Here is a 54538-nt window from a genome sequence, read left to right on the forward strand (position 1 = left end):
TCTTGAAAATGACGAAGCTTGCGCTTCAATCAAAACTTGTAAAACTTTTTTTGCCTCATCGTTCAGTTTTCAAAGACCAATTCGTTGTCGTGTTAGCGACTTTTTAATAATAGCGATTTGACCATTTAAAGTCAACCACTTTTTATTATTTATTTCGCTCGCTTTCTGTTGTTCAAACTTGAACAGCAGCGACGTTTATTAATATATCAGCGTCCCCCATTTTCGTCAACTGTTTTTCTAAAAAAACTTTATTGTTTTTCAAATTCGCTTCAATCCGCTTTGTCTAACTTGAAAAAAAGAAGGGAAAGCATCCAATCGGACGCTTCCCCTTCTCCACTTTTTACTCAAGACGACTTCGACGCTACACGCTTTTTCGTTTTGTTCGCACCTTTTTGCTGACGTTCTTCTACCTGTGCTTCCACAGGCGCTTGGAACCGATGAAGCATCAACACTTGATAAGCGTTCGCGAACACGAGTGTCGCTAGTGCGGGCCATAACAGCGCCACTTCATCTGTCGTTTGAAGCGCAGGGATCCATTCAATCAACGTGATGACAACCATCAGGAAGAGTGTCGGGATAAACGCGCTCGCATTCGTTTGTTTCGCTTTGCTCGTCGCGACGATCCACGAGACGATGACTAGCACGATCATCTCGCCGATATAACGCCACATATGGTCGTTGCCAAACGCAAGGACGCGGAAGTAGACCGCATCAAACAACGCGAAGGCGATCAAAAGGACTTGGACACGATTCCAAAGCCTCGGTCCTCGAAACAAATCCAATCCGACACGATGGACAATCAAATAAGCGAAGAAACCCATCATGCTGATTCCGGTCCACGTACTTGAATAACTGAGCGCCGTAATGATGGCGGCCCATGACTGACTCACTAAATAGCCCGGGTTCGCCAACAAGTTCATCACGAACCCGAATAACGTTCCGAAGACGAGTGTCGTCCAAAACAATCGTAAAAAACCTTGTACTTTCATCTGTTAACCATTCACCCTTCTATTTGTTGAATCACCGCTTGCGCCAAATCGTCGTACGTCGTTTCAAACGGATGACCGTCCCGGTAAACCGAAGGCGCGAAATCTTCATCGTTCTCATAAGGCTGACCAAGCGGGATTTGGGCGAGCAGCTTGCTCTTCAGCGCCTCTGATAATTTTTCTCCGCCGCCGTGGCCAAAGACATATTCTTTTTCGCCTGTCACTTTACTTTCGAAATATGCCATGTTCTCAATGATTCCGAGAACTTTATGGTTCGTCTTGATCGCCATTGCACCGGCACGTGCGGCGACAAAGGCCGCTGTCGCGTGTGGTGTCGTAACGATCAACTCTTGGCAAGATGGGAGCATCGAATGGATGTCGAGCGCGACGTCCCCTGTACCTGGTGGTAAGTCGAGCAACAAGTAGTCAAGATCGCCCCACTCTACGTCATTAAAGAAGTTGTTGAGCATTTTCCCGAGCATCGGTCCCCGCCAAATGACCGGAGCGTTATCTTCGACAAAGAAGCCCATTGAAATGACTTTGACACCGAACCGTTCGACCGGGATGATTTTCTCACCGCGAACGACAGGACGTTCTTCAATCCCGAGCATATCCGGGACACTGAATCCATAAATGTCCGCATCGATCAATCCGACCTTCTTCCCTGCTCGCGCCAAGGCGACAGCCAAGTTGACGGAGACGGTCGATTTACCGACGCCGCCTTTACCTGAAGCGATGGCAATAAACGTCGTTCCGGAATTCTCACGCAAAATGGCAGGTTTCGTCGCCTCTTTTAGACTCTCATCATTGAGCGCCTCAAACCGAAGCCCGACCGTCTTGAATCCTTTGCCCTTGAGAAGCGTCACGATCTCTTGTTGTAACTGGAGTTGCTCGCCGCTCCCCGTCTGGCCGAGCGCGACTTTCACACTGACGTAATCTTCTTTGATGCGGACGTCCTTCACACCAGCTGTATCTCCAAGCGTACGGTTGATCGTCGGATCGATCAATCCTGCTAATTCTTCGCGAACTTGTTCTACTGTAAGCATGTCATTTCCCCCTAATTTCTGTCTCGCTAACAGTATATCAAAAAAAGCGTTTTCTTGAGGGAATGGAAATCAACAATTTCACGCGCAACAAAAAAACTCTCTACCCCGATGGGCAGAGAGTTTGAACCAAATTGTTCGAAGATTAACGCTTCGAGAATTGTAAGAATATCTTTAGTATTAGGTAAGTCCACAGCAGTCCCTTTATATCTAATATTTTTATGTCCAATAGTAAATACAAAGGTATAAGAATGGATAGATTCAGATATGAGTTGAACCAACTTGTGCCAAACTTATGATGTTAGTTGAATACACTTTTTGTAATACATTTAAGTTTGAACAATTACACACTAATTTATCGAGTTTTTTTCCAATGATTTCGGAAATGACTCGCTGCACCATTTTCAATAAATAGCTTCTCGAAAATCTCAACCAATTCTTCTTTTTCTTTTCCTAGAGCTTCCATTGAATGATCGTCAATGGAATGAGAATTAACATCAAATAACTTTCTATGCTGTTCGTTGTTTTTATAGAAGGAATCAGGAGATATTTGATTGAATTTAAGATATGTTTCAATGATTCTTCTCATTGAATTTAACATTGAGTTGACCAGATTGGCACTATATAAACTTCCTAATTCAAGCCACAGACACGCATAATGTGTATTGAAGTCTTCTTTTTCAGAATTAATTGGTTTAAAGTTTCTTTGTTCTATTCTATAAAAACCATGCAGTTGGTATTTATCTTTCTCTTCTTTACCGTCTCCATCCTCAGCCCGAACAAGTTTTTTGAAATTCCCATACGGTTGAACATTTAGATAGAAATGAACGTTGTGAGTTAAGCAAATAAAATAATCTTTCCCACTATTAAACTTGTCCTGATAATTATTGCGATACAGTTTTTGTATTTCAGCGATTATTAAATATTGCATGGTGTCATCATTCGAATTCATCGGATCATCGAATATAACGATTTTTGGTTTGTTGGTTTTACGCTCCAAATCACTAAGACTCTCAAGGAAATAGAGGAATGCTATGATGTTTTTCTCGCCAGTTGACAATTTATCTATTGGGCGAGTATCGTCGCCATCTTTAATCTGATAATGTTCAACTTCATGCTCATCTTTTTGTAAAATCAATTCTAATTCATTTTTTCCCGCTCGCTTTAATTTATCATTAATAATATCAACTAGCTGTGACGTGTTTTTAGTTTGTTTTATGATTTCTTTTTTCAAAATCTCTTTAGATGAAATTTGATTCTGTATGTAATTTATAGTTCCAGGTGCCGGATTTATTTTCTCACCTTTTATTTCAACTTTTTTTATTTCAATTTTTTCAGTTATTTCCGCGACTTTTTTTTCTAAATCCGATAATTCATATTTCTCGATCTCATATCCCTTCCAATCTTTTTTGTATTCCGATTTTTCCTTTAACAAAGTCGCTACATGATGTAACCGTAATTTGTTTTTAGCTTCTTCTTGTTCTTCAGTTAAGTTTTCAGTTAAAACATTATTCTTTTCAATCAACACTTTTACTTTTTCGTTAATTTCGATGAAACTAATAGGTTCCGTACTCTCCACCAAACTGACAGGTTCAAAACTACTTCTAGATTTCTCATTAAGCTTATTTTTTAACACTGATAATAAGCTCTCATATCGCTTTTTTGTTATCTCGATTTCATCATTTACTTTACTTATATCTTCATGAAATAAAGTGTAAAATTCATCTTTACGTAATGGTTGAATAGTCCGTAACTCTTCTTCTAGCTTCTCAATGTTTTTATATTGAGTATCTAATTCCATTTCATTACTTTTAATTTTGTCGACTGAAATCAAAGAGCGTAGTTCTTCTAGTCTCTCTTCTTTAATTTCGTTTCCACAAAACGAACAATTCTCACCCACTTCATGAATTTTTAAACCCATTTGTGCAAACTCTTTCTTTTGAGAATCATAATTGATCTCTTTTATAAAATAATCTTTCTCTTCAACTACATACTGTAAGATGTGATTTACTCGATTAATAACAGTATCAATTTCTATGTCATTAATTATGTAGGGTGATAATACGCCTTTGGTTTTTTCAATTAGTATATTCTCGTGTCGCTCTTTTTCGATTTCATCTAATGTATTGCAGATTAATACATCTTTCAGAAAATCATTTTTAAAATATGTCGGTTTTGCAACCCTTGGAGTGTCTAGTTCTTTAATTTGTTTAGCTTTTTTTGTCAAAAACGTATCTACTTCATTTTTTTGTTTTGATAATGAAGAATTTAAAGATTGTTTAGTCTTTAACAATGGATGTCGCTCTAACGGAATATCGCTCATCACTTCTCCAAAAGTCATTTCATCACCTAGAGAGTTTAACTCTCTACTTAGCTTTTGTTCATTTACTGCTAATTCCGACAACTCTAACTCTACCTTTTTCAAATCTTTATTAGCTTTAATATTCTCCTTGCCAAGAACAACAGCATTTAGTCTTTCGTCCTCTAAGATATTATCAAAACCATTAAAAACCCTAACGTCATATTCATGTTCAAATTGTTTAGTTATTATCTCGCATAGAGTAGACTTTCCTTTTCCATTTTTTCCGAAAATAAAATTTTTACTTTTAAACTCAACAAATCTATTGTTGTTTTCAATATCAAATATCGAATACTCTTGATTGGATAAATCAACACGGATAGTCATAACTATTCTAACTCCCTCCTATATTTTTAATTCCCTTTAAATTTTAATGTACAATTTCTTTCGGATGTAATCTATCGCACTTCCTCTTTCAGTTTCATTTGACATGAACGTACTGTCAGCATCTATTAACTTCTTAACCAACTCTTCTTTGTATATTACTGCGTGCGGAAATAATGCATTAAAACATAGCTCTAACATATATTTTTCAATCATTTCTTGCGCTTGAATATTTTTCATCAACATAATATCCTCAGCCATCTGCTCATTTTTAGAAAGATCTCTATATCTTATATTTTCTTCCTCTAATTTAATCTCTTTCTCTCTCTCATCTTTAGCTACCTTTTCCACTTTTTTAGAATTCTGCTCTTCATATTTTTGCCGAAGTATTTGATCGCGTCTTTTCAGAAGCTTATTCAATTTTTCCTTTTCTAATTTTTGAATATCTTCTTTCTTATATCTTCTATCAGCATTTCTAGAAGGTATAGGGTGAATACACTCAATGTTCAATTCTTTTAACCAGTTTCTTATAGTCCTTTGAGTTATTATCTTTTTCACTTTATATTTCCTCTCAAAATACTCAAGTATCTCCATTTGCTTAACAGTTTCATTTAGCTCCACGTTCATCAAATCAACCTCATTTCTCATAATTAATAAACACTATTTTCCTCATAATTTTTCCTCATCATTTTCCTGATGAGATATATCTAAAATGTTATGCTTAAGTCAGAAACAAAGGAAGGAGGAAGCTTCCACGAACCCAAGTTTCTTGAAAATCAAATACTAAAATTCTTCGCTAAAGAAAGGATGATTTTGTTATGGCTAGATTGCCAAATCAATATCTATTCGTAAAATCCATTGTTGATGTAAAGAGATTGTTTGATGAGGCAACAAAAAGCTACGTTGTCGTCGAGAGTCGAGATGCCTTCGAATACGTGGACGGTAAAAAAACAGAAAAAATTGTTGGTAAAAACATTACTCTAATGTGTACAAGAGATGATGAAGACTACGGAACAACTAAGACAGGTAAAAAAATCGCAAACTTAAAATATAAGCAGTTCGACATTAAAATTTCTAACACTAATTTTGATGTTCTATTGGGTACAAAAGTCAAATTGGATCCGAATAAGCTAGAAAAAGCTGTGGCATATAGAAATGATTTTGGAGAACAGGTATCTATCGTGTACAGCGATCTAGACATCGTCAAATAACTTTGAGTCACAACGTCAAGAAATTAAATTGACGTTGTGACTTTTCAAAAAAGGTGTGAGTTAAAATGCGAATCACGCAACGGAAACTTAATGGTATTTATGTTTTTGCCAGTATAGGAGTTTTATCTCTGGTGTGGATCTTACTACTCTCTCACAGTCATACAATTAATCACACAATTGGATCAGCTGGTTTTAGAGTAAGAGTGTCTGAGGATCAACTCAATTATATATTCTCCCTTGTAACTACAAGTATAATTTTCCCAACTTTATTTTTTTGGTCAATCAGAAATAAAATTTGGCAAGGAAGAAGAGCCTTCAAACGCTATTTTTTAATTTTGTCCGTACGGAAAGAAATGCTCGATGCTAACTTTCATGATGAACGATATTTAACAGAGCGCGTAGTTCGTATACCAAAAATTCGAATCGAATTTGATTCTAAAGATGCACACTCTGGCCGTCTAATAATCCGAGATTCAATCGAGTTCCACGAACGCCTTTCGAAAGCAACTTTCACTCCTGCTTTAAAAGGATTTCTAGTAGAAAACGTATATCAATCTCATGACGGTGATTATTGGATCTATGGTTTCATATCGGTCCACCAATTAAAATCCTCTAAGTTTGAATCACTAAACGATTATTTGAATTGGGCTCAAAAAAACACTAATAAATATCAATTAAGAATTGATGATCGTCTTTCTTTTGATTTGAAACACACACTATTAGTTGGCGCTACTCGCTCCGGAAAAACCTACGGACTAATAGGTTTATTACTTCAAATGTTAAACAAATCAGTTGCTTATGAATTATTTTTTGCCGATCCAAAAAATGATCAGTTAAAAAAAATAGGAAAATGGATTAGTCCACAAAACGCGGCTTTCAAAACTAAAGAACTGATCGATTTAATACACAAAGTCTATTTGAGACTCGAAGAAAGAGAACAAGAGATGGCTGAAGCCACATTGAATCGAATGACCGGTGACTACCGTGATGTGAATTTAAATCCCATCCTCCTTATTTTTGATGAATTCAGTTCATTCATAAATGTGCTAGATACAAAAGAAAAGAAAATTGTGTTAGGTGAACTTACAGCAATAGTTCAACGAGGCGCAGGTGCAGGCGTGTTTTTATTTCTTTTAATGCAAAAATCTGATGCCACCACTGTCCCTACGGCAATTCGGTCTAACCTACTATTAAAAATTGTTTTAGGCAACGCTCCAACAACCACATACACTACCACGTTTGAATCCAGTTCAGATATTCCCTTTTTTAAGTTCAGTCAAGGTCAAGGCGTTCTACTCGACGACACAATGTCAGTTCCGAGAGTGGTTAGCTTTCCGTTCTTACGATTTCTTGATGAATATAACAACGGACAAAAAGCACCTGCCTCACTGTGGAAACGTTAGTTACCGCTCTTAGCTCTTATGTTATGTGCTGCTAGCCCTGCAAGCAGGGCTAGCAAGGAGGGCGTCAGCCCGACGAGCTATTTGTTGCAGAACTCCGCTTTCCCTAATAAGCGGAGTTCCAATATAACCGAAAAAGTATGTTCCTATGTTTAAAGACTTGATTTAACAACGTTTTCCGCAAGCTAAACTGCTAAATAACACTTACTAATGGTTATTAGAAAGGATGAAGAAATAATGACAGTAACAGCTGATATTGATCAATTCACTCTGATACTTAAACCGAAGCACCTAGATTTTGATTTTAATGATTGGGGTGGTTGGAAAGCTGACAGTCTGATTGACGATTTCTTAGACAGATCTAGCTTAGAGATATTGTTCGGACAGATTGAAGATGCCGATGGTGGCTTTTTAAAAAACTACACCAAGGGTTATACGTTTAAAAACGCGCCATTTTATTTTCGGATCGCCTATCATCCTCTATATGTAAACATGGGAATTTCAATTTACTTTTCTGCTTATGCATGGAGTGAGTACAGAAAACGATTCGAAATCTATTTTAACAACCTTATTCACTTACACACATTTTTTCAATTAATTGATTCAAAGCAATATTCATTTAGGCTCAGTCGTGTGGATATGGCAGTGGATTTTAAAAACGAAGGTGTAGACATTGCCAAGATCTATCGTTCTCTACAGGCTGGAAGAACCGAGGTGAGATATAACCATGAGTAACAACGAGAAAAAATTCAAAAAAAATCATTCGAAAATTAGTACCGTCAGTAGCAATCACGAGGCACAAACAATTTATATTGGCACACGCGGTGAGAACATTGATTGCTTGCTAAGAATTTATGACAAAAAATCTGAACAGTTAGGTAAAAGCAAGCGATGACACATTTAAGACATGAGGCCGAAAAACTAGATGACTGGGTTCGTTTTGAAGCTGAATTTAAAGGCCGATATGCTCATCAGTTGACCGAGCAAATTCAAATGTGTGAAACCGATGAACAACTGAAAAATATCATTGTCGGTTCCCTAATCAGTAGGTATGGCATTTACTACAAAAAAGAAAGTAAAAAAAATAAGATGAACCGACCGAGTAAAGAAACTCAGAAAATGATAGATCTGATGAGTAATAGTAGTTTCTCGTTTGAATCTTCTACATCTAGAAACAATATGTTAAGCCAAACATTGCATCATCTCCAAAAGAATAGCGGTCTATTTCCGCTTTTTTGGAAAGCGGACGAAATATGGGGCGCTGGTACTTATATCGAGGTACTTAAATGGTTAGGTGATCAATACTATAGTAACTTCGAACCCAATGATGACCACATTCATTGGTTAAAAAAATATGGTTCCCTCTATAGACTAGAAGGCAAACCTTGGGAAGGATAATTTATTATGAATAAACCAAAAGTACGTGACAACCTTGAACACATTTTAAAAATTATCAACTCCATTGAAAATGGTAAAAGTACAATCAATAAACTTAATAATGATTCTGACTACCAGAAACATATTTATACGCCTGAGGTTCTATTAGCACAAATCAAAGATTGTGCAGATAAAGCACTAAAAGGCTTTGAAGAATATGAATGACTGAACTTTGTACCAATAACTTTAATGTTATTAAGATTTAGAAAGGAGAGAAAAAACACAATGAAAACCGAAATAAACCCTCCGTATTTGCTTACAAGAGAGCAAGCAGCAGCCTTCTTAGGAGTCGATCCAAAGTCATTTGATAAATATGTTCGGTCTCAAGATGCCTTAACTCGATTCATGATCGGTCGCCAAGAGCGCTACACAGTCGAAGCATTAACGCGGTTCATTACACAGCATTCTATTTAACATCCATTTGATTGATAATGTACTAGTTTCGGAATACAATTCAGTTGTATTCAACTAGCATCTATCAATCATTTTTTTTGAAAGGAATTGATAGTATGGCTAGTATCGTTAAACGTGGTAAAGCTTATAGAGCCCAAGTGTCGCTCTATAAAAATGGCAAGCATCAAAAACTCTCTAAAACATTTCAAACAAAAAAAGAGGCAGAGCTTTGGAGTTTGGAAATGGAGATAGCAAAAGGAGGTGGCAAAGAGTTAGTTCATCGAATGACTACATTCGCTGATTTTTTTGAAACGTGGATGTATCTAGTGAAAGCAAAGGATGTTAAGGAGACAACGTTCCAAAACTACCTTCAAGCGTCACAAATTATAAAGAAACTATTTAAAGACATTCGGCTAAAAGATTTAAACGATATCGTTGTACAGCAAAAAATTGATGAGTATGCTAAGACTCACTCACGTAAAACAACTCATGGCTTACTTGCAAAGATTAAAACATCTCTACATGATGCATATGCGAGAGGCTATATTGCTAACGATTTCTCTAAGCTGCTTAAAACACGCGGAGAAGTGCTTCCTAAGCGAAACAAAGCCCTGAGTATCACAAACCTTAGAAAGCTTCGTAAACACCTCCTAACGCATCCTCAAGATGAATTTAACTTATTAGTTCTACTAGCATTAGAAACAGGAATGAGACGAGGAGAACTATTAGCATTAAGACCTGACAGCTTATATATGTATGGAATAAAAGTAAGACATTCAATTAGTCCTACTTCCGAGGACACCTCATTAAAAACACTAAGCGCGAAACGTGACGTATCTATCAACAAAGAGGTCTATGAGTTAATTGCTAAAATACCCATCAAGGACACTGGTTATATCTTTAGTTTCGGAGGATTCAAACAATCAGAAAGACTCGCTGATCTATTAGATAGTCTTGAAATCCCGAGAACAACTTTCCATGGTCTAAGAGATACCCATGCATCATTCCTATTCTCACAGGATATAGATATTGCATATGTTTCTCAACGTCTAGGTCATAACAACATTCAGACTACACAGAACTACTATTTAGAATTAATGCCAGAAAAAAAGCACCAGCAAGATGCTGATGCTTTAAACCTCTTAAATTCTCTTTAATCATTAAATCGAATAGTTGCACCAACTTGAACCAAAAATTCTCTGCACACGTTGGTATAGCAACAAGTTGATTAACGCTTCGAGAATTGTGGTGCGCGACGTGCTGCTTTAAGACCGTATTTTTTACGCTCTTTCATACGTGCGTCACGAGTCAAGAAGCCTTTTTCTTTGAGGCTTGGACGGAATTCTGGGTCCGCTTGAAGAAGCGCACGTGATACGCCGTGGCGAATCGCTCCAGCTTGTCCTGTGAATCCACCACCGTTAACGTTAACGATTACATCGTATTTACCTTCTGTTTCAGTCAATACGAGTGGTGATTTAGCCATCATGATCAAAGTCTCATGACCGAAGTATTCTGAAATATCGCGGCCATTTACAACAACTTTACCGTCACCTGCAACGAGGTGAACGCGAGCCACCGAGTGTTTGCGGCGGCCTGTTCCGTAGTAACGTACATCTGCCATCGTTTAGTTCCTCCCTGTGTCCCGATTAACCGCGAAGTTCGTAAACTTCTGGTTTTTGTGCTTCGTGCTTGTGCTCAGCTCCAGCGTAAACGTGGAGTTTGTTGAATGATTGACGACCGAGTGATCCTTTTGGAAGCATCCCTTTGATCGCGAGTTCAAGCATACGCTCTGGACGTTTTGCAAGAAGCTCTTTTGCAGTTTGTGATTTCAAACCGCCTGGATGACCTGAATGACGGTAGTAGATCTTGTCATTCAACTTGTTACCAGTTAAGTGAATTTTCTCAGCGTTGATGATGATGACGTGGTCTCCGCAATCAACGTGTGGTGTGAAAGTCGGCTTGTGCTTACCGCGAAGAAGTGATGCTACTTCACTAGTCAAACGACCAAGTGTTTTGCCTTCTGCGTCGATAAGGAGCCATTTGCGTTCTACTTCAGATGCTTTTGCCATGAATGTCGTGCGCATGTGGAATACCTCCTAAAATGTCTGTTCGCTTAATTTTTTTACTGCTTGGGTGATGCTTTATCATAATCCTAGTTTACGGGGCTAAGATTGTGGTTCATCTCTCAATATGAAAATGAAATGCCAATGAATATAATACGATTTTATAAGGGGAATGTCAATCTACTTTTTCATAATTCACATTCCATAAATAAAGACCGTGCGGCGGTGCCGTAATTCCGGCCGTGCGGCGGTCTTTTTCGCCTAACATTCGGACGATATCGACCGGTTCGTACTTGCCCCTACCGACCTCGAGCAACGTCCCGACCATAATACGGACTTGGTTGTATAAAAAGCCCGATCCGACGAAACGAAAATACATCTCATCGCCCGTCTCCACAAGTTCCGCCTCATAGATTGTCCGCACGCGGTCAATCACTTCCGCTTTCGTCACGGAGAACGACGTGAAGTCGTGCGTACCGACCAAATGGATGAGGGCTTGTCGCATCCGTTCGAGATCGAGGTCATACGTTACCGTCACAGCGTGATGACGTCGAAACGGGTCGGCTTCTGCCCGCACGAAATAACGATACTCTTTCCGCTTTGCTCCGTAGCGGGCGTGGAAGTCTGTCTCGACGTCAACAGCGGTCTTAACGAGGATGTCATCCGGCAACATTGCATTCAACGCCTTGACGAAACGGTCGGCCGGCATTCCTAGGTGGGTATCAAAATGTAGCACTTGCCCCTTCGCATGGACGCGTGCGTCGGTACGACCAGAAGCCACGACTTTGACCGGCCGTCCATGCATCCGGTTCAACACCGCCTCCACTTCTGCTTGAATCGTGTTGCCGTTCGGTTGGACTTGATAGCCGGCATAGTTCGTCCCGTCATAGGCGATCGTTACTTTAATTCGTCTCATCCAATCCCTCGCAATCCTAACAGTATGAGCGTCAACACGACGAATGAGACGAGTAATGCCGTATCACGGCGATGCCACGTCATTTCCCGCCATCTCGTCCGTCCCTCGCCCCCTCGGTACCCACGAGCCTCCATCGCCGTAGCGAGGTCCTCAGCCCGCTTAAACGCCGATACGAATAACGGGATCATAAGGGGGACGACGGCTTTAAGGCGGTCTTTGATCGGACCACTCTTTAAATCGACGCCCCGGGCCTGTTGTGCTTTCATGATCCGGTCTGTCTCGTCAGCGAGCGTCGGCAAGAACCGCAGGGAGATGGACAACATGAGGGCGATCTCGTGCGCCGGTACTTTGAAGCGTTCGAGCGGACGGAGACCAGCCTCAATCGAATCCGTCAATTCCATCGGTGTCGTCGTGAGCGTGACGAGTGTCGTCAACATAACGAGATAGAAGAAACGGAGCGAGACGATCAGCCCCATCCGAATCCCTTCCGAGTAAATCGCGAACGGTCCGAACGAGACGAGCAAGTCCCCGTCCCGATTGAAGAACAGTTGTAAGAGAAGCGTGAAGATGATGAGAAACAAAATCATCCGCAATCCGTTCCATAAGTAACGCCATGACAGTTGCGACAGTTTGACCGCGAATAGCGTGAACGCGAGTAAGAACACGTTCGTCCATAAGTTGTCCGCCAAAAAGACGACAGGGATGAACAAGAGGATGAATAACGTCTTCGCCCGGGCATCGAGCGTATGAAGCCATGAGTGCCCGGGAATGTATTGTCCGATGATCACACGGGTCCCTCCTTTTGCAGCTGAGCGGCGATCCAATCCGCCAACTCGCGCTCTGTCCGTAACGATGGAGCCGGCTCCCCGAATGCGGGCGCGAGTTCGAGTGCGAGTTGCAGGACGTGTGGAACATCGAGTTGCAACGACTGAACGAGCGTTTCGTCACGGAATAAGACGAATGGATCCCCATCGAAGGCGATGGCTCCGCGTTCCATAACGACGACACGTTCAGCGTACGTCAAGACGTCATCCATGTCGTGCGAGACGAGAATGAGCGTCAACTCAAGTTCTTCTTTCAATCGTTTGAACAAACTGAGCATCTCCCGGCGCCCGAGTGGATCGAGCCCGGCTGTCGGTTCGTCGACGACCAATACGTCCGGACGGCTTGCGAGCACGCCTGCGATCGCCACACGACGCATTTGTCCGCCCGACAAGTCGAACGGGGACCGCGTCCATAGCGCCTCGTCTAGACCGACGAGACGGAGAGCGGCATGAGCCCGCTCTTTCGCTTCGGCCTCGGTCGCACCAAAATTACGCGGACCAAACATGACGTCGCGTTCGACCGTCTCTTCGAACAATTGATGTTCGGGATATTGAAAGACGAGCCCAACGCGGCGCCGAAGCGGGAGTAAGCTTTGTTTCTTGTCACGCCGTTTCGTGATCGCTCGGACCTCGATGTCGTCGACGACGACTTTCCCTTTCGATGGTCGCAACAGTCCGTTCAAATGTTGAACGAGCGTCGACTTTCCTGAGCCGGTATGGCCAAGAAACGCAACAAGCGCCCCCGACGGAATGGTAACATTCACATCGCGCAGCGCGGTTCGTTCAAACGGAGTATTCAATTGGTAAAGGTAAGTCACTTCTTCAATGCTAATCGGCATAGATGATTCACCAACTCCGAATGTTGTAGCATCAGACGATCGAGTGGAATGCCTCGTTCCTTCAGTTCGAGTTGCATCCTGACAATGAACGGCACATCGAGTTGGATGGCACGTAACGCGTCCGGATGTTGAAACACGTCTTCAGGTGTCCCCGTCATGGCGATTTCGCCTTTAGACAGAGCAATAATACGATCAGCAAACAATACTTCGTCGAGCTCGTGGGTAATAGCGACAACGGTCATCCCTTCTGAGACGAGCTGTTGCACCGTTTGTAACACCTCTTTGCGCCCGATCGGGTCAAGCATCGAGGTTGCTTCATCGAGCACGAGGACATGCGGGCGCATTGCGAGAGCCGAAGCAATCGCAACACGCTGCTTTTGTCCACCGGATAACTGATGCGGTTCACGGTCCGCTAGTTCCGATAATCCAACGCGCGCTAGACTGTCATCAATTCGACGAACCATTTCTTGACGTGGAAGTCCCATGTTTTCGAGAGAGAATGCCACATCATCGCGCACGGTCGCCCCGACAAACTGGTTGTCGGGATTTTGGAAGACGACACCGACCCGTTTACGAACGTCCCACACGTCTGTGGCGTTCGTCGGATCGAGTGTCTCTACCCGGACTTCTCCTTCTTGAGGAAGCAAAAGCCCGTTCCACAGTTTCGTTAAAGTCGACTTACCAGAACCGTTATGGCCGACGATGGCGAGCCATTCCCCTTTGTATACATCGAGTGACAGCCCATTTAAGGCTGGCTCGGTCTGTCCCGGGTAACGAAACACGATATCGCGTACCATAATCTGCGTTTCCATCTGTCGACTCCTTTCCGATGTGGAAACAGGGCAATACGTCACCGCATGCCCTGTTGACTGCCTAATGAATTAGACGAGTTCGATGATTACAACTTCAGCACCGTCACCGCGGCGTGGGCCGACTTTCATGATGCGTGTGTATCCACCTTGACGTTCAGCGTAGCGTGGTGCCACGTCTTCGAACAATTTTTGGATTGCGTCTTTTTCTCCAGCGTTCTCTTTGCGAACGAATGAAGCTACTTGACGACGGGCATGAAGATCGCCACGTTTCCCAAGAGTGATCAATTTTTCAACGACTGGGCGAAGTTCTTTCGCTTTTTGTTCAGTTGTTTGAATGCGCTCGTTGATAATAAGGTCAGTTGCAAGATCACGCAAAAGTGCCTTACGTTGTGAGCTTGTACGGCCAAGTTTCGAATAAGCCATTACATTTCCCTCCTTCGGTTGAACTTAGTCTTCTTTACGCAAGCCCAAACCGAGCTCGTCCAACTTGAGTTGAACTTCTTCGAGTGATTTACGTCCGAGGTTACGGACTTTCATCATCTCTTCCTCAGATTTGTTTGCGAGTTCTTGAACAGTGTTGATGCCAGCGCGCTTCAAGCAGTTGTACGAACGAACTGAGAGATCGAGTTCTTCAATCGTCATTTCGAGTACTTTTTCTTTTTGGTCTTCTTCTTTCTCGACCATAATTTCTGCATTGAGAGCTTCGTCAGTCAAGCCAACAAAGATGTTCAAGTGTTCTGTCAAAATTTTCGCCCCGAGCGATACCGCTTCTTCCGGACGGATTGAACCATCTGTCCACACGTCTAATAGAAGCTTATCGAAGCTAGCGTCTTGACCGACACGTGTTTTGTCTACTTCGTAGTTCACGCGTTGAATCGGTGTGTAGATCGAATCGATTGGAATGACACCAATCGGCATATCATCACGTTTGTTATCTTCTGCCTGGACGTAACCACGACCACGGCGAGCAGTCAAACGCATGCGAAGCGTCGCGTTGTCAGCGAGAGTCGCGATGTGGAGCTCAGGATTCAAGATTTCAACGTCGCTATCATGGGTAATGTCTGCCGCAGTGACAGCACCGGCACTTGAAACATTAATCTCAAGCGTCTTCTCTTCGTCCGAGTACACTTTGAGCGCTAACTTCTTCAGGTTTAATACGATTTGTGTGACGTCTTCGACGACACCGTCAATCGTAGAGAACTCGTGAAGCACGCCATCGATTTGTACTGCCGTTACCGCTGCACCAGGGAGCGATGACAATAAAATTCGACGCAGTGAGTTACCGAGAGTCGTGCCATATCCACGTTCAAGCGGTTCGACTACGAATTTACCAAACGTAGCATCCTCGCTGATTTCGACCGTTTCGATCTTTGGTTTTTCAATCTCGATCATCTGAACCCCTCCTTGAGTGTATCCTGCCATGCAGCTTGCACTGCATTGTATATGCTGTCCGTGCTAGGTAAGCCCATCACACGCTCAAGCGATTATACGCGGCGACGTTTTGGAGGGCGGCAACCGTTGTGCGGAACTGGAGTTACGTCACGGATTGCAGTTACTTCAAGACCAGTAGCTTGGAGGGCACGGATAGCCGCTTCACGTCCAGCACCAGGACCTTTAACGTTAACTTCTACTGTACGCATACCGTTGTCCATTGCAACTTTCGCTGCAGTTTCAGCAGCCAATTGTGCTGCGAACGGAGTCGATTTACGTGATCCTTTAAATCCAAGGTTACCAGAAGTAGCCCATGAGATCGCGTTACCTTGCGTATCAGTGATAGTGATGATTGTGTTGTTGAATGTAGAACGGATGTGTACCACACCGACTTCAACATGTTTTTTAACTTTACGTTTAGAACGTACGTTTTGCTTACGTTTCGCCATTGTTCAATTCCCTCCTTTACTTCTTCTTGTTCGCTACTGTACGGCGTGGGCCTTTACGAGTACGCGAGTTGTTCTTCGTGTTTTGACCGCGAACAGGGAGACTACGACGGTGACGGACACCGCGATATGCGCCGATTTCGATCAAACGCTTAATGTTGAGTGAAACTTCACGACGAAGGTCACCTTCAACTTTGATTCCGTCGATTGCTTCACGGATACGGTTGATTTCGTCCTCTGTCAAATCACGTGTGCGCGAATCTTCAGATACGTTTGCAGCCTTCAAAATTTCTTGTGCTCTTGTTTTACCAATACCAAAGATGTATGTGAGCGAAATAACGATACGTTTTTCGCGTGGAATATCTACACCAGCAATACGTGCCATGTGTGCACCTCCTCTTAGATTAACCTTGTTTTTGTTTGTGTTTCGGGTTTTCGCAAATTACCATTACTTTACCCTTACGACGAATAACTTTACATTTTTCGCAGATCGGTTTTACCGACGGTCTTACTTTCATGATTATACCCTCCTCCTGGAAAAATCGGAGTTACTTGTAACGGTACGTAATCCGCCCGCGAGTCAAGTCGTACGGAGACAACTCGACAGTTACGCGGTCACCTGGAAGGATTCGAATGTAGTGCATCCGAATTTTCCCTGAGACGTGCGCGAGCACCGTGTGGCCGTTTTCTAACTCCACTTTAAACATTGCGTTTGGAAGTGGTTCGACAACAGTGCCTTCCACTTCAATGACATCTTGTTTCGCCATCATTTATTCCCCTTTCTATATGAAGATATTTAGGAGCACAGACGATCTATCGCATTGTACTGTGAGAGAAGGATCCGTAACGGATCAGCACGAAGCAATAGAGCCTCATTCACCGGAATCGAGTTTCGTTAAAATCTCGTATCCATCGTCTGTGATGGCGATGGTGTGCTCAAAGTGGGCGCACATGCTACCGTCCACTGTCACAACTGTCCAGTTGTCAGCCAGTGTTCGAACATAGCGTTGACCAGCGTTCACCATCGGTTCGATAGCTAACGTCATTCCAGTCTTCAGGCGTGGCCCTTTCCCCGGTGGACCATAGTGTGGGATTTGCGGTTCTTCATGCAAATTTTGTCCAACACCATGACCGACGTATTCGCGGACGACCGAAAAATCGTGTGACTCGACATACGCTTGAATCGCATGTGAGATATCCGTTAATCGTTGCCCAGCCTTGGCGTGCTCCAATCCTTTATACAGACTTTCTTCAGTTACGTCAAGTAACCGCTGTGTCTCTTCCGAGATTGTCCCGACTGGATAAGTCCAAGCCGAGTCTCCATGGTATCCGTTATAGTGAGCACCGATGTCGATGGAGATAATATCTCCGTCGTTCAATACCCGCTTTCCGGGAATGCCATGAACAAGTTCTTCATTCACCGACGCGCAAACACTACCGGTAAACCCGTTGTAGCCTTTGAACGAAGGTGTTGCACCTTGGCTGCGAATGTAATCTTCCGCAATCCGATCGAGGTCAAGCGTCGTGATTCCTGGTTTGATATGCTCTTTGAGCACCTGGTGCGTTCGAGCAACAATTTGCCCAGCCTCACGCATAATCGCAATTTCACGAGGCGTCTTCGTGATGATCATTCAGTATCACCGAGTAACGCTTTGACATCGGCATAAACAACATCGATTGGACGATCTCCATCCAATGTACGAAGATACCCTTTTTTAGCGTAAAAGTCAATGAGTGGTTTCGATTGCTCGATGTTGACGTCAAGGCGACGGCGGACCGTTTCCTCTTTATCGTCTTCACGTTGCATGAGTGCCGACCCATCCACATCACAGATGCCTTCCACTTTTGGTGGGTTGAAGATCACATGATATGTCGCTCCACACGTCGGGCAGATCCAACGACCTGTCAAACGCGGAACGAGAATTTCCGCATCCACATCAATGTTGACGACGTGGTCAATCTGTTTTCCCAAATCTTTAAGCAAACTTTCGAGTGCCTCTGCTTGAGCAACAGTACGCGGGAATCCATCGAGCAAGAAGCCGTTTTTCGTATCATCTTGACTCAAGCGCTCACGTACGATTCCGATTGTTACCTCATCCGGTACGAGTTCACCTTTATCCATGAACGATTTTGCTTCTTTTCCGAGTGGCGTTCCGCCTTTGATTGCCGCACGAAACATGTCGCCTGTCGAAATGTGTGGGATTTGATACTCTTCGACGATTTTAGCCGCTTGAGTCCCTTTCCCTGCACCCGGTAAGCCCATGAGTACTAGATTCATCTCAGTTAGCCTCCAGTTTTGTTTTTCACGAACAGGTCGTAACACGACAGGAAGGAAGGGTTCACCCTTCCTTCCGCTTTAACGGATAAAGCCTTTGTAGTGTCGTTTTACGAGTTGGCTTTCGATTTGTTTCATCGTTTCGAGGGCTACCCCGATGACGATCAACAAGCTCGTCCCTCCGATTTGCACCGAAGTTGGAAGACCGGCAAGCTTAATGAAGATTGTCGGCATGATCGCGACGAGCGATAAGAAGATCGCTCCGAAGAAAGTCAATCGATAGAGCAACTTCGTGATGTACTGTTCTGTTTGCGCCCCAGGACGAATCCCAGGAATATAACCACCTTGCTTCTGCAGGTTTTCTGCCATTTGTTCCGGGTTGACCTGAACAAACGTATAGAAGTAAGCGAACGCGATGATGAGCGCTACATAGATCGACATTCCGATTGGAGCTGTCGTATCAAAGTAAGTCTGCAACTTTTGCGTCGTTTCCGGAGAAGCAATGAAGCTTGCAACAGTTGGCGGTGTCACCATGAAGGAAATCGCGAAGATAACCGGGATAACACCAGCCGCGTTTAGCTTGATCGGCAAGTGCGTCGACTGACCGCCCACTGGGGTACGGTTCGCCGTGCGCTTCGCATATTGAATCGGGATTTTGCGCGCCGCTTGTTGAACATAAATGATCCCAACCGTCACAGCCAAAATGACCAACGCCAATACAACCAAGTAAACAATGTTAATGAATAACGCATCTCCAGCATTTTGGAGTTTCGTTTCATAAATCTGCGTGAAGATTCTTGGGAACCCAGCGATGATACCGGCGAAGATGATGATGGAAATACCATTCCCAACACCTTTCTCCGTCGTCATCTCACCTAAGAACATCAAGAACGCTGTACCTGCAGTGAGTACAATCGCGATCACAAAGTAGGTCGCCGTTCCCCACGTCTCATTGACGAGACCTGGGTAGAGACGGTTGAATCCGAACGACAATGATGTCGCTTGAATAAATCCTAAGATGATCGTTCCATAGCGCGTGACCGTCGCTAACTTCTTACGACCCGCCTCACCTTGTTTCGCCCATTCGGCAAACTTCGGTACGACGTCCATTTGTAAGAGTTGCACGACGATCGATGCCGTAATGTACGGCATGATCCCCATTGCGAACAGGGAGAAGTTCTGTAAAGCATTTCCTCCAAACAAGTTCAAGAAGTCTAAAAGACCACCTGAGTCAAAACGCAACACATCCGTATTCACCATCGGCACCGGGATATGGGCCCCGATGCGGAAAATGATGATGATTGCGAGTGTGAAGAGAATACGCTGTCGAATATCTTTCACGCGCCACATATTGGAGATCGTCTGAAACATCAGATCACCTCAACTGAACCGCCAGCTGCTTCGATCGCTTCTTTCGCTGCACCCGAGAATTTGTTGGCTTTTACAGTCAATTTCGTTTCAAGCTTGCCGTTAGCAAGTACTTTGATCCCGTCTTTAGCAGAGCTGACAACACCAGTCTCGATTAAGAGTTCTGGAGTAACTTCAGTACCTGCCTCGAAACGGTTAAGCGTGTCTAGGGAAACAACTGCATACTCTTTACGAGTAGGGTTGTTGAAACCGCGTTTTGGAAGACGACGGTAAAGTGGGTTTTGCCCACCTTCAAATCCTGGACGAACGCCACCGCCCGAACGAGCTTTTTGACCTTTGTGTCCACGGCCAGAAGTTTTACCGTTACCAGTCGCCATACCGCGACCGACACGGTTGCGTTCGTGACGTGAACCTGGAGTTGGCTTCAATTCATGGAGTTTCATAGTGGCACCTCCTTATTTATTAAGATCGTTTGATTATTCGTTGATTTCTTTTACAGTCACAAGGTGCGACACTTTTTTGACCATACCGCGCATCGCGACGTTGTCAGGGACAACGACTGTCTGATGCATTTTGCGAAGACCAAGTGTACGTACTGTTACACGCTGATCCTCAGGACGGCCAATAATGCTGCGTGTGAGGGTGATTGCGAGTTTCGCCATGTCTAGTTCCCTCCCTTATTTAAGAAGTTCTTCTACGCTTTTACCGCGTAGTTTAGCAACTTCCTCTGCTTTTTTAAGCTCTGTCAAGCCTTTAACCGTCGCGCGGACGATGTTGATTGGTGTGTTAGAACCTAACGATTTCGAAAGGATGTCACCTACACCTGCAAGTTCGAGTACGGCACGAACCGGACCACCTGCGATAACCCCAGTACCTTCAGAAGCTGGTTTCATGAATACACGACCTGCTCCGAATACTCCTGTGATTTCGTGTGGAATTGTTGTACCGACCATTGGTACTTGAACCATGTTTTTCTTAGCGGCTTCAATAGCCTTACGGATCGCTTCTGGCACCTCTTGTGCCTTACCTGTACCGAAACCGACGTGACCATTCTTGTCACCTACGACTACGAGAGCGGCGAAACGGAAGCGACGGCCACCTTTCACGACTTTCGCGACGCGGTTTACGGTAACAACGCGTTCTTCGAGTTGTTCCATGTTAACGTCTAACTGGCGCATCGAGTGTCCCCTCCTTTTTATTAGAATTTAAGACCTGCTTCACGAGCTGCTTCAGCAACAGCTTTGACGCGGCCATGATAGAGGTATCCACCACGGTCGAACACAACAGTGTCGATACCTTTCTCGAGTGCACGTTCAGCAGCAAGTTTACCGACAGCTTTCGCTGCTTCAACGTTACCACCGTTTGTAAGATCGAGAGCTTTATCTTTCGAAGATGCTGACACAAGCGTTGTTTGTGACGCGTCATCGATGAGTTGTACGTAAATGTGTTTGCTTGAGCGGAATACGTTCAAACGTGGACGAGCTGCTGTCCCCGTGATCGTACGACGTACACGAGCATGACGCTTTTTACGAACTGCATTTTTATCTGCTTTTGTGATCATTTATGCCACTCCTTTCCGTTCATTTCGTGACGAATTACTTACCAGTCTTACCTTCTTTACGGCGAATACGTTCATCAGAGTAACGAACACCTTTACCTTTGTAAGGTTCTGGAGCACGGTACGAGCGGATTTGAGCAGCAACGTGACCGACGCGCTCTTTGTTAATCCCTTTTACGATGATTTGCGTGTTTGAAGGTACTTCGATCTCGATGCCTTCTTCAGCAACGTACTCGATTGGGTGCGAGTAGCCGAGGCTGAGGACGAGTTTGTTCCCTTGCTTAGCAGCACGGTAACCAACCCCTGAGATCTCAAGTGTTTTCTGGAATCCGTTAGACACACCTTCCACCATGTTGGCGATAAGGGCACGTGTCGTACCGTGGATCGTACGGTTCTCTTTCGAGTCATCCGGACGAACGACAGTCAATTCGTTCTCTTCAACTTTGATTTCCAATGCTGGGTTAGCTGAAAGCGAAAGTTCACCTTTAGCACCTTTTACTGTGACCGTGTTGTCTTCTGCAACTGTTACAGTAACGCCAGCTGGAATCGTAACTGGTTTTTTACCAATACGTGACATTGATTACACCTCCGTTCTTGTTAGAAAAGTGACTTACCAGATGTAGGCGAGCACTTCGCCGCCGACTTGTTGTTGGCGAGCTTCTTTATCAGTCATAAGACCTTTTGATGTCGAAAGAACTGCGATACCGAGTCCTCCGAGTACTTTTGGTACTTCATCTGCTTTTGCATATACACGAAGACCTGGTTTCGAAATACGTTTGAGACCAGTGATAACACGTTCGTTGCTTGCTCCATACTTAAGGAAAAGACGAAGTGTACCTTGTTTAGCGTCCTCGATATATTCAACATCGCGAATGAAACCTTCACGCTTGAGGATCTCTGCAACCTCACGTTTGATATTAGAAGCTGGAAGCTCCAATTTTTCATGGCGAACCATGTTAGCGTTACGGATACGTGTAAGCATATCTGCAATTGGGTCTGTCATTACCATGCGATGTACCTCCTTTCACACTGTTAGTGGATTACCAGCTTGCTTTTTTAACACCAGGGATTTGACCTTTGTATGCAAGATCACGGAACTTGATACGGCTGATCCCGAATTTACCCATGTAACCATGTGGACGACCTGTGATGCTGCAACGGTTGTGCAAGCGAACAGGTGACGAGTTACGTGGCAATTTGCTGAGTCCGATATAATCGCCTTCAGCTTTCAATTGTGCACGTTTCTCAGCGTACTGGGCAACGAGTTTCTCGCGTTTGATTTCGCGATTCACCATTGACTTTTTAGCCATGTTGTCGACCTCCCTTTAGATTATTTTTGGAATGGCATTCCGAGAAGTGTGAGCAATTCACGTGCTTCTTCGTCTGTGTTCGCTGTTGTAACAACAACGATATCCATACCACGTACTTTAGAGACTTTATCGTAATCGATCTCAGGGAAAATAAGTTGCTCTTTCACGCCAAGCGTGTAGTTACCGCGTCCGTCGAATGCTTTCTTCGATACACCGCGGAAGTCACGTACACGTGGAAGTGAAACAGTTACCAATTTGTCGAGGAAATCGTACATGCGCTCGCCACGAAGAGTTACTTTCGCACCGATTGGCATGCCTTCACGAAGTTTGAAACCAGCGATTGATTTCTTAGCCTTCGTTACGAGTGGTTTTTGACCAGAAAGAATTGATAATTCTTCCACTGCCATATCAAGTGCTTTCGAGTTCGAAACAGCGTCACCTACACCCATGTTGATGACGATCTTGTCGACCTTCGGTACTTGCATGACTGAGTCATAGTTGAATTTATCCATCATCGCTTTCACGATGTCGCTTTTATACTTCTCTTGCAAACGGTTCATAGTCGAATGGACCTCCTTTCGTCACGTTCTTCTTATTTATCGAGTACTTCGCCCGATTTCGCGACACGAACTTTTTTACCATCGACTACTTTGAAACCAACACGAGTTGGTTTGCCCGTTTTCGGGTCGAGTGGCATGACGTTCGAGACGTGAATTGGTGCTTCGATTTCAAGGATACCGCCTTGTGGATTCGCTTGTGATGGTTTCGAGTGTTTTTTAATCACGTTGATACCTTCTACGACTACGCGGTTCTTGCTTGGCATCGCTTTGAGGATAACCCCTTGCTTGCCTTTATCTTTACCAGACATTACCTGGACTGTATCGCCTTTTTTAACATGCATCGTTTGCGCACCTCCTTATAGGATTGAAATTGGAAATTAAAGTACTTCCGGTGCCAACGAAACGATCTTCATGAATTCTTTTTCACGAAGTTCACGTGCAACTGGCCCGAAGATCCGTGTGCCGCGTGGGCTCTTGTCATCTTTGATGATGACTGCTGCGTTCTCATCGAAACGGATGTACGAACCATCTTTACGACGAGCGCCGCGTTTTGTACGAACGACAACTGCTCTGACAACGTCACCTTTTTTAACAACGCCACCTGGTGTTGCTTGTTTTACCGTCGCGACGATGATGTCACCGATGTTGGCAGTCTTACGACCTGAACCACCGAGGACTTTAATTGTCAACAGTTCACGCGCGCCAGAGTTGTCTGCTACTTTCAAGCGAGATTCTTGTTGAATCATGCGAGTGTACCTCCCTCCGGATGTTTATAGATCCGAACTGTTATTAGATGATTACTGATTCTTCGATTACTGTTACGAGACGGAAACGTTTGTCTTTCGAAAGTGGACGTGTTTCCGCGATGCGTACGATATCGCCAACCTTAGCGACATTGTTCTCATCATGCGCTTTAAATTTGTTCGTGCTGTTCACACGTTTACCATAAAGCTTATGACGTACTTTTGTTTCAACTGCAACGACGATCGTTTTGTCCATTTTGTCAGACACGACGCGTCCAGTGAGCACTTTACGCTGATTGCGTTCCATGAGTGTTACCTCCTCTTCAAGAATCCGATTAGATTAGCCGTTGTTGATGCCGAGTTCGCGTTCACGAAGAATCGTTTTAGCACGCGCAATCGACTTGCGTACTTCACGGATACGAGCAGGATTCTCAAGCTGACCTGTAGCTAATTGGAAACGAAGGTTAAAGAGTTCTTCTTTCCACTCGCCTACTTTACCGTTGAGCTCTTCAGTTGTTGATTGACGGAGATCAGTTGCTTTCATTCGTATCACCACCATTTTCTTCACGTTTCACGAACTTACATTTGACTGGAAGTTTGTGCGATGCAAGACGAAGCGCCTCACGTGCCACTTCCTCAGATACACCTGCGATTTCGAACATTACTTTGCCAGGCTTAACTACAGCTACCCAGCCTTCTGGAGCACCTTTACCCGAACCCATTCGGACTTCGAGAGGCTTTTTCGTGTATGGCTTGTGTGGGAAGATCTTGATCCACACTTTACCACCACGTTTCATATAACGTGTCATTGCGATACGTGCTGATTCGATTTGACGGTTTGTGATCCAGCTCGCTTCGAGCGATTGGAGACCGAATTCACCGAAATGTACTGTTGTGCCGCGTTTTGCATTCCCGCGCATTTTACCACGGTGTACACGACGATATTTCACGCGTTTAGGTAACAACATAGTGTGTTGCCTCCTTCCTGAAAGAGTGTTTATTATTCAGCGTTTTTCGCTGTGTTGTTTTTAGTTGGAAGAACTTCACCATGGTACAACCAGACTTTAATTCCGATCTTACCATAAGTTGTGTCTGCTTCAGCTGTTCCGTAGTCGATGTCGGCACGGAGTGTGTGAAGTGGAACTGTTCCTTCCGAGTACTTCTCTGAACGAGCGATATCAGCGCCACCAAGACGACCAGAAACTTCTGTTTTGATCCCTTTGATGCCTGTACGCATCGAACGTTGGATTGATTGCTTCATTGCACGACGGAAAGATACGCGACCTTCCAATTGACGAGCGATGTTTTCAGCAACGAGTTTTGCAACAGCGTCCGCGTTTTTCACTTCAACAACGTTGATGTGAACACGTTTGCCTTCTGCAAGTTTCGTGATGTTTTTACGGAGTGACTCGATTTCCGAACCACCTTTACCGATAACCATACCTGGCTTCGCAGTGTGAAGCGAAATGTTCACGCGATTTGCAGCGCGCTCGATTTCTACTTTAGAAACACTAGCATCCTTCATTTTGTTTTCGATGTATTCACGAATAACGAAGTCTTCATGAAGGAGATCTGCGTAGTCTTTCTCAGCGTACCAACGCGAATCCCAGTCTTTGATAATACCAACGCGAAGACCGTGCGGATTTACCTTTTGACCCACTACATATCCCTCCTTATTTTTCAGTTACCACGATGTGGATGTGGCTTGTGCGTTTGTTAATACGGCTTGCGCGACCCATCGCACGTGGGCGGAAGCGTTTGAGTGTTGGACCTTCGTTGACAAAAGCTTCTGTGACAACAAGGTTCTCAATGTTCATATCGTAGTTGTGCTCTGCGTTTGCAATCGCCGACTTCAATACTTTTTCAACGACTGGCGACGCTGCCTTGTTCGTGTGAGCAAGGACAGAGAGCGCTTCGCCGACTTGTTTCCCGCGAATTAAGTCTACAACGAGACGTGCTTTGCGAGGAGCAAGACGGACCATATTAGCTGATGCTTTAGCTTGCATGGATTTGACCTCCCCTCAAATTACCGTTTCGTTTTCTTGTCTGATCCGTGACCTTTGTACGTGCGTGTTGGAGCGAACTCACCAAGTTTGTGACCAACCATGTCTTCTGTCACGAATACTGGTACGTGTTTACGACCATCGTGTACACCGAACGTGTGACCCATGAATTCTGGGAAGATCGTCGAGCGACGTGACCAAGTTTTAATAACTTGCTTTTCACCAGATTCGTTGAGTTTGTCAACTTTAGCGAGCAAATGGTGATCTGCGAATGGACCTTTTTTCAAGCTGCGACCCATGATAGAACCTCCCTTTGGAATGATTCGGGAACGGCTCTTTCGAACCGCCCGAGAATCATGTAGTGATTATTTCTTACGGCGACGAAGGATGTACATGTCGCTCGATTTGTTTTTCTTACGTGTTTTAAGACCAAGAGCTGGTTTACCCCAAGGAGTAAGTGGGCCCGAACGACCGATTGGCGCACGACCTTCACCACCACCGTGTGGGTGATCAACCGGGTTCATTACAGAACCACGTACTGTTGGGCGTTTGCCTAACCAACGTGAACGTCCTGCTTTACCGATGTTTACGAGTTCGTGTTCTTCGTTACCAACTGAACCGATTGTCGCGCGGCAAGTGCCGAGGAACAAGCGTGATTCACCTGACTGAAGACGAACGATGACGTACTTGCCGTCACGTCCTTGGATTTGTGCCGATGCACCAGCCGCACGAACAAGCTGACCGCCTTTACCAGGCTTAAGCTCGATGTTGTGGATAGTAGTACCGACAGGGATGTTTGCGAGTGGCAACGCGTTCCCTACTTTGATATCCGCTTCTGGGCCAGCCATGATTTCCATGCCTACTTTGATCCCTTTAGGAGCGAGGATGTAACGTTTCTCACCATCTGCATAGTTGATGAGGGCGATGTTCGCTGAACGGTTTGGATCGTACTCGATCGTTGCTACGCGTCCGACGATGCCATCTTTGTTACGTTTGAAATCGATGATACGGTATTTACGTTTGTGTCCGCCACCTTGGTGACGTACAGTCAAACGACCTTGGTTGTTACGTCCGCCTTTTTTCGAAAGCTTTTCAGTTAACGATTTTTCAGGGCGATTCGTAGTGATCTCTGCAAAGTCGAGAGATGTCATATTACGGCGACCGTTAGTGGTCGGCTTAAACTTTTTAATTGCCATCGAGGATTCCCTCCTTTTCTTGTAAAGTAATCAATTAACCGAGGAAGTCGATTGTGTTGCCTTCAGCAAGAGTTACGATCGCTTTCTTACGACGCGATGTGTAACCAGAGTGACGACCGACACGTTTCGCTTTCGGTTTCATGTTCATTGTGTTTACCGAAGCAACTTTCACGTTGAAGATTGTTTCGATAGCGTGTTTCACTTGCGATTTAGTCGCTTTAACTTCGATCTCGAAAACGTATTTGTTAGCTTCCATGAGGCTAACTGAACGTTCAGTGATGATCGGGCGTTTGATGATATCGTATGCTTGAGCCATTATGCAAGCACCTCCTCTACCTTCGCAACCGCATCTTTAGTGAAGATGACTTTGTCGTTAGCAACGAGGTCAAGAACGTTCACGCCTGCTGCTTCGATCACAGTCACTCCTGGGATGTTACGAGCTGCGAGAGCGATAGTCTCATTGTAGTCCGCTGTGACTACAAGAGCCTTACGTTCTACTGAAAGGCTGTTAAGTACAGCAGCCATATCTTTTGTTTTTGGTGCATCGAAAGCAAGGCCTTCGAGGACGATCATTTCGTTGTTTTGTACTTTCGTCGACAAAGCCGAGAGAAGTGCAAGACGACGAACTTTCTTAGGAAGCTTGTAAGAGTATGAACGTGGAGTTGGACCGAAGACTGTTCCACCACCAACCCATTGTGGTGAGCGGATCGAACCTTGGCGCGCACGACCAGTTCCCTTTTGTTTCCATGGTTTACGGCCGCCACCGCGTACTTCCGAGCGACCTTTCGTATCGTGAGTACCTTGACGGCGTGATGCTTGTTGCATGACGATCGCGTCATAAAGTACTGATTCGTTTGGCTCGATACCGAAGATGGCTTCTGCCAATTCGATTTCGCCAACTTGTGAACCTGTTTGGTTAAGCAAAGCTACTTTAGGCATTCGTAATTCCTCCTTTCCGTGCAGTTAATTAGTTACCTTTTACCGCTGTTTTGATGATGACGTTCGACTTGCGAGCGCCTGGGATTGCGCCTTTAACGAGTACAAGGCCACGTTCCACGTCAACTTTAACAACTTCAAGGTTTTGAATCGTTTTACGCTCTCCGCCCATTTGACCAGGAAGAAGTTTCCCTTTGAATACGCGGTTAGGAGCTACAGGACCCATCGAACCAGGACGACGGTGGTAGCGCGAACCGTGAGCCATTGGTCCACGTGATTGTCCGTGACGCTTGATCGCACCTTGGAATCCTTTACCTTTTGAAGTACCTGTAACGTCTACTAATTCACCTGCAGCGAAAATGTCCGCCTTGATCTCTTGACCGATTTCGTATCCTTCTACTGAAGTACGAATCTCTTTGATGAAGCGCTTAGGTGTCGCGTTTGCTTTCGCAGCGTGACCTTTTGCCGGTTTGTTTTGACGTGATTCTTTCACGTCGCTGAAACCGAGTTGAACTGCTTCGTAACCGTCTGTTTCAACTGTTTTAAGTTGAAGCACGACGTTTCCTTCGACAGCAACTACTGTTACTGGTACGACTTCGCCTGCTTCGTTGAAGATTTGAGTCATACCGAGTTTTGTTCCTAAGATTCCTTTAGCCATGAGATACACCTCCTGTTTAATAATTATTGTCTCTTCTGGCTAGTATCTACTATATGAAGAATTAAAGTTTGATTTCGATGTCAACACCTGATGGTAATTCGAGGCGCATAAGCGCATCAACCGTTTTTGGTGTTGGGTTGACGATGTCGATCAAGCGTTTGTGTGTACGCATCTCGAACTGCTCACGAGCATCTTTGTACTTGTGAACCGCACGAAGGATCGTGTAGATCGATTTGTCAGTTGGAAGCGGGATTGGTCCCGAAACCTTTGCACCTGAACGCTTCGCAGTTTCAACGATTTTCTCAGCTGATTGATCGAGAACGCGATGGTCGTATGCTTTTAAACGAATACGGATTTTTTCATTTGCCATGTAAGTTTCCCTCCTTTGTCGCCTATTTTAAAAATAGACAGTTCTCCGCGGAAATTTCCACACCGGCCATGGCAAAGCTGCCTGGCGTGTCATAACCTCCCGCTTCATCGCAGCGTGCTTGTGTCAGCAGAGGCATCCGATCATTGCAAATCAACGATTGGACCCGTTTTCTGCTGTAAAGTCTCTCACCACTCGCACAAACACTTAATCATTATATCGAATCTGCAAATGAATTGCAAGATTTGATTTTCTTGAACGCGCCGGATGTCTGATGAGTTATTCAACGTTCACTAATGTAACAAGATTCCTGACCTTTTGCAAGCTATTTTCCTTCTTTTGTTGAACTATTTTCGAACCGAACCCTCGTGCCAACTCCGCCTAGCGTTTCATCAGGTCACGGAAGCGCGTCATCACACTCTCAACAACTGAGGCTGGCGCCCGTTTCAAGCACGTTTGGAGCACCGTTTCGTCTAACTCGGCTGTCTGGAAGTAGTCATGCAGTAAATCCACTTTTTCTTTTCGTCCCATCACGCTATAAAGGACGACCCACTCTTCTAGTCGCATCCATCCGGCTCTCGGTTCAATGAAAGGATGCGTATAAATCCCGTCGGTGCACTTCATTCGAAAGCTTGCCATCACATCGATCTCCACGCCTTCGAACACATACTCTCCAAAATAAGTCGTCATATAATCCGGATCCGGTTTTGTGTCAAGCTTCTCCCCGACACGGCTCAGCACGTTGTCCAATCGTTCAAATTGATCTGGTTCAACAAAGACGTCCAAGTCGTTCGCCGTTTCGACTAGCCCGTACTGTTGGAGCAAAGTAGAACCTCCGATCCGACATGCGATTCCGTTCAATCGACAGAGCGCTTCGAGTTTCGCGATCATCGCCTTCACTCCTTCCTTCTGCAATATGTCCCATTTTAACACGATGTATAACGCAAATAAAAAAAGCAGTCCGCATAAAGCGGACTGCTTACGTCACCGATTACTCGATGATTTCTGTTACAGAACCAGCACCTACAGTACGGCCACCCTCACGGATTGAGAAACGTGTTCCGTCTTCGATCGCGATTGTAGAAATCAATTCGATCGTCAACTCGATGTTGTCTCCTGGCATTACCATTTCAGTACCTTCTGGAAGGTGAACGATACCTGTTACGTCAGTTGTACGGAAGTAGAACTGCGGACGGTAGTTCGCGAAGAATGGCGTGTGACGGCCACCCTCTTCTTTAGAAAGAACGTAGATTGAAGCTTTGAATTTAGAGTGCGGTGTGATTGTACCTGGCTTAGCAAGTACTTGTCCACGCTCGATGTCTTCACGTGATACACCACGGAGAAGAGCACCGATGTTGTCGCCAGCTTCAGCGTAGTCGAGAAGCTTACGGAACATCTCTACACCAGTACATACAGTTTTCTTAGTTTCTTCTGTAAGACCAACGATTTCAACTTCGTCGTTGACGCGGAGAACACCACGCTCAACACGACCAGTCGCTACAGTACCGCGACCAGTGATTGAGAATACGTCCTCAACTGGCATCATGAAGTCTTTGTCCGTGTCACGAACTGGCTCAGGGATGTACTCATCAACAGCGTTCATGAGTTCCATGATTTTTTCTTCCCACTGAGCTTCGCCGTTAAGCGCGCCAAGTGCTGAACCTTTGATTACTGGAAGGTCGTCGCCTGGGAAGTCGTACTCAGAAAGAAGTTCACGGATTTCCATCTCAACGAGCTCGAGGAGTTCTTCGTCGTCGACCATGTCAACTTTGTTCATGAATACGACGATGAAAGGAACACCTACTTGACGTGAAAGAAGGATGTGCTCACGTGTTTGTGGCATTGGGCCATCAGTTGCAGAAACAACGAGGATCGCGCCGTCCATTTGTGCAGCACCAGTGATCATGTTTTTAACATAGTCAGCGTGACCTGGGCAGTCAACGTGTGCATAGTGGCGTTTCTCAGTTTCGTACTCGATGTGAGCAGTTGCGATTGTGATACCGCGCTCACGCTCTTCAGGAGCACCATCGATTTGGTCAAACTTTGTAGCTGCTTTACCTTGTGCTTTTGAAAGTACAGCTGAGATCGCTGCAGTCAAAGTTGTTTTACCGTGGTCGACGTGGCCGATAGTACCAACGTTAACGTGCGGTTTAGAACGGTCGAATTTTTCTTTACCCATTCTAGATTCCTCCTCTATTAGACAATTAGTTTTTTATTTAACTAGGAAGACGTAGGCTACTTTTAACATACGTCCTCCTTAGCTTACAACAATCAATTCAGCGTTACAACCGTTATTAGCCGTTCGCTTTTTTGATGATTTCTTCAGCAATTGACTTCGGTACTTCTTCGTAGTGGTCGAAGTGCATCGAGTACGTTCCACGTCCTTGTGTACGTGAACGGAGTGACGTTGCATATCCGAACATTTCCGAAAGTGGAACCATCGCTTTAACGACTTGCGCGTTACCGCGTGCTTCCATACCTTCTACGCGTCCACGGCGTGACGTGACGTCACCCATGATGTCTCCCAAGTATTCTTCTGGGATAACGACTTCAACACGCATCATTGGCTCAAGAATAACAGCTTTCGCTTGTTCCTTAAGTTGTTTAACCGCCATCGAAGCAGCAACTTTAAACGCCATCTCGTTCGAGTCGACATCGTGGTACGATCCGAAGACGAGGGCAGCTTTAACGTCAACTACTGGGTAACCAGCGAGGATACCGTTTTCGAGTGCTTCTTCAATCCCGTTTTGAACAGCTGGGACGTATTCACGTGGTACGACACCACCGACGATCTTGTTCTCGAATGCGAATCCAGCGCCTTCTTCGTTCGGCTCGAATTCTACGACAACGTGACCGTACTGACCGCGTCCACCTGATTGACGTACGAATTTCGAATCGATCTTCGCAGCGCCCCGGATTGTCTCACGGTAAGCAACTTGTGGTGCACCGACGTTTGCTTCTACTTTGAACTCGCGACGCATACGGTCAACGAGGATATCAAGGTGAAGCTCACCCATACCAGAGATGATCGTTTGACCAGTCTCTTGGTTTGTTTCAGTGCGGAAAGTTGGATCCTCTTCTGCGAGTTTCGCGAGGGCTTGACCCATCTTGTCTTGGTCTGCTTTCGATTTAGGCTCGATTGCGACCGAGATAACCGGTTCTGGGAATGTCATTGACTCGAGAACGACGTTGTCTTTCTCTGAGCAAAGCGTATCACCAGTCGTTGTATCTTTAAGACCAACGGCAGCGGCGATGTCACCAGCGTATACCATTGGGATCTCTTCACGGCTGTTCGCGTGCATTTGAAGGATACGACCGAGGCGCTCACGCTTACCTTTAGTCGAGTTCTTCACATACGAACCAGCAGATGCTGTACCAGAGTACACACGGAAGAATGTCAATTTACCGACGTAAGGGTCAGTCATGACTTTGAACGCGAGTGCCGAGAACGGTGCGTCGTCCGAAGGTTCACGCGTGATTTCTTCTTCTGTGTCGAGGTTAACACCTTTGATTGACTCAACGTCAACTGGTGACGGGAGGTAATCAACAACAGCGTCCAACATCAATTGAACACCTTTGTTTTTGAAGGCCGAACCGACGAGTACAGGGTAGAATTCTACGCTGAGCGTTGCTTTACGAATACCAGCTTTGAGTTCTTCGATTGAGATCTCTTCGCCTTCGAGGTATTTCATCATCAACTCTTCGTTGTAGTCCGCGACCGCTTCGATCAATTGACCGCGAAGTTCTTCAGCTTCATCAGCCATGTCAGCTGGGAAGCCATCGATTACTTCGATGTCAGTACCGAGGTCGTTCGAGTACATGTACGTCTTCATTTCGACGAGGTCGACGATTCCTTTGAATTCGTCTTCCGCACCGATTGGAAGTTGGATTGGGTGTGCATTTGCGTGCAAACGCTCGTGAAGTGTTTTTACCGAGTACAAGAAGTCCGCACCGATCTTATCCATCTTGTTGACGAATACGACACGTGGAACACCGTAAGTCGTCGCTTGACGCCATACAGTTTCTGTTTGTGGTTCAACACCTGACTGAGCGTCAAGTACTGCAACTGCGCCATCGAGTACACGGAGTGAACGTTCAACTTCAACTGTGAAGTCTACGTGTCCAGGTGTATCGATGATGTTAACACGGTGGCCATTCCACTGTGCAGTCGTCGCAGCAGAAGTGATCGTGATTCCACGCTCTTGCTCCTGCTCCATCCAGTCCATTTGTGAAGCTCCTTCATGAGTTTCACCAATTTTATGGATACGACCTGTGTAATAAAGAATACGTTCAGTCGTTGTCGTTTTACCGGCATCGATGTGAGCCATGATCCCGATGTTACGAGTATTCTTTAGGGAGAATTCTCTTGCCATACTGGGTATTCTCCTTCCGCATGTGTTTTTCGTGTGCTGGCACACGATATGATTATACCCGAAAGCCACTCCATTAAGCCACCGCTTGGTGACGTGGAGTGGTCTTTACGTTTAAATTACCAACGATAGTGAGCAAACGCTTTGTTCGCTTCTGCCATCTTATGCATGTCTTCGCGTTTCTTAACTGAAGCACCAGTGTTATTGGCTGCATCCATGATTTCATTCGCGATACGTTGCTCCATCGTCTTCTCGTTGCGGAGACGAGCGTAGTTCACGAGGTAACGAAGACCAAGTGTCGTACGGCGCTCTGGACGAACTTCAACAGGAACTTGGTAGTTTGCTCCACCAACACGGCGAGCTTTAACTTCAAGTACAGGCATGATGTTGTTCATTGCTTCTTCGAACACTTCCATAGGCTCTTTGCCTGAGCGTTCAGCGATGAGACCAAATGCGTTGTAAATGATAGTTTGAGCTGTACCTTTTTTACCGTCTAACATGACACGGTTAATGAGGCGAGTTACCAATTTCGAGTTGTAGATCGGATCTGCGATAACGTCACGACGTTCTGCACGGTTTTTACGCATCCGAGTACCCTCCTTTCAAAATTTCAGTAGTTGTAGTTTAGTTGGCGAGAATTACTTCTTCGCAGCTTTCGGACGTTTCGTACCGTATTTCGAACGGCCTTGCATACGTCCGTCAACACCTGCAGTGTCAAGCGCACCACGAACGATGTGGTAACGTACCCCTGGTAAGTCTTTTACACGTCCTCCACGGATAAGAACAACGCTGTGCTCTTGAAGGTTGTGGCCAATACCTGGGATGTACGCAGTCACTTCGATTTGGTTAGTCAAACGAACACGAGCATACTTACGTAACGCCGAGTTCGGTTTCTTCGGAGTCATTGTACCAACACGTGTACAAACACCACGTTTTTGTGGTGAGCTCACGTTTGTTTGTGACTTGATGAAACTGTTGTAACCTTTGTTAAGTGCTGGAGAGTCAGATTTGACGACTTTCGATTTACGTCCTTTACGGACTAACTGGTTGATAGTAGGCATCTTTGAAGATCCTCCCTTCCTGAATTGTGCTATTTTCTAGACCCACCGACCCGGGTGGTTCATTTAAGGTCATAACGAAACGCTTTTACGAGGCGTAGGCATTCCATGACCTCGCAAAAACGTGAGTTATACCTTGAAAGTGGCAAAGATAGCAGCCAAATCTTTCTGTAGGAAAGATCGGGTGACGTCCAAGTAGCTTGCCGACTGCTGGACACCGTTGTCTACGACAACAACCGATTGGCGGCACTAAATCATAGTAGCACCGCCAACCAATGCTGTCAAGACGTTTTATTCTACTGTCGTGTCTTCGAGAGCGACTTCTGCCGCGTCCTCTTTAAGTTGAACATCGCGGTAAACCGGCATCCCTGTACCAGCAGGAACGAGCTTACCGATGATGACGTTCTCCTTGAGGCCGAGGAGATAGTCACGCTTGCCTTTGATGGCAGCGTCTGTCAACACGCGAGTCGTTTCTTGGAACGAAGCGGCCGAGAGGAACGAATCTGTCTCAAGCGACGCTTTCGTGATTCCGAGAAGGACCGGTTTGGCCGTCGCCGGGCTCTTGCCTTCGCGGAGTGCAACTTTACATGCTTCCTTGAAGACGCTGATGTCGACGAGCGAACCTGGGAGAAGCGGCGTGTCACCCGACTCGATGACTTTGACGCGGCGAAGCATTTGGCGAACCATGACTTCGACGTGTTTGTCGCCGATTTCTACCCCTTGCATCCGGTATACTTTTTGAACTTCTTGGAGAAGATAGTTCTGGACACCAGATACACCACGGACGGTGAGCAATTCTTTCGGATCGATCGAACCTTCCGTGAAGACTTCCCCAGCTTCGACCGTATCACCGATTTGGACACGGAGACGTGCTCCGAACGGAATCGTGTACGTACGTGTCTCGCTGAGTCCTTCGACTGTGAGTTCACGCTTGTCGCGTGACTCTGTGAAGTCGATGACCGTACCCGGAATTTCCGAGATGACCGCTTGCCCTTTCGGGTTACGGGCCTCGAATACTTCTTGGATACGCGGAAGACCTTGTGTGATATCATCTCCGGCTACCCCACCTGTGTGGAAGGTACGCATCGTAAGCTGCGTTCCTGGCTCACCGATCGATTGCGCGGCGATGATTCCGACTGCTTCCCCAACTTCAACGTTCGAACCGGTCGCCAAGTTGCGTCCGTAACACTTCTTACATACGCCGTGTGACGTGTTACATGTAAAGGCAGTACGGATTTCAACTCGTTCGATGCCGGCATCGACGATTTCGCGGGCAAGATCTTCGGTGATGAGTTGGTTCTTCTCGACCATGACTTCTCCCGTTTCCGGATGTGCCACTGTCTCGAACGCTGTACGGCCGACGAGGCGGTCATACAAGTTTTCGATTTCTTCCGTGCCTTCGCGGAGGGCGGCGACGCGAATCCCGCGGTCCGTTCCACAATCTTCTTCACGGATGATGACATCTTGGGCAACGTCGACGAGACGACGCGTCAAGTAACCTGAGTCAGCCGTCTTAAGGGCTGTATCGGCAAGACCTTTACGCGCACCGTGCGTCGAGATGAAGTACTCTTGAACCGTCAGACCTTCACGGAACGACGATTTGATCGGAAGTTCGATGATGCGGCCAGATGGAGCGGCCATCAAACCACGCATCCCTGCGAGCTGCGTGAAGTTGGACGCGTTACCACGGGCACCTGAGTCTGACATCATGAAGATCGGGTTCAAGCGGTTGAGGGATTTCATCAATCGTGACTGAATCTCATCTTTCGCTTCGTTCCACGACCGGACGACACGCTCATAGCGCTCATCTTCAGTGATGAGACCACGGCGGAACGATTTCATGATTTGGTCGACTTGAGTTTGCGCTTCATCAAGGATTTCTTGTTTATCCGGAAGAACGATGATATCTGAGATACCGACCGTCACACCCGCTTTAGTCGAGTGTTTGAATCCGAGATCTTTCATCCGGTCAAGCATGCGGCTCGTTTCAGTCGTTTCAAACTTCTGGAACACTTCCGCGATGACTTTTCCAAGGAATCCTTTTTTGAACGGCTCGACGAGTGGACGAGCGGCGATTTCTTCCGCAACGTTCGCTCCTTTGTCGATGAAATACTTGTCAGGCGTTGCTTCCTGTAAGTTTTCCATCGTCGGCTCGTTCAAGTATGGGAACGTGTTCGGCAAGATCTCGTTGAAGATCATCTTACCGACCGTTGTGATCAACAATTTCTCATTTTGTTCGTCAGTGAACGTCGGGTTGTTGAGCGTACGCGCCGGAACCGCCACACGCGAGTGCAAGTGGACGTAACCGTTTTGATACGCGATGAGCGCTTCATTGACGTTCGACATGATTTTCCCTTGACCGATGGCATCGTCGCGTTCAAGCGAGATGTAGTAGTTACCGAGGACCATATCCTGCGATGGTGTAACGACCGGTTTTCCATCTTTCGGGTTCAAAATGTTTTGGGCTGCGAGCATGAGAAGACGTGCTTCTGCTTGCGCTTCAGCTGAAAGTGGGACGTGGACCGCCATTTGGTCACCATCGAAGTCGGCGTTATAAGCCGTACAAACGAGTGGGTGTAGACGAATCGCACGGCCCTCGACGAGGATCGGTTCGAACGCTTGAATCCCGAGACGGTGAAGTGTCGGGGCACGGTTCAAGAGAACCGGGTGCTCACGGATGACCTCTTCGAGGACGCCCCAGATTTCTGGTTGCATCTTCTCAATTTTGCGTTTGGCGTTCTTGATGTTCGACGCGATGCCGCGACCGACGAGTTCTTTCATCACGAACGGTTTGAAGAGTTCAAGCGCCATCTCTTTCGGGAGGCCACATTGGAACATCTTCAAGTTTGGTCCAACGACGATAACCGAACGTCCTGAATAGTCGACCCGCTTACCGAGAAGGTTTTGACGGAAACGACCTTGTTTCCCTTTCAACATATGTGAAAGCGACTTAAGTGGACGGTTACCTGGACCGGTTACCGGACGACCACGACGACCGTTGTCGATGAGGGCGTCAACCGCTTCTTGAAGCATACGCTTCTCGTTTTGCACGATGATGTTCGGCGCGCCGAGGTCGAGCAAACGTTTGAGACGGTTGTTACGGTTGATGACTCGACGATATAAATCGTTCAAGTCAGATGTTGCGAAGCGTCCACCGTCGAGCTGCACCATCGGGCGAAGCTCTGGCGGAATGACAGGAAGCACTTCGAGGATCATCCAATCTGGATCATTCCCCGATGTGAAGAACGCATCGAGCACTTCAAGGCGTTTGATCGCACGTGTACGACGTTGACCTTGAACCGTCTTCAATTCTTCGCGAAGTTCTCCGACTTCCTTCTCGAGTTGTACGTCTTGAAGGAGTGTCCGAATCGCTTCCGCACCCATGTCTGCTTTGAAGTCGCTACCGTATTTCTCACGGTAGAGACGGAACTCTTTTTCCGAGAGGAGTTGCTTCTTCTCGAGCGGTGTGTCACCTGGCTCGGTCACGACGTACGACGCGAAGTAAATCACTTCTTCGAGCGCACGTGGTGACATATCGAGCACAAGCCCCATCCGGCTTGGAATCCCTTTAAAGTACCAGATATGCGAAACTGGTGCCGCGAGCTCGATATGGCCCATACGCTCGCGACGCACTTTCGCTTTCGTCACTTCAACGCCACAGCGGTCACAAATGACTCCTTTATAACGGATTCGTTTGTATTTCCCACAGTAACATTCCCAGTCTTTCGTCGGACCGAAGATTCGTTCACAGAACAATCCGTCCTTCTCTGGTTTAAGTGTACGATAGTTGATTGTTTCCGGCTTTTTGACTTCCCCGTAAGACCACGAACGGATCTTTTCCGGTGAAGCCAAGCCGATTTTCATATATTCAAATCGATTAACATCTACCAAGGGGCCGACCTCCCTTTTCGCCTTATTCCTCTTCCGTAACAGTCGGTTGAACGACTTGTTCTAACGCCGATGTTGCGTTCGGGATGTTGTCGTCATCTTCATCTTTCATTTCGACTTCTTCATCGTCCGCAGACATCATCTTGACTTCCATACCGAGCGCTTGAAGCTCTTTGATCAAGACGCGGAATGATTCAGGAACGCCCGCTTTCGGAACGCTCTCGCCTTTCACGATCGCTTCGTACGCTTTCACGCGACCGACCGTGTCATCCGACTTGATTGTCAAGATTTCTTGAAGCGTGTAGGCTGCGCCGTACGCTTCAAGGGCCCAAACTTCCATCTCACCGAAGCGCTGACCACCGAACTGTGCTTTACCACCGAGCGGTTGTTGCGTGACGAGCGAGTAAGGTCCTGTCGAACGTGCGTGAAGCTTGTCATCAACCATGTGCGCGAGTTTGATCATGTACATGACACCGACAGAGACGCGGTTATCGAACGGTTCACCAGTACGACCGTCATAGAGACGAGTCTTGGCATCTTTGTCCATTCCGGCTTCTTCAATCGTTGCCCATACGTCTTCCTCACGCGCACCATCGAATACAGGTGTCGCCACTTTGATGCCGAGCTTTTTAGCCGCCATTCCAAGGTGGAGTTCAAGTACCTGACCGATGTTCATACGCGATGGTACACCGAGTGGGTTAAGCATGATGTCAATCGGTGTGCCGTCTGGCATATATGGCATATCTTCTTCAGGGAGGATGCGCGAGATAACACCTTTGTTACCGTGACGTCCCGCCATCTTATCTCCTTCGTGAATCTTACGTTTCTGAACGATATAGACACGAACCATTTGGTTCACGCCTGGTGAGAGTTCGTCACCGTTTTCACGGTCGAACACTTTGACGTCCAAGATGATGCCGTCGCCGCCGTTAGGTACACGGAGTGACGTATCACGGACTTCACGTGCTTTCTCACCGAAGATCGCGTGCAAGAGACGCTCTTCCGCCGTCAATTCAGTCACACCTTTAGGCGTTACTTTACCGACGAGGATGTCGCCATCCTTGACTTCCGCACCGATGCGGATGATCCCACGATCGTCCAAGTTGCGAAGCGCGTCATCACCGACGTTCGGAATATCACGCGTGATTTCTTCAGGTCCGAGTTTCGTGTCTCGTGACTCTGACTCGTACTCTTCGATATGAATCGAAGTGTAGACGTCATCTTTCACGAGGCGCTCACTCATGATGATCGCATCCTCATAGTTGTAACCGTCCCAAGTCATGAAGGCGACAACGACGTTACGGCCGAGCGCGAGCTCACCCATATCCATCGATGGACCGTCTGCAAGGATTTCTCCTTTTTCGACTTGGTCACCAGCAGCGATGATCGGCTTTTGGTTGTAGCACGTCCCTTGGTTTGAACGAACGTACTTTTGAAGTTTGTAGCGGTCAAGGTCACCTGAAACCGTTGATCCGTTCACGTCAGACGTGCGGCGGACCAAAATTTCACGAGCTGTGACACGCTCGACGACACCCGGGTATTTCGCGATGATCGCGGCCCCAGAGTCTTTCGCTGACACGTACTCCATACCAGTACCGATGATCGGCGAGTCTGGTTGAAGAAGTGGTACAGCTTGACGTTGCATGTTCGCTCCCATGAGGGCACGGTTCGAGTCATCGTTCTCAAGGAACGGGATACATGCCGTTGCGGCAGAAACAACCTGTTTCGGCGAAACGTCCATGTAGTCAACTCGGCTCGGCTCGACTGACAAGTTTTGTCCGCGGAAGCGGCAAAGGACTTGCTCGTCGGCAAAGTGACCGTCTTCAGTGAGCGGCATGTTCGCCTGGGCGACGACGTAGAGATCTTCTTCGTCCGCCGTCATATATTGAATCTCGCCTGTGACGAGACCAGTTTCCGGGTCAACGCGACGGTACGGTGCTTCGATGAAGCCGTACTCGTTCACTTTCGCATAAGACGAAAGCGAGTTGATGAGACCGATGTTCGGTCCTTCCGGCGTTTCGATCGGACACATCCGACCGTAGTGCGAATAGTGAACGTCTCGAACTTCGAAGCCGGCACGCTCACGTGTCAAACCACCCGGCCCAAGTGCAGAGAGACGACGCTTGTGCGTCAATTCCGCGAGCGGGTTCGTTTGGTCCATGAACTGTGACAACTGCGAGCTACCGAAGAACTCTTTCAGCGATGCGATAACCGGGCGAATGTTAATAAGCGCCTGCGGTGTGATCGCGTTTTGATCTTGAATCGACATCCGTTCTTTTACGACACGTTCCATACGAGAAAGTCCGATACGGAATTGGTTTTGGAGAAGTTCTCCGACTGAACGAAGACGACGGTTTCCTAAGTGGTCGATGTCATCTGTTGTTCCGACTTCGTGAAGTAAGTTGAAGAAGTAGTTGATCGATGCGATGATATCGGCCGGTGTGATGTGTTTCACGCTGCGGTCGATATTGCCGTTACCGATAATGTTCAAGACACGCTCTCCATCTGGGTCATCCGGTGAGATGACTTTGATCGATTGAAGGCCGAACGGCTCGCCTTCCGCGACGCCACCCGTAGGTTCCGCGTCCATGTAGCCAAGGCCGTTCTCCAAGTAAGGGAGGACACGGTCGAGGTTACGACGGTCGAGCACAGTGCCCGCTTCGGCGATCACTTCACCTGTTTCCGGGTCGACGAGTGGTTCCGCCAACTTTTGTCCGAACAAGCGATTCTTTAGATGAAGCTTTTTGTTCATCTTATAGCGACCAACGTTTGCGAGGTCATAGCGTTTCGGGTCGAAGAAACGTGAGACGAGAAGTGATTTCGCGTTTTCAACCGTTGGTGGTTCACCAGGGCGGAGACGCTCATAAATCTCGATCAACGCTTTTTCCGTCGACTCGGTGTTATCTTTTTCAAGGGTGTTACGAAGATATTCGTCGTCGCCTAAAAGGTCGATAATTTCTTGGTCCGTGCCGAATCCGAGCGCACGCAACAACACCGTTACCGGGATTTTACGGGTACGGTCGATACGGACATACACGATATCTTTGGCATCTGTTTCAAGCTCGAGCCATGCACCACGGTTCGGGATGACTGTCGCGCCGAAACCACGCTTACCATTCTTATCGAGTTTCGAGTTGTAATAAACGCTCGGCGAACGAACAAGCTGGGAAACGATGACGCGCTCGGCGCCGTTAATGATAAACGTTCCCGATTCTGTCATGAGCGGGAAATCCCCCATGAACACTTCTTGCTCTTTAAGTTCACCTGTCTCTTTGTTTTGCAGACGTACTTTTACGCGAAGTGGCGCAGAGTAAGTAACGTCTCGCTCCTTCGATTCATCGATCGAATACTTCGGCTCGCTGAGCGAGTAGTCGATGAACTCGAGTACGAGGTTTCCTGTGAAGTCAGAGATTGGCGAAATGTCCGTGAACATCTCTTTCAATCCTTCACGTAAGAACCACTCATAAGAAGCAGTTTGAATTTCAATCAAATTCGGAAGCTCTAATACCTCACTGATACGGGCAAAGCTTCTTCTCTGACGGTGACGACCGTACTGAACAAGTTGACCAGTCAACTGATTCACCTCGCAGACCCCCAATTCTTTAGCGAATTTTTCGGGCGTAATAATCGAACATTGTCATTGAATGTCGCTCTTTTTCCGCGTCTAAAAAGCGGCAAACGCGGCAGTTCCAAGCGAATTCCATTCCAATGGCATTTTATAATGTTAGCATATACGTTATAGCGAGTCAACAAGACTTCGCCGTTTGTCAAGACCGAATTGCCCGGAAAATGAAATAGCCTTTTTCTTTCGCAAGTGTCTCGACGTGACCAAACACATCTTCAAGCAGCTTCTTGGCAGAAGGTGCTCCCTGTTTCTTTTGGATGACGACATAAAGCGCTCCACCTACGACAAGATGGTCGTGCGCGTCTCGCAAAATCGTGTGGACCACTTGTTTCCCAGCCCGAATCGGCGGGTTGGTCACGATTGCCGCGAACCGTTCATCTCCGACCGCATCGTACGCGTGGCTCATTCGTGTTTCAATCGTCACTCCGTTTTGGGTGGCGTTTTGTTCGGACAAGGCAAGCGCTCGTTCGTTCACGTCGACGAGGAGTGCTTCACGCCCAGAGGCGTCGGCAAGCGAGATCCCCATCGGACCGTAACCACAGCCGACATCTAAAATGCGACCTGAAACAATAGGCACTTCAAATGACTCGATTAAGAGACGTGACCCAAAATCGACCGATCCTTTCGAGAACACGCCGCGGTCCGAGGTGAAGCGATACGTCTTCCCTCGCAACTCGTACGACCATGTCTCCGGGGTACTTTTTGAACTCGGATCGTTCGTATAGTAATGATCTCCCATGCGTTGAACCTCCTAACCCATTCTTCAAGGAAATAAAAGAAGCTCGCCATGGCGAGCTTCTATAGCTTGTGAAGTAAAAGTTAGATTACTTAACTTCGACAGTTGCGCCAGCTTCTTCAAGCTTAGCTTTAACTGCGTCTGCATCTTCTTTAGAAACGCCTTCTTTGACTGGAGCCGGAGTTCCGTCAACGAGTGCTTTCGCTTCTTTAAGACCGAGGCCTGTAAGTTCACGTACCGCTTTGATGACGTTGATTTTACCAGCGCCAGCGTTTGTGAGGATTACGTCGAATTCAGTTTGCTCTTCAGCTGCTGCTGCGCCTGCACCTGCAACTGCTACTGGAGCTGCTGCTGATACGCCGAATTCTTCTTCGATTGTTTTTACGAGTTCGTTAAGTTCGAGAACCGTCATTGATTTGAGGTCTTCGATGAATTGCTCTTTGTTGAAAGCCATTATGGTTTTCCTCCTTTGATGTTGTAAAAAGTTGTTGTTACGCTACGAGACAAAAATTAAGCAGACTGCTCTTCTTTTTGTTCTGCGATTGCGTTTGTTGCGACTGCGAGCCCACGGATTGGAGCTTGAAGTACGCTGAGAAGCATCGAGAGAAGACCTTCGCGTGATGGAAGTTCTGCAAGAGCTTTCACTTCTTCAAGTGAAGTTACTTTGCCTTCGATGATTCCGCCTTTCAATTCGAGCGCTTTGTGCTCTTTCGAGAAGTCGTTCAAGATCTTAGCTGGAGCAACAACGTCTTCTTTCGAGAACGCGACTGCTGTAGGACCTGTGAAGACTTCGTCAAGACCGTCAAAGCCAGACTGAGTAGCCGCGCGGCGAAGAAGTCCGTTTTTGTATACTTTGAACTCGATTCCAGCGTCACGGAGTGATTTACGGAGTGTAGTCACTTCTTCAACTGTAAGTCCACGGTAGTCAACAACGATTGTTCCAACGCTCGCTTGCATTTTCTCAGCGATTTCATCGACGAGTGCCGATTTCTGAGCTACGATTTTTTCGCTTGCCATGTGTTTGCACCTCCTAGTCATTTCTTGTACCGGACGAGAGGCTGCTCTTCAAAAAGAAATCCCTCGTATGAAGACATACGAGGGCGTAATTGTTTGAAAGTAAACCTGTGACAACAGGCTCAAGTTCGAGCAAAGACACCTCGGAAGGGTTTACGGACCGATGTCCACCTTCTGTCTGCGGTAATCCAACATATTCGGTTGAACGTGTCTTACTTTAACAGCGGTATCACACGTTGTCAACAGTTTATTTCAAGTAGATTACTTGATGAAGTCGGCAGTCGCAACACGGATACCAGGACCCATTGTTGACGAAAGCGCGATGTTTTTGAGGTAAGTTCCTTTTGCAGTAGCAGGCTTCACTTTCATGAGTGTCTCGATGATTGTCTCGATGTTCTCAGAGAGTTTTGTTGCTTCAAATGACTTCTTACCAACTGGTACGTGGATGTTACCGGCTTTGTCGACGCGGTATTCTACTTTACCAGCTTTGATGTCCGCAATTGCTTTCGCAACGTCGAACGTGACTGTGCCTGTTTTCGGGTTAGGCATGAGGCCTTTTGGTCCGAGAACGCGACCAAGTTTACCAACTTCACCCATCATGTCAGGTGTCGCAACGATAACATCGAAGTCGAACCATCCTTGTTGGATTTTAGTGATGAACTCAGAATCACCGACGTAGTCAGCGCCAGCCGCTTCAGCTTCTTTAACTTTTTCGCCTTTTGCGAAGACGAGAACTTTTTGAGTTTTACCAGTACCGTGTGGAAGTACAACGGCACCGCGGATTTGTTGGTCCGCTTTCTTCGGATCTACGCCGAGACGGACAGCAACTTCGATTGTTTCATCGAATTTAGCAGTAGCTGTTTTTTGAACGAGTTCAACGGCCTCAGCGAGTTCGTATGACTTCATGCGGTCAACAAGCTTAGCTGCTTCTTGGTGTTTTTTACCCATGATTCTTTTCCTCCTTGTGGTTAGCGGAATTTCCTCCCACATAATGAAGGGATTGAAGGTGAGTACAATATTCACCGTCAATCCCAGAGACTAATAAATTAGTCTTCGATTACAATACCCATACTACGCGCAGTACCTTCAACCATAAGCATCGCTGTTTCAACAGACGACGCGTTAAGGTCAGGCATTTTAAGTTCAGCGATTTCGCGAACTTTATCACGCTTAACCGTTGCTACCTTCTTACGGTTTGGTTCACCTGAACCGCTCTCGATACCAGCAGCTTTCTTCAAAAGAACTGCAGCTGGTGGAGTTTTCGTAATGAATGTAAACGAACGATCTTCGTATACCGTAATGACTACAGGAATAATCAATCCGGCTTGGTCTTGTGTACGAGCGTTGAACTCTTTACAGAATCCCATGATGTTAACACCTGCTTGACCAAGTGCTGGACCTACTGGTGGTGCTGGGTTAGCTTTACCAGCTGGGATTTGAAGTTTAACGAGTTTAGTAACTTTTTTCGCCACGAGACACACCTCCTTAAGTCTAAAATGTGGTTTCTTGGACGTTGTGCGCCCTCCCACTCAATCTATTAGGTCGAGTTTGTACCGAAATATAGCACAACATCAAACATTTCCGATTGTACCATCCGTTTCTCAGGATGGCAAGTGGGTTTTAGTTAATTTTCTGAACTTGTTCGAAATCAAGCTCAATTTTTGTTTCGCGGCCGAACATGTCGACGACGACTTTAAGCTTCTCTTTGTCCGCTTCGATTTCATCAATCGTGCCTTCAAAGTTCTCGAACGCGCCTTCTTTGACACGGACAAGATCGCCGAGCTCGTAGTTGTAACGGTCTTTCTTCTCGATGAGACCCATCTGCGAAAGCACGTTCGTCACTTCGTCAGGTTGGAGCGGGATCGGCTTGGCGCCGCCCCCTGTCGAGCCGAGGAAGCCTGTGACGTTCGGCGTGTTTCGCACGACGTACCATGAATCATCCGTCATGATCATCTCGACGAACACGTAGCCCGGGAAGTTTTTCACTTCACGTTCTTTGATCTTCTTCTCGCCACTTTTAAGCGTGACTTCTTCTTGCGTTGTTTCGGTTGGAACGAGGACGCGGAAAATTTTATCTTCCATGTTCATCGAACCGATTCGGCGTTCTAAATTTTCTTTGACATTGTTCTCAAAGCCAGAATACGTCTGGACAACAAACCATTGTTTCTCCACGGCTTTCACCTCTTTCCTTAGTTGATCAATAGGTTGACGAGATAACTGACACCAGTATCCACGCCAAACACGAACAGGCCAATCACGACGACGGTCGCAATGACTGTGATGGTATATTTCGTGAGCTCTTTACGAGTCGGCCAACTCGTTTTCTTTAACTCTTTCCATACATCACGCAAAAAGTTCATGGTAGCTTCCTCCTACATTGAATGCCAATTAACGTTACTTTGATTCTCGATGCATCGTATGCGCATTGCAACGACGGCAGAACTTGTTCAATTCAAGCCGCGTCCGCACATCCTCTTTCTTGGTCGTCGAGTAAACTCGTGACCCACAATCCGCGCATGCGAGACTTACTTTCTTTGCCATTCATAAGCGCCCCTTTCGACGGCTCCCATTAAAAAAGAGCGAAAAAAAAACGCCTCCTGTAAAATGGCGTCTACGGACAAGGCGCTGCCTTAAAAGTATCACATAGGAGGCGTGGGGTCAATATCGGTTAACTCGTCAACGTTTTGATGTCGACGTGGCGCTCAAATTTCTTTTTGACGCGTTGCAACGCGTTGTCAATCGACTTGACGTGACGGTCAAGGTCATCAGAGATCTCTTGGTACGAACGTCCGTCCAAATAGAGACGAAGCACTTTTCGTTCCAGGTCGCTAAGGAGCTCATCCATCTTTTCTTCCATGAACAATTGGTCTTCCCGCGTCACGAGCAGTTCTTGCGGGTCGGTCGGGTGCGGGGGCAATATGACGTCTAACAGCGTCCGGTCCGACTCATCGTCAAAGATCGGCTTATCAAGTGACACGTACGAATTGAGCGGGATGTGCTTTTGACGTGTCGCCGTCTTGATCGCCGTGATCATCTGCCGCGTGATACACATTTCAGCAAAACTTTTAAACGAGGCGAGCCGCTCGTCTCGGTAATCTCGAACCCCTTTATACAGCCCGATCATTCCTTCTTGCACGATGTCCTCATGATCGGCACCGATCAAGAAATAAGACCTCGCCTTAGCCCGGACAAAATAACGATAGCGCTCAATCAGAAACTCTAACGCATCGCTATCCCCTTCGTTACGTGCCAGAAAGACGAGCTCTTCGTCTGACATGGTTTCAAATTGTTCGTATGGCCATCCGTTCATGTTTCATACCCCCCGGCAATTGATGATGAACTATGTAAGTTTGTGCTCCCATTATAGGCAGCCTATAAAACGACCGTCAAACAAATTTCTAAAAATTCCGTCAATTATCTTTCGTATAACGCATACATCTATTAGTATACAACATTTCCTTTCAAAAAAATGTCAAACCAACAACAAAGACGAGTCCATTTCATGAACTCGTCAGTGATGCTCGTCACGATTCGACTTACGGCGACGCATTTCTTCGAATCGCGCCCTTACGTCAGGCGAAAGGTCGATTGTTTTACGGTTCGACCTATCCTTCTCTAAGGCACGCCGTTCGATCTCGATGAGCTTTTGTGCCTGCTTCCAATCTTTCAACAACTCGGCGGCCGGCACCCGCAGTGCGCCTTGACCAAAGATGACCCACTGTTCGGTAAAGTCATTCGTGGCGACGAACAGCGTCACGAGACGATTGTCGACGAGCTCATGGGCCCGCCGTTCAATCCATTCGTCTGCCGTTTCGTTCTCTTTCGTATAGACGACGGCGACACGGCTCTGCTTCGCTTTCGCCTCTCGTCCGTATCGCATGTGCGCGTCAAAGACGATCGTCACTTGACGACCGGTGACCGCCTGATACTCGGCCATCGCCTCGATTAAATCGTTGCGGGCCTTCTCAAAGTCAATGTCCCGAAGCTTACGGAGATGGGGCCAGGCTCCGATAATGTTGTAGCCGTCGACAAGGAGCAGTTCGCGCTTTAAGCTCATGACAACGGGTGACGTGTACGGTGCACTTCATACAACAGAAGCGCGGCCGCGACCGAAGCGTTGAGCGATGTGACGTGACCGACCATCGGCATATGGACGAGGAAGTCACACGTCTCACGAACGAGCCGGCTCATCCCTTTCCCTTCGCTGCCAATGACGACGACGAGCGGCATGTTGCCATCGAGGCGCCGATAGTCTTGGCTCTCACTCGCATCGGTCCCGACGACCCAAAGTCCTTTTTCTTTCAGTTCCTCGAGTGTGCGCGTCAAGTTCGTCACACGGGCGACCGGGATGTACTCGATCGCGCCGGTCGACGCCTTGGCGACGGTTTGCGTCAGTCCGACCGATCGGCGTTTCGGGATGATGATCCCGTGGGCCCCGACAGCGTCAGCCGTCCGTAAAATCGAACCTAGGTTGTGAGGATCTTCTAATTCGTCGAGCAAAATAAAGAGCGGTGTATCACCTTTTGATTCGGCGAGTGCGAACATATCCTCAATCGACTTATACTCGTAAGCCGCGACGGCTGCGACGACACCTTGGTGGTGTTCACTGCCGGCCATCTTCTCGAGTTTCGTTTTCGGGACGAATGACACTTGTACCGACGCCTCGTTCGCCATCGCGATAATTTGGGCGAGCGGTCCTTTTTGTTGGCCTTCCATAATGAAGACTTTGTTCATGTCGCGTCCGCTCCGGAGCGCCTCGATGACCGGGTTACGGCCGTAGAGGAAATCGATGCCTTCTTCAAGGACGTCGACTTCTTGATAGTCCGGCCGTTCCGGCTTCTGACGATGCGGACGGCCCCCCCGGTCATTTTTTGGACGGTCGAACGAACGTTTTTCGTTCGCTCGTCCTCCATCATGTCGTTTCGGGTTGCTCGGTTTCGAGCCATATGAACGCTTGTTCGATGAGTTCTTCAAGACGATCCCTTCTTTCTGTAAGGTATGTGTAACCAATCAATGCCTCAAACGCGGTCGAATAACGATACGTATGGACGTCGGTCCGCTTCGGGATCGATCCCGATTTGGCGTTTCGCCCGCGACGAACGACCGCCTGTTCTTCTTCCGACAAAATGCCCGTCTCGAGCCAATGGGTGACGACTCCCGCCTGGGCTGAAGCGTTCACGTATCGGACGGCCCCGCGGTGTAAGTCGTTCGGTCGTGTCAATCCACGTTCGAGCAGCCGTTTCCGAACCGCCATCTCATAGACGACATCGCCCATGTAAGCTAGGGCGAGGGCGTTCAATTGGGACGGGTTCAAACTCATACGCGTTTCCACCGCACGCCTTGCGCCGTATCCTCGAGCTGAATGTTCTGTTGTTTCAACATGTCACGAATCTCGTCGGCACGTGCGAAGTTGCGTTCGGCTCGGGCTGTGTTCCGCTCTTGAATCAATTGATCGATCTCGGCGTCTAACAGTTCTTTCTCTTCGGACAAGGTCAATCCGAGGACACCGGTCAACTCGTCGAACAAGTCGATGACGTGCTCAAGCGTCTCTTTTGATACGTGGTTCGCTTTGGCGTAGATGTTCGCTTCTTTCGCCAAGTCAAACAAGATCGTGACGGCGTTGGCCGTGTTGATGTCATCATCCATCGCTTCAATGAATGCCGACTTGATTCCCGTCAACTTCCGTTCCATCGCCTCGCTCGGCTCTTCTAGCCCGACCGTCACCGAAAGCCGGTGCTCGACGTTATGGTACGCTTCTTTGATGCGGTCCCATCCGTTCGAGGCTTGGTTGATCAACTCGCGGCTATAGTTGATCGGGTGACGATAATGGACCGATAACATGAAGAAGCGGAGCACCATCGCATCCACCTCTTTCAACGCTTCGTGGACGAGTAAGAAGTTACCGAGTGATTTTGACATCTTCTCGTTCTCGATATTGATGAAGCCGTTATGAAGCCAATAGTTGGCGAACTTCGCGTGGTTGCACGCTTCTGATTGGGCAATCTCATTCTCATGGTGCGGGAACTTCAAATCGTGACCGCCGGCATGGATGTCAATCGTCTTGCCGAGATGTTTTTTCGCCATCGCCGAGCATTCGATATGCCAACCCGGCCGTCCCTGGCCCCATGGACTCTCCCACGCCGGTTCACCCGGCTTCGCCGCTTTCCACAAGACGAAGTCGAGAGGATCTTCTTTCTTCTCGCCGACGTCGACACGCGAGCCGGCCCGTAAGTCTTCAATCGACTGCTGGCTGAGCTTGCCGTACTCATCAAACTTACGCGTCCGGAAGTAAACGTCACCTTCAGACGCATAGGCGTACCCTTCTGTCTCTAAGTTCCGGATGAAGTCGATGATGTCTTCCATCGTGTCGGTGACGCGCGGGTGCACATCGGCCGGTTGGACGTTGAGCGCCCCCGTATCGGCCAAATACGCCTCGATGTAACGGTTCGTCAGCGTCGAGACGTCTTCGCCGAGCTCGTTCGCTGCTCGAATGATTTTATCGTCGACGTCCGTGAAGTTCAACACGTACTTCACATCATAGCCGCGATACGTCAAATAGCGACGGACCGTGTCGAATGCGATCGCTGGTCGGGCGTTCCCGACGTGGATGTAGTTATAGACGGTCGGTCCGCACACATACATCGATACTTTCCCTGGTACGATCGGGACGAACGGTTCTTTCTTATTCGTGAGGCTGTTGTAAAACTGAATCATGTGTCTTCTCCTCCATCCGTTTTTCAAGTGAGGCTAACTTTCGTTGCAGATCGGCTACCGCGTTCTCTAACCGTTCCTGGCATTCACGATCCGGATCCGGGAAACGATGATCGAGATCGTGTTGTTTGACCCGCTCTCCGTTGCGAATGACGACACGGCCTGGAATCCCGACGACTGTCGAATCGGACGGAACGTCTTTTAAAACGACGGAACTCGCCCCGATTTTGACGCAATCGCCAATCGTGATGTTTCCGAGCACTTTCGCCCCAGCCGAGATCAACACGTCATTCCCGATCGTCGGGTGACGCTTACCTTTCTCTTTACCAGTTCCGCCTAACGTCACACCTTGATAGATCGTGACATTGTTGCCGATGATGGCCGTTTCCCCGATGACGATACCGAACCCGTGGTCGATAAACAGGCTTTCGCCGATGACCGCACCTGGATGAATCTCGATCCCGGTCACCCACCGGCTCGTTTGCGCGATCAATTTCGCCAGTAGTTTGACGTCACGTCTCCAGAGCCCGTGGGCAATCCGATGCGCCCAAAGCGCATGGAGGCCCGGATACGTCAAGATGACCTCTGCTTGCGAACGGGCAGCCGGATCGAGCTCGAGCACGTTTCGGATATCTGCACGTACACTTTTCCAAAATCCCATAATTGTTCTCCTTTTCCATATCAAAAACAAAGACGCCCCTGTGCCAAGGCACAGAGACGCCGTAAGCGCGGTTCCACTCTGTTTGGGAAACTTCCCCTCTCAAGTCTCGTTAACGCCGAGTCGCGGTCCCGACTACGTATCGCCGGAACGGCTCCGAGGTGCACTTCGACGGGGGACGCTTCTAGAACTTCCAGCCTTGGTTCTAGTCTCTGTAAAGTGTCAATCCGCTTACTTTCCTCATCATTGCCTTTAAGCTAATAAAGTTGCGAGACGTGCCACCACACGCTCTTTTCCAATCAATGCGATTGCGTTCGGAAGCTCTGGCCCGTGCGTCTGCCCTGTCGTCGCGACACGGATCGGCATGAACAAGTTCTTCCCTTTTTGCCCCGTCGCTTTTTGCGTCGCTTTCGTCGCCGCTTTGACTGCTTCAGGTGTGAACTCTTCGATCATTTCGAGTTGCGCCTTGAACTCGGCAAGTACGCTCGGTACTGTTTCGCCTGCAAGCACCGCGTTCGCCTCTTCGTCATACTCGACTTCGTCTTTAAAGAACAAGTCCGTCAACGAGACAATCTCAGCCCCGTGTGTCATCTGTTCTTTATAGAGAGCGATGAGCGCTGTCGCCCAGTCGGCCTCTTCCATCGATAACGCTTCAGGCAAACGACCCGCTTCTTGTAAGAATGGTAAACTGAGTGCCACCACTTCGTCAAGCGAAGCATGCTTCATGTAGACGCTGTTGATCCACGCGAGCTTTTGTTGGTCAAAGACGGCCGGGCTCTTCGAGAGACGACCCGCGTCAAACATGTCGATAAATTGCTCTTTCGTGAAGATTTCTTCTTCACCGACCGGCGACCAGCCGAGAAGTGAGATGAAGTTGAACAGTGCACCCGGCAAGTAACCGAGGTCAGCGTACTGTTCGATGAACTGGATGATCGACTCATCGCGCTTCGACAACTTTTTATGATTTTCGTTATAGATGAGTGTCATATGACCAAACGCTGGATACTCCCACCCGAGCGCGTCATACACCATCATTTGCTTCGGCGTGTTGGCGATATGGTCATCTCCACGTAACACATGGCTGATTTTCATCAAATGATCGTCGACGACGACGGCAAAGTTATACGTCGGGATCCCGTCTTGTTTGACGATGACCCAGTCTCCGAAATCTTTCGCTTCGAACGAGACGTCACCTTTGACGACATCTGTCCATTTGTACGTGACGCCCTCAGGCACACGGATGCGAATCGACGGCTTGCGGCCTTCTGCTTCGAACGCCGCCTGCTCCTCAGCGCTCAAGTTACGATGGGCGCCCGAGTAGCGTGGTGCTTCACCGCGAGCGATTTGTGCTTCGCGTTCGGCTTCCAACTCTTCAGACGTCATGTAGCATTTATAAGCCAGGCCTTTCTCCATCAACTCGTTCACATGTTTGTTGTAGAGGTCAAGTCGCTCCATTTGGAAATAAGGACCGTAGTCGCCACCGCGGCCTGGACCCTCGTCCCAATCGATTCCGAGCCATTCGAGATATTTCATCTGGCTTTCGACACCGTTCTCGACGTTCCGTTTCTGATCGGTATCCTCGATTCGGAGAATCATCTTCCCGCCGGCGTGGCGAGCATATAAATAATTGAATAGCGCGGTCCGGGCGTTCCCGATATGGAGGTGACCCGTCGGACTTGGCGCATAGCGTACACGCACTTCACTCATACTATTTCCACCTTTCTTCTCTTCTGCCCAAATAGTATACCACTTTTGTCAAGCACGGTTGAGCAGGATGACCGCCTGGGCGGCAATTCCTTCTTCACGTCCTGTGAAACCGAGCTTTTCCGTCGTCGTCGCTTTGACGTTCACTTGGCTAATGTCGGCTTCAAGCAGTTCCGCGATGACCGCTCGCATGTCGTCGATATACGTCCGGAGTTTCGGACGTTCCGCCATTACCGTCGCATCGACGTTGCCGAGCACGTACCCTTCCGCTTTCACGAGTTTCCAGACGTGTCGGAGCAACACTTTTGAATCTGCGTCTTTGAACGCCGGGTCGGTATCCGGGAAATGTTTGCCGATATCCCCTGCCGCAATCGCCCCAAGTGCCGCGTCCGCGATCGTATGCAAGAGCACGTCAGCGTCTGAATGACCGAGTAAACCACGATCATGCGGGATCTCGATCCCCCCTAAAATGAGCGGCCGCCCTTCGGCGAACGCATGCACATCAAATCCTTGTCCGATTCTCATCGATAATCCTCCTTTGTCAAGATCGCTTCGCCAAACAGTAAATCTTCAGGCGTCGTCATTTTAATGTTGTGATAATCCCCTGGAATGACGGTCACTTCTTTGCCCGCCCATTCGAACAGGCTCGCATCATCGGTCCCGACGACGCGAGCGGACTCCGCTCGGTCGTGAATGGCCCGAATCTCAGCCGCCGGAAAAGCTTGCGGTGTTTGCGCCAGCCATAGCGCCTCACGAGGAACGGTTTGTTGAATCACCCCAGCCGCCACTTGTTTAACGGTGTCTTTCACCGGGACAGCCAAAATGGCCCCATTCGTCTGTGCCGCTTCCGCCACTTCATGTAACTGACTCATGCGCACGAACGGACGCGCCCCGTCATGGATCAACACGACACGATCTGCATCGACGGCGTGAAGCCCGGCCCGCACACTTTCTTGCCGTTCTTTCCCACCGGCCACATACGTGATCGGCGTCCTAATGTGGGCGAGCATCGATTCAAACCATTCTGCCTCTTCCGGTTGAATCGCCAACACGATGTGGTCGCACCACGAGTCACGGGCGAACGCCTCGACCGTCCAGACGATAATCGGTTTCCCATGAAGCGCTAACCTTAATTTGTTTTCATTCGCACCCATCCGTTTGCCTTGTCCGGCTGCCGGGATGACGACTGAATAACGTACCATGTCCATTCACCTCTCTTCGTGAAAAAAGAGAGCGCGAATGCGTCTCTTTTTTCATGGTTATTCAGGACGAGCAAAAATCATTCGACCCGCCGAGGTCTGGAGTACACTCGTCAC

At 47.2% G+C, this 54538-nt stretch carries 71 protein-coding genes and 2 other annotated features (1 of these 73 cut by a window edge); of the genes, 6 read left to right on the top strand and 65 right to left on the bottom strand.

The annotated features are described in order from the left end of the window. Positions 1-344 precede the first annotated feature (344 nt). From L971_RS06165 to L971_RS06180, 4 genes are all read right to left on the bottom strand, one after another. Complete coding sequence (locus L971_RS06165; RefSeq protein WP_024372204.1) at positions 345-989, bottom strand: KinB-signaling pathway activation protein; 645 nt, start codon at positions 987-989, stop codon at positions 345-347. 11 nt (positions 990-1000) lie between these two features. Then, complete coding sequence (locus L971_RS06170) at positions 1001-2032, bottom strand: Mrp/NBP35 family ATP-binding protein (RefSeq protein ID WP_024372203.1); 1032 nt, start codon at positions 2030-2032, stop codon at positions 1001-1003. A gap of 352 nt (positions 2033-2384) precedes the next feature. Further along, positions 2385-4715, bottom strand: coding sequence for an AAA family ATPase (locus L971_RS06175; protein ID WP_047374991.1), 2331 nt, complete (start codon positions 4713-4715; stop codon positions 2385-2387). Positions 4716-4751: 36 nt separating this feature from the next. Then, the gene (locus L971_RS06180) at positions 4752-5339 is read right to left on the bottom strand and encodes a hypothetical protein (RefSeq protein ID WP_047374994.1); all 588 of its coding nucleotides are present in this window, start codon (positions 5337-5339) and stop codon (positions 4752-4754) included. A 191-nt stretch (positions 5340-5530) separates the two neighbouring features. Here L971_RS06180 and L971_RS06185 point away from each other — a divergent pair, with 191 nt between their 5' ends. The 6 genes from L971_RS06185 to L971_RS06215 all read left to right on the top strand — a co-directional run bounded on the left by L971_RS06185 (position 5531) and on the right by L971_RS06215 (position 10310). Further along, positions 5531-5923, top strand: coding sequence for a hypothetical protein (locus tag L971_RS06185; protein ID WP_052200306.1), 393 nt, complete (start codon positions 5531-5533; stop codon positions 5921-5923). A gap of 65 nt (positions 5924-5988) precedes the next feature. After that, on the top strand, positions 5989-7326 hold the full coding sequence (locus L971_RS15165; RefSeq protein WP_052200308.1) for a hypothetical protein: 1338 nt from the start codon (positions 5989-5991) through the stop codon (positions 7324-7326). A gap of 234 nt (positions 7327-7560) precedes the next feature. Beyond that, positions 7561-8058 carry a hypothetical protein gene (locus L971_RS06195; protein WP_231557570.1) on the top strand — a complete coding sequence of 166 codons (498 nt, stop codon included), beginning with the start codon at positions 7561-7563 and terminating at the stop codon, positions 8056-8058. A gap of 156 nt (positions 8059-8214) precedes the next feature. Beyond that, positions 8215-8721, top strand: a complete 507-nt coding sequence (locus L971_RS06200) for a replication initiation factor domain-containing protein (protein WP_047374996.1) — start codon at positions 8215-8217, stop codon at positions 8719-8721. Between the two features lie 6 nt (positions 8722-8727). Beyond that, the gene (locus tag L971_RS06205) at positions 8728-8925 is read left to right on the top strand and encodes a hypothetical protein (RefSeq protein ID WP_047374998.1); all 198 of its coding nucleotides are present in this window, start codon (positions 8728-8730) and stop codon (positions 8923-8925) included. Positions 8926-9269: 344 nt separating this feature from the next. After that, a complete protein-coding gene (locus L971_RS06215) occupies positions 9270-10310 on the top strand; it encodes a site-specific integrase (RefSeq protein ID WP_047375002.1) in 1041 nt (346 codons plus the stop codon). 71 nt (positions 10311-10381) lie between these two features. On the opposite strand, the gene rpsI is transcribed toward L971_RS06215, so the two are convergent. From rpsI to L971_RS06515, 61 genes are all read right to left on the bottom strand, one after another. Next, a complete protein-coding gene (gene rpsI, locus L971_RS06220; protein ID WP_021066631.1) occupies positions 10382-10774 on the bottom strand; it encodes a 30S ribosomal protein S9 in 393 nt (130 codons plus the stop codon). 25 nt (positions 10775-10799) lie between these two features. Beyond that, complete coding sequence (gene rplM / locus L971_RS06225) at positions 10800-11237, bottom strand: 50S ribosomal protein L13 (RefSeq protein ID WP_024372202.1); 438 nt, start codon at positions 11235-11237, stop codon at positions 10800-10802. Between the two features lie 154 nt (positions 11238-11391). After that, on the bottom strand, positions 11392-12132 hold the full coding sequence (gene truA / locus L971_RS06230; RefSeq protein ID WP_024372201.1) for a tRNA pseudouridine(38-40) synthase TruA: 741 nt from the start codon (positions 12130-12132) through the stop codon (positions 11392-11394). Then, positions 12129-12920: an energy-coupling factor transporter transmembrane protein EcfT gene (locus tag L971_RS06235; RefSeq protein ID WP_024372200.1), complete on the bottom strand. Its 792-nt coding sequence runs from the start codon at positions 12918-12920 to the stop codon at positions 12129-12131. The genes truA and L971_RS06235 overlap by 4 nt, the downstream gene beginning before the upstream one ends. Further along, positions 12917-13795, bottom strand: coding sequence for an energy-coupling factor transporter ATPase (locus L971_RS06240; RefSeq protein WP_024372199.1), 879 nt, complete (start codon positions 13793-13795; stop codon positions 12917-12919). Before L971_RS06240 ends, L971_RS06235 begins: the two co-directional genes overlap by 4 nt. Continuing rightward, complete coding sequence (locus L971_RS06245) at positions 13771-14607, bottom strand: energy-coupling factor transporter ATPase (protein ID WP_024372198.1); 837 nt, start codon at positions 14605-14607, stop codon at positions 13771-13773. Before L971_RS06245 ends, L971_RS06240 begins: the two co-directional genes overlap by 25 nt. Positions 14608-14676: 69 nt before the next feature. Continuing rightward, positions 14677-15030 carry a 50S ribosomal protein L17 gene (gene rplQ, locus L971_RS06250; protein ID WP_012727650.1) on the bottom strand — a complete coding sequence of 118 codons (354 nt, stop codon included), beginning with the start codon at positions 15028-15030 and terminating at the stop codon, positions 14677-14679. A 24-nt stretch (positions 15031-15054) separates the two neighbouring features. Beyond that, the gene (locus tag L971_RS06255) at positions 15055-15999 is read right to left on the bottom strand and encodes a DNA-directed RNA polymerase subunit alpha (RefSeq protein WP_021066625.1); all 945 of its coding nucleotides are present in this window, start codon (positions 15997-15999) and stop codon (positions 15055-15057) included. 92 nt (positions 16000-16091) lie between these two features. Next, entirely contained in the window at positions 16092-16487 is a 396-nt protein-coding gene (rpsK, locus tag L971_RS06260; RefSeq protein WP_021066624.1) for a 30S ribosomal protein S11, read from the bottom strand. 16 nt (positions 16488-16503) lie between these two features. Next, complete coding sequence (gene rpsM, locus L971_RS06265; protein ID WP_024372197.1) at positions 16504-16869, bottom strand: 30S ribosomal protein S13; 366 nt, start codon at positions 16867-16869, stop codon at positions 16504-16506. 19 nt (positions 16870-16888) lie between these two features. Continuing rightward, a complete protein-coding gene (rpmJ, locus tag L971_RS06270; RefSeq protein ID WP_003156543.1) occupies positions 16889-17002 on the bottom strand; it encodes a 50S ribosomal protein L36 in 114 nt (37 codons plus the stop codon). A gap of 30 nt (positions 17003-17032) precedes the next feature. Beyond that, positions 17033-17251, bottom strand: coding sequence for a translation initiation factor IF-1 (gene infA / locus L971_RS06275; RefSeq protein WP_021066622.1), 219 nt, complete (start codon positions 17249-17251; stop codon positions 17033-17035). Positions 17252-17356: 105 nt separating this feature from the next. After that, complete coding sequence (map, locus tag L971_RS06280) at positions 17357-18115, bottom strand: type I methionyl aminopeptidase (protein WP_024372196.1); 759 nt, start codon at positions 18113-18115, stop codon at positions 17357-17359. Then, positions 18112-18762, bottom strand: a complete 651-nt coding sequence (locus L971_RS06285) for an adenylate kinase (RefSeq protein ID WP_024372195.1) — start codon at positions 18760-18762, stop codon at positions 18112-18114. The genes map and L971_RS06285 overlap by 4 nt, the downstream gene beginning before the upstream one ends. Positions 18763-18840: 78 nt before the next feature. Next, entirely contained in the window at positions 18841-20130 is a 1290-nt protein-coding gene (gene secY, locus L971_RS06290) for a preprotein translocase subunit SecY (protein ID WP_024372194.1), read from the bottom strand. Further along, positions 20130-20570: a 50S ribosomal protein L15 gene (gene rplO, locus L971_RS06295; RefSeq protein WP_021066618.1), complete on the bottom strand. Its 441-nt coding sequence runs from the start codon at positions 20568-20570 to the stop codon at positions 20130-20132. The genes secY and rplO overlap by 1 nt, the downstream gene beginning before the upstream one ends. Positions 20571-20603: 33 nt before the next feature. After that, complete coding sequence (rpmD, locus tag L971_RS06300; RefSeq protein ID WP_024372193.1) at positions 20604-20789, bottom strand: 50S ribosomal protein L30; 186 nt, start codon at positions 20787-20789, stop codon at positions 20604-20606. A 15-nt stretch (positions 20790-20804) separates the two neighbouring features. Then, the gene (gene rpsE / locus L971_RS06305) at positions 20805-21305 is read right to left on the bottom strand and encodes a 30S ribosomal protein S5 (protein ID WP_021066616.1); all 501 of its coding nucleotides are present in this window, start codon (positions 21303-21305) and stop codon (positions 20805-20807) included. A 20-nt stretch (positions 21306-21325) separates the two neighbouring features. After that, positions 21326-21688 carry a 50S ribosomal protein L18 gene (gene rplR, locus L971_RS06310; protein WP_024372192.1) on the bottom strand — a complete coding sequence of 121 codons (363 nt, stop codon included), beginning with the start codon at positions 21686-21688 and terminating at the stop codon, positions 21326-21328. A 34-nt stretch (positions 21689-21722) separates the two neighbouring features. Beyond that, complete coding sequence (gene rplF / locus L971_RS06315; protein ID WP_024372191.1) at positions 21723-22262, bottom strand: 50S ribosomal protein L6; 540 nt, start codon at positions 22260-22262, stop codon at positions 21723-21725. 33 nt (positions 22263-22295) lie between these two features. Beyond that, complete coding sequence (gene rpsH / locus L971_RS06320; RefSeq protein WP_021066614.1) at positions 22296-22694, bottom strand: 30S ribosomal protein S8; 399 nt, start codon at positions 22692-22694, stop codon at positions 22296-22298. Between the two features lie 31 nt (positions 22695-22725). After that, a complete protein-coding gene (rpsN, locus tag L971_RS06325) occupies positions 22726-22995 on the bottom strand; it encodes a 30S ribosomal protein S14 (protein WP_024372190.1) in 270 nt (89 codons plus the stop codon). Between the two features lie 20 nt (positions 22996-23015). After that, the gene (rplE, locus tag L971_RS06330) at positions 23016-23555 is read right to left on the bottom strand and encodes a 50S ribosomal protein L5 (RefSeq protein ID WP_024372189.1); all 540 of its coding nucleotides are present in this window, start codon (positions 23553-23555) and stop codon (positions 23016-23018) included. A gap of 32 nt (positions 23556-23587) precedes the next feature. Further along, on the bottom strand, positions 23588-23896 hold the full coding sequence (gene rplX / locus L971_RS06335) for a 50S ribosomal protein L24 (RefSeq protein WP_021066612.1): 309 nt from the start codon (positions 23894-23896) through the stop codon (positions 23588-23590). 36 nt (positions 23897-23932) lie between these two features. Then, positions 23933-24301, bottom strand: a complete 369-nt coding sequence (gene rplN, locus L971_RS06340) for a 50S ribosomal protein L14 (RefSeq protein WP_012727667.1) — start codon at positions 24299-24301, stop codon at positions 23933-23935. A gap of 43 nt (positions 24302-24344) precedes the next feature. After that, the gene (gene rpsQ, locus L971_RS06345) at positions 24345-24605 is read right to left on the bottom strand and encodes a 30S ribosomal protein S17 (protein WP_024372188.1); all 261 of its coding nucleotides are present in this window, start codon (positions 24603-24605) and stop codon (positions 24345-24347) included. 33 nt (positions 24606-24638) lie between these two features. After that, positions 24639-24842, bottom strand: a complete 204-nt coding sequence (gene rpmC, locus L971_RS06350) for a 50S ribosomal protein L29 (RefSeq protein ID WP_012727669.1) — start codon at positions 24840-24842, stop codon at positions 24639-24641. Further along, on the bottom strand, positions 24829-25266 hold the full coding sequence (gene rplP / locus L971_RS06355; RefSeq protein ID WP_047375005.1) for a 50S ribosomal protein L16: 438 nt from the start codon (positions 25264-25266) through the stop codon (positions 24829-24831). Before rplP ends, rpmC begins: the two co-directional genes overlap by 14 nt. 32 nt (positions 25267-25298) lie before the next feature. Further along, positions 25299-25958 (bottom strand): 30S ribosomal protein S3, encoded by a 660-nt coding sequence (gene rpsC, locus L971_RS06360; protein ID WP_024372187.1) that lies wholly within the window; start codon positions 25956-25958, stop codon positions 25299-25301. Between the two features lie 13 nt (positions 25959-25971). Continuing rightward, on the bottom strand, positions 25972-26304 hold the full coding sequence (gene rplV, locus L971_RS06365; protein WP_024372186.1) for a 50S ribosomal protein L22: 333 nt from the start codon (positions 26302-26304) through the stop codon (positions 25972-25974). Positions 26305-26324: 20 nt separating this feature from the next. Continuing rightward, on the bottom strand, positions 26325-26600 hold the full coding sequence (gene rpsS / locus L971_RS06370) for a 30S ribosomal protein S19 (protein ID WP_012727673.1): 276 nt from the start codon (positions 26598-26600) through the stop codon (positions 26325-26327). A gap of 66 nt (positions 26601-26666) precedes the next feature. After that, positions 26667-27497 (bottom strand): 50S ribosomal protein L2, encoded by an 831-nt coding sequence (gene rplB, locus L971_RS06375; RefSeq protein WP_024372185.1) that lies wholly within the window; start codon positions 27495-27497, stop codon positions 26667-26669. A 34-nt stretch (positions 27498-27531) separates the two neighbouring features. Then, entirely contained in the window at positions 27532-27813 is a 282-nt protein-coding gene (gene rplW, locus L971_RS06380) for a 50S ribosomal protein L23 (protein ID WP_024372184.1), read from the bottom strand. Continuing rightward, on the bottom strand, positions 27813-28436 hold the full coding sequence (rplD, locus tag L971_RS06385) for a 50S ribosomal protein L4 (protein WP_024372183.1): 624 nt from the start codon (positions 28434-28436) through the stop codon (positions 27813-27815). The genes rplW and rplD overlap by 1 nt, the downstream gene beginning before the upstream one ends. A 28-nt stretch (positions 28437-28464) precedes the next feature. Then, positions 28465-29091 (bottom strand): 50S ribosomal protein L3, encoded by a 627-nt coding sequence (rplC, locus tag L971_RS06390; RefSeq protein WP_024372182.1) that lies wholly within the window; start codon positions 29089-29091, stop codon positions 28465-28467. 61 nt (positions 29092-29152) lie between these two features. Next, a complete protein-coding gene (gene rpsJ, locus L971_RS06395) occupies positions 29153-29461 on the bottom strand; it encodes a 30S ribosomal protein S10 (protein ID WP_016508894.1) in 309 nt (102 codons plus the stop codon). A 378-nt stretch (positions 29462-29839) separates the two neighbouring features. After that, positions 29840-30349, bottom strand: coding sequence for a hypothetical protein (locus L971_RS14815; protein WP_051638856.1), 510 nt, complete (start codon positions 30347-30349; stop codon positions 29840-29842). Positions 30350-30449: 100 nt separating this feature from the next. Beyond that, positions 30450-31637: an elongation factor Tu gene (gene tuf / locus L971_RS06405; RefSeq protein WP_024372180.1), complete on the bottom strand. Its 1188-nt coding sequence runs from the start codon at positions 31635-31637 to the stop codon at positions 30450-30452. Between the two features lie 115 nt (positions 31638-31752). Further along, entirely contained in the window at positions 31753-33831 is a 2079-nt protein-coding gene (fusA, locus tag L971_RS06410) for an elongation factor G (RefSeq protein ID WP_024372179.1), read from the bottom strand. A 116-nt stretch (positions 33832-33947) separates the two neighbouring features. Continuing rightward, positions 33948-34415, bottom strand: a complete 468-nt coding sequence (gene rpsG / locus L971_RS06415) for a 30S ribosomal protein S7 (RefSeq protein WP_021066600.1) — start codon at positions 34413-34415, stop codon at positions 33948-33950. Positions 34416-34466: 51 nt separating this feature from the next. After that, positions 34467-34889, bottom strand: a complete 423-nt coding sequence (rpsL, locus tag L971_RS06420; RefSeq protein ID WP_012727683.1) for a 30S ribosomal protein S12 — start codon at positions 34887-34889, stop codon at positions 34467-34469. 288 nt (positions 34890-35177) lie between these two features. Beyond that, a complete protein-coding gene (rpoC, locus tag L971_RS06425) occupies positions 35178-38777 on the bottom strand; it encodes a DNA-directed RNA polymerase subunit beta' (protein ID WP_024372178.1) in 3600 nt (1199 codons plus the stop codon). Between the two features lie 22 nt (positions 38778-38799). After that, positions 38800-42348: a DNA-directed RNA polymerase subunit beta gene (gene rpoB, locus L971_RS06430; RefSeq protein ID WP_024372177.1), complete on the bottom strand. Its 3549-nt coding sequence runs from the start codon at positions 42346-42348 to the stop codon at positions 38800-38802. A gap of 193 nt (positions 42349-42541) precedes the next feature. Further along, positions 42542-43138 (bottom strand): class I SAM-dependent methyltransferase, encoded by a 597-nt coding sequence (locus tag L971_RS06435; protein ID WP_024372176.1) that lies wholly within the window; start codon positions 43136-43138, stop codon positions 42542-42544. Positions 43139-43223: 85 nt separating this feature from the next. Continuing rightward, on the bottom strand, positions 43224-43589 hold the full coding sequence (gene rplL / locus L971_RS06440) for a 50S ribosomal protein L7/L12 (RefSeq protein ID WP_024372175.1): 366 nt from the start codon (positions 43587-43589) through the stop codon (positions 43224-43226). A gap of 56 nt (positions 43590-43645) precedes the next feature. Beyond that, positions 43646-44152 (bottom strand): 50S ribosomal protein L10, encoded by a 507-nt coding sequence (rplJ, locus tag L971_RS06445; protein ID WP_024372174.1) that lies wholly within the window; start codon positions 44150-44152, stop codon positions 43646-43648. Between the two features lie 45 nt (positions 44153-44197). Continuing rightward, positions 44198-44351 (bottom strand) — a sequence feature (ribosomal protein L10 leader region). Positions 44352-44410: 59 nt separating this feature from the next. Next, on the bottom strand, positions 44411-45097 hold the full coding sequence (gene rplA, locus L971_RS06450; RefSeq protein ID WP_034781720.1) for a 50S ribosomal protein L1: 687 nt from the start codon (positions 45095-45097) through the stop codon (positions 44411-44413). A gap of 98 nt (positions 45098-45195) precedes the next feature. Beyond that, positions 45196-45621 (bottom strand): 50S ribosomal protein L11, encoded by a 426-nt coding sequence (gene rplK / locus L971_RS06455; RefSeq protein WP_021066593.1) that lies wholly within the window; start codon positions 45619-45621, stop codon positions 45196-45198. A 148-nt stretch (positions 45622-45769) separates the two neighbouring features. Further along, positions 45770-46321 carry a transcription termination/antitermination protein NusG gene (gene nusG, locus L971_RS06460; protein ID WP_024372172.1) on the bottom strand — a complete coding sequence of 184 codons (552 nt, stop codon included), beginning with the start codon at positions 46319-46321 and terminating at the stop codon, positions 45770-45772. Positions 46322-46338: 17 nt separating this feature from the next. Beyond that, a complete protein-coding gene (gene secE / locus L971_RS06465) occupies positions 46339-46509 on the bottom strand; it encodes a preprotein translocase subunit SecE (protein WP_012727692.1) in 171 nt (56 codons plus the stop codon). Between the two features lie 34 nt (positions 46510-46543). Further along, complete coding sequence (gene rpmG, locus L971_RS14945; protein WP_081648631.1) at positions 46544-46690, bottom strand: 50S ribosomal protein L33; 147 nt, start codon at positions 46688-46690, stop codon at positions 46544-46546. A gap of 127 nt (positions 46691-46817) precedes the next feature. Beyond that, positions 46818-47459 (bottom strand): RNA polymerase sporulation sigma factor SigH, encoded by a 642-nt coding sequence (gene sigH, locus L971_RS06470; protein ID WP_024372171.1) that lies wholly within the window; start codon positions 47457-47459, stop codon positions 46818-46820. A gap of 201 nt (positions 47460-47660) precedes the next feature. Next, positions 47661-48206, bottom strand: coding sequence for an NYN domain-containing protein (locus L971_RS06475; protein WP_024372170.1), 546 nt, complete (start codon positions 48204-48206; stop codon positions 47661-47663). Beyond that, positions 48203-48940 (bottom strand): 23S rRNA (guanosine(2251)-2'-O)-methyltransferase RlmB, encoded by a 738-nt coding sequence (gene rlmB, locus L971_RS06480; RefSeq protein WP_047375027.1) that lies wholly within the window; start codon positions 48938-48940, stop codon positions 48203-48205. Before rlmB ends, L971_RS06475 begins: the two co-directional genes overlap by 4 nt. Before the next feature lie 121 nt (positions 48941-49061). Next, positions 49062-49469, bottom strand: coding sequence for a Mini-ribonuclease 3 (locus tag L971_RS06485; RefSeq protein WP_024372168.1), 408 nt, complete (start codon positions 49467-49469; stop codon positions 49062-49064). Next, positions 49466-50863, bottom strand: coding sequence for a cysteine--tRNA ligase (gene cysS, locus L971_RS06490; protein ID WP_024372167.1), 1398 nt, complete (start codon positions 50861-50863; stop codon positions 49466-49468). The genes L971_RS06485 and cysS overlap by 4 nt, the downstream gene beginning before the upstream one ends. Next, positions 50832-51521: a serine O-acetyltransferase gene (gene cysE, locus L971_RS06495; protein ID WP_047375011.1), complete on the bottom strand. Its 690-nt coding sequence runs from the start codon at positions 51519-51521 to the stop codon at positions 50832-50834. Before cysE ends, cysS begins: the two co-directional genes overlap by 32 nt. A 49-nt stretch (positions 51522-51570) precedes the next feature. Then, positions 51571-51774: a binding site (T-box leader), on the bottom strand. Next, on the bottom strand, positions 51771-53225 hold the full coding sequence (gltX, locus tag L971_RS06500; RefSeq protein WP_024372165.1) for a glutamate--tRNA ligase: 1455 nt from the start codon (positions 53223-53225) through the stop codon (positions 51771-51773). It overlaps the preceding feature by 4 nt. Positions 53226-53273: 48 nt before the next feature. Beyond that, positions 53274-53747: a 2-C-methyl-D-erythritol 2,4-cyclodiphosphate synthase gene (gene ispF, locus L971_RS06505; protein WP_029334041.1), complete on the bottom strand. Its 474-nt coding sequence runs from the start codon at positions 53745-53747 to the stop codon at positions 53274-53276. Further along, complete coding sequence (gene ispD, locus L971_RS06510) at positions 53744-54424, bottom strand: 2-C-methyl-D-erythritol 4-phosphate cytidylyltransferase (RefSeq protein WP_081977057.1); 681 nt, start codon at positions 54422-54424, stop codon at positions 53744-53746. The genes ispF and ispD overlap by 4 nt, the downstream gene beginning before the upstream one ends. Positions 54425-54481: 57 nt before the next feature. Then, on the bottom strand, positions 54482-54538 hold the final stretch of the coding sequence (locus L971_RS06515) for a PIN/TRAM domain-containing protein (protein WP_024372162.1). Its footprint extends 1008 nt past the window's final position; 57 of the gene's 1065 nt are visible here — the last part of the coding sequence; the start codon falls outside the window, past its right edge; the stop codon is at positions 54482-54484.

Source organism: Exiguobacterium sp. ZOR0005, assembly GCF_000798975.1.
Classification (GTDB): domain Bacteria; phylum Bacillota; class Bacilli; order Exiguobacteriales; family Exiguobacteriaceae; genus Exiguobacterium; species Exiguobacterium aurantiacum.

What these genes read in the sequence shown, in the direction of transcription:
- L971_RS06165 (WP_024372204.1), bottom strand. Translation starts at nt 989, where the DNA reads ATGAAAGTACAAGGTTTTTTACGATTGTTTTGGACGACACTCGTCTTC.
- L971_RS06170 (WP_024372203.1), bottom strand. Translation starts at nt 2,032, where the DNA reads ATGCTTACAGTAGAACAAGTTCGCGAAGAATTAGCAGGATTGATCGAT.
- L971_RS06175 (WP_047374991.1), bottom strand. Translation starts at nt 4,715, where the DNA reads ATGACTATCCGTGTTGATTTATCCAATCAAGAGTATTCGATATTTGAT.
- L971_RS06180 (WP_047374994.1), bottom strand. Translation starts at nt 5,339, where the DNA reads ATGAACGTGGAGCTAAATGAAACTGTTAAGCAAATGGAGATACTTGAG.
- L971_RS06185 (WP_052200306.1), top strand. Translation starts at nt 5,531, where the DNA reads ATGGCTAGATTGCCAAATCAATATCTATTCGTAAAATCCATTGTTGAT.
- L971_RS15165 (WP_052200308.1), top strand. Translation starts at nt 5,989, where the DNA reads ATGCGAATCACGCAACGGAAACTTAATGGTATTTATGTTTTTGCCAGT.
- L971_RS06195 (WP_231557570.1), top strand. Translation starts at nt 7,561, where the DNA reads ATGACAGTAACAGCTGATATTGATCAATTCACTCTGATACTTAAACCG.
- L971_RS06200 (WP_047374996.1), top strand. Translation starts at nt 8,215, where the DNA reads ATGACACATTTAAGACATGAGGCCGAAAAACTAGATGACTGGGTTCGT.
- L971_RS06205 (WP_047374998.1), top strand. Translation starts at nt 8,728, where the DNA reads ATGAATAAACCAAAAGTACGTGACAACCTTGAACACATTTTAAAAATT.
- L971_RS06215 (WP_047375002.1), top strand. Translation starts at nt 9,270, where the DNA reads ATGGCTAGTATCGTTAAACGTGGTAAAGCTTATAGAGCCCAAGTGTCG.
- rpsI (WP_021066631.1), bottom strand. Translation starts at nt 10,774, where the DNA reads ATGGCAGATGTACGTTACTACGGAACAGGCCGCCGCAAACACTCGGTG.
- rplM (WP_024372202.1), bottom strand. Translation starts at nt 11,237, where the DNA reads ATGCGCACGACATTCATGGCAAAAGCATCTGAAGTAGAACGCAAATGG.
- truA (WP_024372201.1), bottom strand. Translation starts at nt 12,132, where the DNA reads ATGAGACGAATTAAAGTAACGATCGCCTATGACGGGACGAACTATGCC.
- L971_RS06240 (WP_024372199.1), bottom strand. Translation starts at nt 13,795, where the DNA reads ATGCCGATTAGCATTGAAGAAGTGACTTACCTTTACCAATTGAATACT.
- L971_RS06245 (WP_024372198.1), bottom strand. Translation starts at nt 14,607, where the DNA reads ATGGAAACGCAGATTATGGTACGCGATATCGTGTTTCGTTACCCGGGA.
- rplQ (WP_012727650.1), bottom strand. Translation starts at nt 15,030, where the DNA reads ATGGCTTATTCGAAACTTGGCCGTACAAGCTCACAACGTAAGGCACTT.
- L971_RS06255 (WP_021066625.1), bottom strand. Translation starts at nt 15,999, where the DNA reads ATGATCGAGATTGAAAAACCAAAGATCGAAACGGTCGAAATCAGCGAG.
- rpsK (WP_021066624.1), bottom strand. Translation starts at nt 16,487, where the DNA reads ATGGCGAAACGTAAGCAAAACGTACGTTCTAAACGTAAAGTTAAAAAA.
- rpsM (WP_024372197.1), bottom strand. Translation starts at nt 16,869, where the DNA reads ATGGCACGTATTGCTGGTGTAGATATTCCACGCGAAAAACGTATCGTT.
- rpmJ (WP_003156543.1), bottom strand. Translation starts at nt 17,002, where the DNA reads ATGAAAGTAAGACCGTCGGTAAAACCGATCTGCGAAAAATGTAAAGTT.
- infA (WP_021066622.1), bottom strand. Translation starts at nt 17,251, where the DNA reads ATGGCGAAACAAGATGTCATTGAAGTGGAAGGCACTGTTGTCGAACCA.
- map (WP_024372196.1), bottom strand. Translation starts at nt 18,115, where the DNA reads ATGATCATCACGAAGACGCCTCGTGAAATTGCGATTATGCGTGAGGCT.
- L971_RS06285 (WP_024372195.1), bottom strand. Translation starts at nt 18,762, where the DNA reads ATGAATCTAGTACTCATGGGCTTACCGGGTGCAGGGAAAGGGACTCAA.
- secY (WP_024372194.1), bottom strand. Translation starts at nt 20,130, where the DNA reads ATGTTTCAGACGATCTCCAATATGTGGCGCGTGAAAGATATTCGACAG.
- rplO (WP_021066618.1), bottom strand. Translation starts at nt 20,570, where the DNA reads ATGAAACTCCATGAATTGAAGCCAACTCCAGGTTCACGTCACGAACGC.
- rpmD (WP_024372193.1), bottom strand. Translation starts at nt 20,789, where the DNA reads ATGGCGAAACTCGCAATCACCCTCACACGCAGCATTATTGGCCGTCCT.
- rpsE (WP_021066616.1), bottom strand. Translation starts at nt 21,305, where the DNA reads ATGCGCCAGTTAGACGTTAACATGGAACAACTCGAAGAACGCGTTGTT.
- rplR (WP_024372192.1), bottom strand. Translation starts at nt 21,688, where the DNA reads ATGATCACAAAAGCAGATAAAAATGCAGTTCGTAAAAAGCGTCATGCT.
- rplF (WP_024372191.1), bottom strand. Translation starts at nt 22,262, where the DNA reads ATGTCACGTATTGGTAAAAAACCAGTTACGATTCCAGCTGGCGTTACT.
- rpsH (WP_021066614.1), bottom strand. Translation starts at nt 22,694, where the DNA reads ATGGTAATGACAGACCCAATTGCAGATATGCTTACACGTATCCGTAAC.
- rpsN (WP_024372190.1), bottom strand. Translation starts at nt 22,995, where the DNA reads ATGGCTAAAAAGTCAATGGTGAATCGCGAAATCAAACGCGAGAAACTC.
- rplE (WP_024372189.1), bottom strand. Translation starts at nt 23,555, where the DNA reads ATGAACCGTTTGCAAGAGAAGTATAAAAGCGACATCGTGAAAGCGATG.
- rplX (WP_021066612.1), bottom strand. Translation starts at nt 23,896, where the DNA reads ATGCATGTTAAAAAAGGCGATACAGTCCAGGTAATGTCTGGTAAAGAT.
- rplN (WP_012727667.1), bottom strand. Translation starts at nt 24,301, where the DNA reads ATGATTCAACAAGAATCTCGCTTGAAAGTAGCAGACAACTCTGGCGCG.
- rpsQ (WP_024372188.1), bottom strand. Translation starts at nt 24,605, where the DNA reads ATGGAACGCAATCAGCGTAAAGTGCTCACTGGACGCGTCGTGTCTGAC.
- rpmC (WP_012727669.1), bottom strand. Translation starts at nt 24,842, where the DNA reads ATGAAAGCAACTGATCTCCGTCAATCAACAACTGAAGAGCTCAACGGT.
- rplP (WP_047375005.1), bottom strand. Translation starts at nt 25,266, where the DNA reads ATGTTGTTACCTAAACGCGTGAAATATCGTCGTGTACACCGTGGTAAA.
- rplV (WP_024372186.1), bottom strand. Translation starts at nt 26,304, where the DNA reads ATGCAAGCTAAAGCATCAGCTAATATGGTCCGTCTTGCTCCTCGCAAA.
- rpsS (WP_012727673.1), bottom strand. Translation starts at nt 26,600, where the DNA reads ATGGGTCGCAGCTTGAAAAAAGGTCCATTCGCAGATCACCATTTGCTC.
- rplB (WP_024372185.1), bottom strand. Translation starts at nt 27,497, where the DNA reads ATGGCAATTAAAAAGTTTAAGCCGACCACTAACGGTCGCCGTAATATG.
- rplW (WP_024372184.1), bottom strand. Translation starts at nt 27,813, where the DNA reads ATGGCTCAAGCATACGATATCATCAAACGCCCGATCATCACTGAACGT.
- rplD (WP_024372183.1), bottom strand. Translation starts at nt 28,436, where the DNA reads ATGCCTAAAGTAGCTTTGCTTAACCAAACAGGTTCACAAGTTGGCGAA.
- rplC (WP_024372182.1), bottom strand. Translation starts at nt 29,091, where the DNA reads ATGGCTAAAGGAATCTTAGGAACAAAACTCGGTATGACTCAAATCTTC.
- rpsJ (WP_016508894.1), bottom strand. Translation starts at nt 29,461, where the DNA reads ATGGCAAATGAAAAAATCCGTATTCGTTTAAAAGCATACGACCATCGC.
- L971_RS14815 (WP_051638856.1), bottom strand. Translation starts at nt 30,349, where the DNA reads ATGATCGCGAAACTCGAAGCGCTCTGTCGATTGAACGGAATCGCATGT.
- tuf (WP_024372180.1), bottom strand. Translation starts at nt 31,637, where the DNA reads ATGGGTAAAGAAAAATTCGACCGTTCTAAACCGCACGTTAACGTTGGT.
- fusA (WP_024372179.1), bottom strand. Translation starts at nt 33,831, where the DNA reads ATGGCAAGAGAATTCTCCCTAAAGAATACTCGTAACATCGGGATCATG.
- rpsG (WP_021066600.1), bottom strand. Translation starts at nt 34,415, where the DNA reads ATGCGTAAAAACCGTGCAGAACGTCGTGACGTTATCGCAGATCCGATC.
- rpsL (WP_012727683.1), bottom strand. Translation starts at nt 34,889, where the DNA reads ATGCCTACTATCAACCAGTTAGTCCGTAAAGGACGTAAATCGAAAGTC.
- L971_RS06435 (WP_024372176.1), bottom strand. Translation starts at nt 43,138, where the DNA reads ATGGGAGATCATTACTATACGAACGATCCGAGTTCAAAAAGTACCCCG.
- rplL (WP_024372175.1), bottom strand. Translation starts at nt 43,589, where the DNA reads ATGGCTTTCAACAAAGAGCAATTCATCGAAGACCTCAAATCAATGACG.
- rplJ (WP_024372174.1), bottom strand. Translation starts at nt 44,152, where the DNA reads ATGGCAAGCGAAAAAATCGTAGCTCAGAAATCGGCACTCGTCGATGAA.
- rplA (WP_034781720.1), bottom strand. Translation starts at nt 45,097, where the DNA reads ATGGGTAAAAAACACCAAGAAGCAGCTAAGCTTGTTGACCGCATGAAG.
- secE (WP_012727692.1), bottom strand. Translation starts at nt 46,509, where the DNA reads ATGAACTTTTTGCGTGATGTATGGAAAGAGTTAAAGAAAACGAGTTGG.
- rpmG (WP_081648631.1), bottom strand. Translation starts at nt 46,690, where the DNA reads ATGGCAAAGAAAGTAAGTCTCGCATGCGCGGATTGTGGGTCACGAGTT.
- sigH (WP_024372171.1), bottom strand. Translation starts at nt 47,459, where the DNA reads ATGAACGGATGGCCATACGAACAATTTGAAACCATGTCAGACGAAGAG.
- L971_RS06475 (WP_024372170.1), bottom strand. Translation starts at nt 48,206, where the DNA reads ATGAGCTTAAAGCGCGAACTGCTCCTTGTCGACGGCTACAACATTATC.
- L971_RS06485 (WP_024372168.1), bottom strand. Translation starts at nt 49,469, where the DNA reads ATGAGTTTGAACCCGTCCCAATTGAACGCCCTCGCCCTAGCTTACATG.
- cysS (WP_024372167.1), bottom strand. Translation starts at nt 50,863, where the DNA reads ATGATTCAGTTTTACAACAGCCTCACGAATAAGAAAGAACCGTTCGTC.
- cysE (WP_047375011.1), bottom strand. Translation starts at nt 51,521, where the DNA reads ATGGGATTTTGGAAAAGTGTACGTGCAGATATCCGAAACGTGCTCGAG.
- gltX (WP_024372165.1), bottom strand. Translation starts at nt 53,225, where the DNA reads ATGAGTGAAGTGCGTGTACGCTATGCGCCAAGTCCGACGGGTCACCTC.
- ispF (WP_029334041.1), bottom strand. Translation starts at nt 53,747, where the DNA reads ATGAGAATCGGACAAGGATTTGATGTGCATGCGTTCGCCGAAGGGCGG.
- ispD (WP_081977057.1), bottom strand. Translation starts at nt 54,424, where the DNA reads ATGGTACGTTATTCAGTCGTCATCCCGGCAGCCGGACAAGGCAAACGG.